This window comes from uncultured Gimesia sp. (assembly GCF_963976445.1).
GTDB lineage: Bacteria > Planctomycetota > Planctomycetia > Planctomycetales > Planctomycetaceae > Gimesia.
Genome location: NZ_CAXBKP010000005.1, coordinates 1 through 57,671 on the forward strand (window position 1 = coordinate 1; position 57,671 = coordinate 57,671).

At 49.2% G+C, this 57,671-nt stretch carries 41 protein-coding genes; 22 read left to right on the forward strand and 19 right to left on the reverse strand.

Annotated features, from left to right (window positions below):
• Nucleotides 1-221: 221 nt before the first annotated feature.
• Nucleotides 222-2,723: an MMPL family transporter gene (locus AAC022_RS07250; RefSeq protein WP_339729547.1), complete on the reverse strand. Its 2,502-nt coding sequence runs from the start codon at nt 2,721-2,723 to the stop codon at nt 222-224.
• Between the two features lie 434 nt (nt 2,724-3,157).
• On the opposite strand from AAC022_RS07250, the gene AAC022_RS07255 reads away from it, so the two are divergent.
• Nucleotides 3,158-4,372 carry a C45 family peptidase gene (locus tag AAC022_RS07255; RefSeq protein ID WP_339729551.1) on the forward strand — a complete coding sequence of 405 codons (1,215 nt, stop codon included), beginning with the start codon at nt 3,158-3,160 and terminating at the stop codon, nt 4,370-4,372.
• A gap of 55 nt (nt 4,373-4,427) precedes the next feature.
• On the opposite strand, the gene AAC022_RS07260 is transcribed toward AAC022_RS07255, so the two are convergent.
• Nucleotides 4,428-5,297, reverse strand: coding sequence for an NAD(P)H-hydrate dehydratase (locus AAC022_RS07260; protein ID WP_339729554.1), 870 nt, complete (start codon nt 5,295-5,297; stop codon nt 4,428-4,430).
• Nucleotides 5,298-5,706: 409 nt separating this feature from the next.
• On the opposite strand from AAC022_RS07260, the gene glgP reads away from it, so the two are divergent.
• Together glgP and AAC022_RS07270 are read left to right on the forward strand one after the other, a co-directional pair.
• Nucleotides 5,707-7,860 carry an alpha-glucan family phosphorylase gene (glgP, locus tag AAC022_RS07265; protein WP_339729556.1) on the forward strand — a complete coding sequence of 718 codons (2,154 nt, stop codon included), beginning with the start codon at nt 5,707-5,709 and terminating at the stop codon, nt 7,858-7,860.
• 363 nt (nt 7,861-8,223) lie between these two features.
• Nucleotides 8,224-9,108: a sugar transferase gene (locus AAC022_RS07270; RefSeq protein WP_339729559.1), complete on the forward strand. Its 885-nt coding sequence runs from the start codon at nt 8,224-8,226 to the stop codon at nt 9,106-9,108.
• Nucleotides 9,109-9,264: 156 nt separating this feature from the next.
• Here AAC022_RS07270 and AAC022_RS07275 read toward each other — a convergent pair whose 3' ends face one another.
• Complete coding sequence (locus tag AAC022_RS07275) at nt 9,265-9,624, reverse strand: hypothetical protein (RefSeq protein ID WP_339729561.1); 360 nt, start codon at nt 9,622-9,624, stop codon at nt 9,265-9,267.
• Between the two features lie 282 nt (nt 9,625-9,906).
• On the opposite strand from AAC022_RS07275, the gene AAC022_RS07280 reads away from it, so the two are divergent.
• The 4 genes from AAC022_RS07280 (at nt 9,907) to AAC022_RS07295 (ending at nt 14,701) form a co-directional block, all read left to right on the forward strand.
• Nucleotides 9,907-10,518: a hypothetical protein gene (locus tag AAC022_RS07280; protein WP_339729563.1), complete on the forward strand. Its 612-nt coding sequence runs from the start codon at nt 9,907-9,909 to the stop codon at nt 10,516-10,518.
• A gap of 268 nt (nt 10,519-10,786) precedes the next feature.
• Nucleotides 10,787-11,818, forward strand: a complete 1,032-nt coding sequence (locus AAC022_RS07285; RefSeq protein ID WP_339729566.1) for a DUF1559 domain-containing protein — start codon at nt 10,787-10,789, stop codon at nt 11,816-11,818.
• Between the two features lie 73 nt (nt 11,819-11,891).
• Entirely contained in the window at nt 11,892-13,424 is a 1,533-nt protein-coding gene (locus AAC022_RS07290; protein ID WP_339729568.1) for a PQQ-binding-like beta-propeller repeat protein, read from the forward strand.
• Nucleotides 13,421-14,701 carry a hypothetical protein gene (locus AAC022_RS07295; protein ID WP_339729569.1) on the forward strand — a complete coding sequence of 427 codons (1,281 nt, stop codon included), beginning with the start codon at nt 13,421-13,423 and terminating at the stop codon, nt 14,699-14,701. Before AAC022_RS07290 ends, AAC022_RS07295 begins: the two co-directional genes overlap by 4 nt.
• A gap of 876 nt (nt 14,702-15,577) precedes the next feature.
• On the opposite strand, the gene AAC022_RS07300 is transcribed toward AAC022_RS07295, so the two are convergent.
• Nucleotides 15,578-16,867, reverse strand: coding sequence for a Gfo/Idh/MocA family oxidoreductase (locus AAC022_RS07300; RefSeq protein WP_339729571.1), 1,290 nt, complete (start codon nt 16,865-16,867; stop codon nt 15,578-15,580).
• 54 nt (nt 16,868-16,921) lie between these two features.
• Nucleotides 16,922-17,596: a DUF1080 domain-containing protein gene (locus AAC022_RS07305; RefSeq protein ID WP_339729573.1), complete on the reverse strand. Its 675-nt coding sequence runs from the start codon at nt 17,594-17,596 to the stop codon at nt 16,922-16,924.
• A 237-nt stretch (nt 17,597-17,833) separates the two neighbouring features.
• On the opposite strand from AAC022_RS07305, the gene mtnA reads away from it, so the two are divergent.
• Nucleotides 17,834-18,916, forward strand: a complete 1,083-nt coding sequence (gene mtnA / locus AAC022_RS07310; RefSeq protein ID WP_339729574.1) for an S-methyl-5-thioribose-1-phosphate isomerase — start codon at nt 17,834-17,836, stop codon at nt 18,914-18,916.
• Between the two features lie 30 nt (nt 18,917-18,946).
• Here mtnA and AAC022_RS07315 read toward each other — a convergent pair whose 3' ends face one another.
• Nucleotides 18,947-19,573, reverse strand: a complete 627-nt coding sequence (locus AAC022_RS07315) for a hypothetical protein (protein WP_339729576.1) — start codon at nt 19,571-19,573, stop codon at nt 18,947-18,949.
• A gap of 485 nt (nt 19,574-20,058) precedes the next feature.
• Here AAC022_RS07315 and AAC022_RS07320 point away from each other — a divergent pair, with 485 nt between their 5' ends.
• The 4 genes from AAC022_RS07320 to AAC022_RS07335 all read left to right on the forward strand — a co-directional run bounded on the left by AAC022_RS07320 (nt 20,059) and on the right by AAC022_RS07335 (nt 26,847).
• Nucleotides 20,059-20,646: a hypothetical protein gene (locus AAC022_RS07320; RefSeq protein ID WP_339729578.1), complete on the forward strand. Its 588-nt coding sequence runs from the start codon at nt 20,059-20,061 to the stop codon at nt 20,644-20,646.
• A gap of 465 nt (nt 20,647-21,111) precedes the next feature.
• Nucleotides 21,112-23,277, forward strand: coding sequence for a pilus assembly protein N-terminal domain-containing protein (locus tag AAC022_RS07325; protein WP_339729581.1), 2,166 nt, complete (start codon nt 21,112-21,114; stop codon nt 23,275-23,277).
• Nucleotides 23,278-23,438: 161 nt separating this feature from the next.
• Nucleotides 23,439-24,068, forward strand: a complete 630-nt coding sequence (locus AAC022_RS07330; protein ID WP_339729583.1) for a hypothetical protein — start codon at nt 23,439-23,441, stop codon at nt 24,066-24,068.
• Between the two features lie 472 nt (nt 24,069-24,540).
• Nucleotides 24,541-26,847, forward strand: a complete 2,307-nt coding sequence (locus AAC022_RS07335) for a tetratricopeptide repeat protein (protein WP_339729584.1) — start codon at nt 24,541-24,543, stop codon at nt 26,845-26,847.
• Nucleotides 26,848-26,874: 27 nt separating this feature from the next.
• Here the strand turns inward: AAC022_RS07335 and dnaA are convergent, their stop codons facing one another.
• The 4 genes from dnaA to AAC022_RS07355 form a co-directional block, all read right to left on the reverse strand.
• Entirely contained in the window at nt 26,875-28,395 is a 1,521-nt protein-coding gene (dnaA, locus tag AAC022_RS07340) for a chromosomal replication initiator protein DnaA (RefSeq protein ID WP_339729587.1), read from the reverse strand.
• Nucleotides 28,396-28,774: 379 nt separating this feature from the next.
• Entirely contained in the window at nt 28,775-29,680 is a 906-nt protein-coding gene (locus AAC022_RS07345; RefSeq protein ID WP_339729589.1) for a GNAT family N-acetyltransferase, read from the reverse strand.
• Nucleotides 29,681-29,805: 125 nt separating this feature from the next.
• Complete coding sequence (locus AAC022_RS07350) at nt 29,806-30,372, reverse strand: hypothetical protein (protein ID WP_339729591.1); 567 nt, start codon at nt 30,370-30,372, stop codon at nt 29,806-29,808.
• Between the two features lie 6 nt (nt 30,373-30,378).
• Entirely contained in the window at nt 30,379-31,011 is a 633-nt protein-coding gene (locus AAC022_RS07355; RefSeq protein ID WP_339729592.1) for an RNA polymerase sigma factor, read from the reverse strand.
• Nucleotides 31,012-31,618: 607 nt separating this feature from the next.
• Here AAC022_RS07355 and AAC022_RS07360 point away from each other — a divergent pair.
• Nucleotides 31,619-32,800 carry an aldose epimerase family protein gene (locus AAC022_RS07360; RefSeq protein WP_339729593.1) on the forward strand — a complete coding sequence of 394 codons (1,182 nt, stop codon included), beginning with the start codon at nt 31,619-31,621 and terminating at the stop codon, nt 32,798-32,800.
• A gap of 112 nt (nt 32,801-32,912) precedes the next feature.
• Here the strand turns inward: AAC022_RS07360 and AAC022_RS07365 are convergent, their stop codons facing one another.
• Both AAC022_RS07365 and AAC022_RS07370 read right to left on the reverse strand, forming a co-directional pair.
• Entirely contained in the window at nt 32,913-33,173 is a 261-nt protein-coding gene (locus AAC022_RS07365) for a hypothetical protein (RefSeq protein WP_339729595.1), read from the reverse strand.
• A 275-nt stretch (nt 33,174-33,448) separates the two neighbouring features.
• Nucleotides 33,449-34,351: a DUF1559 domain-containing protein gene (locus tag AAC022_RS07370; protein WP_339729597.1), complete on the reverse strand. Its 903-nt coding sequence runs from the start codon at nt 34,349-34,351 to the stop codon at nt 33,449-33,451.
• Between the two features lie 479 nt (nt 34,352-34,830).
• Here AAC022_RS07370 and AAC022_RS07375 point away from each other — a divergent pair, with 479 nt between their 5' ends.
• Entirely contained in the window at nt 34,831-35,727 is an 897-nt protein-coding gene (locus AAC022_RS07375; RefSeq protein ID WP_339729598.1) for a phytoene/squalene synthase family protein, read from the forward strand.
• A 93-nt stretch (nt 35,728-35,820) separates the two neighbouring features.
• Here AAC022_RS07375 and AAC022_RS07380 read toward each other — a convergent pair whose 3' ends face one another.
• The gene (locus AAC022_RS07380; protein WP_339729600.1) at nt 35,821-37,686 is read right to left on the reverse strand and encodes a hypothetical protein; all 1,866 of its coding nucleotides are present in this window, start codon (nt 37,684-37,686) and stop codon (nt 35,821-35,823) included.
• 432 nt (nt 37,687-38,118) lie between these two features.
• On the opposite strand from AAC022_RS07380, the gene sppA reads away from it, so the two are divergent.
• Nucleotides 38,119-39,162: a signal peptide peptidase SppA gene (sppA, locus tag AAC022_RS07385; protein WP_339729602.1), complete on the forward strand. Its 1,044-nt coding sequence runs from the start codon at nt 38,119-38,121 to the stop codon at nt 39,160-39,162.
• A gap of 45 nt (nt 39,163-39,207) precedes the next feature.
• Nucleotides 39,208-40,038 (forward strand): hypothetical protein, encoded by an 831-nt coding sequence (locus AAC022_RS07390; RefSeq protein WP_339729603.1) that lies wholly within the window; start codon nt 39,208-39,210, stop codon nt 40,036-40,038.
• A gap of 34 nt (nt 40,039-40,072) precedes the next feature.
• On the opposite strand, the gene AAC022_RS07395 is transcribed toward AAC022_RS07390, so the two are convergent.
• Entirely contained in the window at nt 40,073-41,020 is a 948-nt protein-coding gene (locus AAC022_RS07395) for an alpha/beta hydrolase-fold protein (RefSeq protein WP_339729605.1), read from the reverse strand.
• 172 nt (nt 41,021-41,192) lie between these two features.
• Nucleotides 41,193-43,022, reverse strand: coding sequence for a UbiD family decarboxylase (locus AAC022_RS07400; RefSeq protein ID WP_339729607.1), 1,830 nt, complete (start codon nt 43,020-43,022; stop codon nt 41,193-41,195).
• Between the two features lie 215 nt (nt 43,023-43,237).
• On the opposite strand from AAC022_RS07400, the gene AAC022_RS07405 reads away from it, so the two are divergent.
• Nucleotides 43,238-44,425, forward strand: a complete 1,188-nt coding sequence (locus tag AAC022_RS07405; protein WP_339729609.1) for a metallophosphoesterase — start codon at nt 43,238-43,240, stop codon at nt 44,423-44,425.
• A gap of 13 nt (nt 44,426-44,438) precedes the next feature.
• On the opposite strand, the gene AAC022_RS07410 is transcribed toward AAC022_RS07405, so the two are convergent.
• Nucleotides 44,439-45,617: an endonuclease/exonuclease/phosphatase family protein gene (locus AAC022_RS07410; RefSeq protein WP_339729611.1), complete on the reverse strand. Its 1,179-nt coding sequence runs from the start codon at nt 45,615-45,617 to the stop codon at nt 44,439-44,441.
• A gap of 127 nt (nt 45,618-45,744) precedes the next feature.
• Here AAC022_RS07410 and AAC022_RS07415 point away from each other — a divergent pair, with 127 nt between their 5' ends.
• Nucleotides 45,745-46,866 (forward strand): glycosyltransferase family 4 protein, encoded by a 1,122-nt coding sequence (locus AAC022_RS07415; RefSeq protein ID WP_339729613.1) that lies wholly within the window; start codon nt 45,745-45,747, stop codon nt 46,864-46,866.
• 11 nt (nt 46,867-46,877) lie between these two features.
• Nucleotides 46,878-47,252 (forward strand): DNA polymerase ligase N-terminal domain-containing protein, encoded by a 375-nt coding sequence (locus AAC022_RS07420; RefSeq protein ID WP_339729615.1) that lies wholly within the window; start codon nt 46,878-46,880, stop codon nt 47,250-47,252.
• A gap of 39 nt (nt 47,253-47,291) precedes the next feature.
• Here AAC022_RS07420 and AAC022_RS07425 read toward each other — a convergent pair whose 3' ends face one another.
• Complete coding sequence (locus AAC022_RS07425) at nt 47,292-47,954, reverse strand: hypothetical protein (protein WP_339729616.1); 663 nt, start codon at nt 47,952-47,954, stop codon at nt 47,292-47,294.
• A 237-nt stretch (nt 47,955-48,191) separates the two neighbouring features.
• Here AAC022_RS07425 and gltX point away from each other — a divergent pair, with 237 nt between their 5' ends.
• A complete protein-coding gene (gene gltX, locus AAC022_RS07430) occupies nt 48,192-49,763 on the forward strand; it encodes a glutamate--tRNA ligase (RefSeq protein WP_339729618.1) in 1,572 nt (523 codons plus the stop codon).
• Nucleotides 49,764-49,821: 58 nt separating this feature from the next.
• Nucleotides 49,822-51,543, forward strand: coding sequence for a glutamine--tRNA ligase/YqeY domain fusion protein (locus AAC022_RS07435; protein ID WP_339729619.1), 1,722 nt, complete (start codon nt 49,822-49,824; stop codon nt 51,541-51,543).
• Nucleotides 51,544-51,625: 82 nt separating this feature from the next.
• Here the strand turns inward: AAC022_RS07435 and AAC022_RS07440 are convergent, their stop codons facing one another.
• Nucleotides 51,626-52,777: a hypothetical protein gene (locus tag AAC022_RS07440; RefSeq protein ID WP_339729621.1), complete on the reverse strand. Its 1,152-nt coding sequence runs from the start codon at nt 52,775-52,777 to the stop codon at nt 51,626-51,628.
• 618 nt (nt 52,778-53,395) lie between these two features.
• On the opposite strand from AAC022_RS07440, the gene AAC022_RS07445 reads away from it, so the two are divergent.
• The gene (locus AAC022_RS07445) at nt 53,396-56,374 is read left to right on the forward strand and encodes an MMPL family transporter (RefSeq protein WP_339729623.1); all 2,979 of its coding nucleotides are present in this window, start codon (nt 53,396-53,398) and stop codon (nt 56,372-56,374) included.
• Nucleotides 56,375-56,380: 6 nt separating this feature from the next.
• On the opposite strand, the gene mnmA is transcribed toward AAC022_RS07445, so the two are convergent.
• A complete protein-coding gene (mnmA, locus tag AAC022_RS07450) occupies nt 56,381-57,490 on the reverse strand; it encodes a tRNA 2-thiouridine(34) synthase MnmA (RefSeq protein WP_339729624.1) in 1,110 nt (369 codons plus the stop codon).
• Between the last annotated feature and the right edge of the window lie 181 nt (nt 57,491-57,671).

The following is a 57,671-nucleotide window of genomic DNA, read 5'->3' on the forward strand; positions in this document are numbered from 1 at the left end:
TATTGTAGGGGCAGGTCTATGTGCTTGCCCGCTTGGTGGTATTCGATTCTGTATCGTGCTTGTGATGGGATTGGTTACAACGTTCTGAGCGTCATAACAAAAAGCACGTCGATACTGCGCGCGACCACCATAGGGGCGCCCTCCATTTGGTTCAATAGGTGTGTTTTATTAATCACTGTTGGCAAGCCAACAGTGCCACCTGAATTGTTTTCTTGGGCTGTTTATTTGACGTGTGGGGAATCGAGTTTGGGTTTTTTTTCGAGGAACTGGGCGGCGCCAAGGTATTTACCCCAGGAGCCGAAGTAGCCGCGATAGAGCATGATGAGATAGGCGGGCACGATGATCGGGCGGATGATAAAGGTGTCGAGCAGAACCCCAAAGGCGAGAGCAAAGCCAAGCTGCTGCATGCCGACCAGGGTTCCCGCCATCAGTGAAGAAAACGTGCCGGCCATAATGATTCCACAACTGGAAATAATGCCGCCGGTATTTTTTAATGCAGAGATCACGCCGTCGACGGGGCCTTTGGTTTTTTGTTCTTCGTCGATGCGGGTAATCAGATAGATGTTATAGTCTTCGCCGACGGCAATCAGAATGGTGAAGAGAAACATGGGAACTTTCCAGTCGAGGCCGGTAAAGTTGTAGGGATCGAGAGCCCAGAAGACGGCGAAGGTGACGCCTAGCGTGACCAGGTAGCTGAAAAAGACGCTGACGATGAGATACGCGGAAATGGCCGGTCGTCTGAGCAGGATCACCAGAATAATGAAGACACTTCCCAAAACGAGTATGTCGATGCGGGCCTGATCCTGATCGGTCACGTTTTTTAAATCGCTGATGCTGGCGGTTGCGCCAATATAAAAGAGTTCGCTATTTTCGCGCAGTTCCGGCGGCAGTGATTTTTTGACGGCTTTTTTGACACGTTCCAGCTGCATCATGCTGTCGTGTGAGAAGGGGTCTTTTTCAAGAATTAGATCCATGCGAGTGACATGGTTTTCCAGATCTGGTTCGGAACTGACGTAGTAGTTTTTGATCAATCTGATGCGGCTGATGGCTCTGATCTTTGCCAAGCCGCGCAGATCTTTGGCTTTGTCCATTTCGTCTGCTGCACCAATGCCGAATGGTTTGGTCATATTGCGAATATCGGCAATTCCCAGTTCCTCTTTCTGTTTCAATAAGTCATCCGTGAGTTCTTCAATGGCGATACGGCCTTCAGAATCAGAGAAGTTGACATTCGGGTTTTTGAACAGCAGTGTCAGTGGGCCGGTGGCACCTGCCGGGTAATGTCCCTGAACGGCTTTGGTACCGATGACGCTGGGGTCTTCGCTGGGGAGTTCCGAGAGTAAGCCATAGCTCAAATTTCCATAACAGGCGAGAGTAATCAACGCGAACGGAAACAAGATCAGAAATGTAGAGAGCCAGATTTTACCGGGGCTTTTGAGCAGTGCCAGTGAAACGGAATCCCAGATGGAACCGGTCCAGTTGCGTTGCATGAGTCGGGCCATCACGCTGGAGGGGGTTAACCAGCCGGCGGAAATCGCTACGCGTTCATTGAAGGTTTGTGGCCAATAGGCAAATCGTCCGGCAAGACAGAGCAGGGCGGGGGTCAGTGTGAGTGAGGCAAGAAGCACGAAAAACAGGCTGAGTGACATGGCGATGCCTGCCTGCTGAAATTTTCCGAACGCGGCAAAATACATCATTCCGATGCCGCACATCGTTGTTCCAGCACTGGCGGCCAGAGCCGATCCAACGGTGGCGATCGAGTTGGAAATCGCTTCTTTGAAGGTGCATTCTTTATCGAGTTCTTCCCGATGGCGGGCAATGAGGAACAGGCAGTAGTCTACCCCAGCGCCATAAAGAATGACGGTGACATAAACTTCAATGCCGGAGAAGAGTCCGACGACGCCCCAGTCTCCCAAGATCGCGAGTACGGAGAGGGCAATTTTGACAGAAACAAAGACAGTAAATAAGGGGATCAGAGCGAGAATCGGGGCACGATAAATCATGATCAAAAGTATGATCACGAGTAGGACCGTCCAGAGTTCGGTTGCTTCCGCGCTTTGGTTCGCGGCACGAATCATGTCGCGGCCAACAGTGGCGATACCGCTGAGTGTAATATCCAGTCCTGGTTCGATCAACTTTTTGAATTCATCATTATGATGGATGAGGTTTTCGATACTTGCGACAGTTTTCCCATTACTTTGGTCGAGGAATTCCGTCGAGAGTTCGACAATGACCAGGGAAGCTTTGTTGTCTTCACTTTGTAGCAGATCGCCGATGGTTTTGTCTGTGTAGGTACGGATGCGGGAGATGTTTGAAGGGAGGCTCTTTTGGCCGGACGAATCTTCTGTTGTCGTCAGACTCTCTTTTTCATCCGTTTTATCTTTGTTCTGATCCTTAAACTTTTCCGGATCGGCAATTTTTTCGAGTTGTGGTTTGAGTTTTTCTTCGATGAAGGTGAGGTCTGCAGGCATCAATCCCTGATCGCCATGCTCACGGCGGACGACGATTACAATGCTGCTGGCCAGCAGGTCGTCAGGAAAGGCACGTTTGAAGAGCTTTTCACCCTGTAAACTAGGGGAGTCGCTTGGCAGGAACGCGAATTCACCATTTTGGACTACAGAAGACCATTCGGGTGCGGCATACGAAATCCCGATTAATGCCAGAACCCAGCATACCAGGAGAATTTGCCAATAGCGGACTACCGTGTTGCCTAGGACTCGAAACATAGAGATTGCTAACAAAGAGCTGTTGAAGAGACGTAAAATACAGTTTTGAAGACACGGAACAGTTTCAACAGAATTTCTTGAAACCGGGACAAAATGCGTGAGGTATCTACAGTAACTTCAGGTCTTCGTGGCGTCAATCTTCACACATTCGGGTAGACAAAAGCAAGGCCAAGCAGAGCTGAATTGTCAGCTGAGGTTGAAATGTGTGTTTATGTTCATTTTTTGTGATCGGGAATGGAAATAGATTTTGTATCTTCGGTTTGATGTGTCATAATGGGCCTCTCGAATGTGTTCGGCAAGAAGTCAGCCACCGCGATTTTTCAGGGCTTGAACCGATGATCACAGCGAATGTGCTCATCAACGTCGAATTCGGGCTGAACTGAAATCGCTTCATTTCTCAATCATCGTTCTGACGAGTGAAAAGGATCTTCGTTATGTTTCGTAACCAGCGCCATCTTACAGGATTGTCTCTTTTAATCCTTTTTGTCGTGGTTTGCCTGTCGCCTGTGAAGGCTTCCGCACAAACGATTGCCCGATGTGGGGAGGGCTGGCTGGAGAAGATCGATGGTTATTTCGTGCTGCACCTGAAAGGAACCCATTATGAAATGGGTTATCAGCACGGCGTTCTGTTGAAGGAAGACGTTCGCAAGAACATGTACAACCTGTTGAATGAAAAAGGCGACACGACTCTCGTTGATCTGGGGCTGGTGAAACTGAAGCCGCGCCAGGCGATTGAAACCGTGATTCAAATTCAAAAGCCTTACACGCCTCAGAAATATGTGGATGAGATGCGGGGGGTGGCTGATGGGGCCGGGATTGCCTACGAAGATGTACGGGCAACAAACTTTATTCCAGAAATGTTCCATTGCAGCGGGTTTTCGATTGCGAATTCTGCGACCAAGGATGGGACTTTGTATCACGGTCGTGTACTAGATTACGCGTGTGACTGGGGTTTACAGGATCATGCCGTGCTGGTTGTGGCGGAGCCCAAAGGGGGTATTCCCTTTGTGAATGTTTCTTATGCCGGCTTTATCGGCTCGGTCACCGGGATGAATATGAAATCGGTTTCGATTGGCGAAATGGGAGGCCGAGGTCTGGGGCACTGGTCTGGTGTGCCAATGGCGTTCCTCGTGCGTGAAGTATTGGAGACCGCGAAAGATCTTGATGAAGCGATTGCCGTCTTTCGGGATAACTATCGGACATGTGAATATTATTATGTAATCGCTGACGGAAAAACAAATCGATCGGTCGGTATGGCGACAAGCTGGGAAAAGCTGGAACTGATTCAGCCCGGCGAATCGCACCCGCTGCTTCCCAATCCTGTGCAGGACGCGGCATTACTGTCAGCCGGCGATCGTTACAAAGAACTCTCGAAACGCGTGAAGGATGGTTACGGTTCCTTTACGGCGGAGTCGGCAATTGAACTGATGAGTCGTCCCGTGGCGATGAAGTCGAATCTGCATAATGTATTGTTCGAGCCTAAAACGACCAAGCTCTGGGTGGCGAATGCCAGCAGTGACGGGAAGCCGGCTGCGAATCAGAAGTATTTCAGTTTTCAATTGTCTGAATTGCTGAAACGAAAACCGGATGCCAAGGCGCCTGCTTATCCGATGCCCGTTGATCAGGCGGTTTCGCAGAAAACGAAATAGAGATCAGGAAGTCCAGTAGGCAGGCATGTATACGGGCCTGCGCCTGCCTGCTGGTTTATTCCTCCATTAGCTCCAGCCAGGCTTCGGGGAGAAATTCAGGAAGGTCCGAGGCGATCATCGAAATTTCAGACAGTTCTTGCGCGGCTAGGTCTCCGGCGAATCCATGTACATAAGTGGCGAGTTGTGCGGCTTCGAAGGCCTCCATGCCTTGTCCGATCAGCGCCGTCAGGATTCCGGTCAGAACATCACCACTGCCGCCGGTCGCCATGCCGCTGTTGCCGGTCGTATTGACGGCAAGACGCGTGCCATCGGTGATGATGGTGTGAGCGCCTTTCAGGATGAGAATCAGACCCTGTTGTTTTGCAAATGTCATTGCGAGGGCTTCACGTTGTTCTTCGATTTCCTGGATGGGTTTGTTAATCAGCCGCGAGAACTCACCGGGGTGCGGCGTTAGAATCCGCGGCCCTGCTGCAGTCGGCAGCGGTTTGTCTAAACTGGCGAGTGCATTCAGGGCGTCGGCATCGACGATCAATGGTTGCTGGAGTTCGGTATACAGTTTGAGTGTTAATTTCCGGAACCATTCCTGTTGGCCGCAACCGGGGCCGATGGCGATGGCATCGAAACTGGGGATCTGATGGAATAACTGTGATTCAGATTCGGGAGTCAGCAGAGATTGCTGATCGAATTGTAACGGGATGGTCAGGTAGCAGGGATTGACAGTCGATACGATGGTTTGAATCGCTTCGGGAATCGCCAGGAAGACGAGCCCCGCACCGCTGCGCAGTGCTCCGATACCGGCGAGGCAGGCAGCGCCACTCATCCCCGAACTTCCGGCAATGACCAGAACTTTTCCGAACGTCCCTTTGTGAGAATTTTCAGGGCGCTGTGGCAGCGCTGGCAGGTCAGAAATTCGTTGAATATTCATGAGAAAATTTCTTTCAAATTCAAACAACATGATTAAAATGGGAATTCATTTTGGCAAAGAATCCGTAGGCTTCAATGGCCTTAAGGTTGGTCGATCAGTTTTGCTTACTTGTACGAAAGTATTGCAGCAGATTCTCCACGGTTAGTATAGGTTGAATGGGAGAAAAGGGATGGAGGGAATGCGTGGAACTTCCATTTATCCTTTTGAAACGATGACTCATAAGACTCCCAGTTCGGGAAGAGTTCATTATACTTTGTTTGCCTTTTTATAATGAAATATATTTCATTATACTCACGTCATCGCGTCTGCGCGATCGATCAGGCAGTGGAATTCAAATTCGAATCTGCCTCGGAAAGAATCCGGGGAATAACGGAATTACATATATCGTAATCGATGGGATGGATCTTCAATGGTAGCAAAAAAAACTGTTTATGAAAAACTTTGTGAGTTGGCTGGCAACCTGTGGTGGAGCTGGCAGCCGGATGTGACTCAGATTTTTCATCTGATTGATCCTGATAAGTGGTCTGAACTGAATCATAACCCGGTGCTGCTGCTGAAAGAGTATTCGCCGGAAGAGTTGGATAAAAAATTAGGCAGCCTCAGTTTGCATTCCCGTGTGAATGTGGCATACCGTCGTTGGCTGGAATACATGGATCGTTCTGAGACCTGGGGTTCCACGAATGCTACGATTTTAGGCCATCGCTGTGCGGCTTATTTCTCAGCCGAGTTCGGGATTCATGAATCGTTACATATCTATTCGGGCGGTTTGGGTGTGCTGGCGGGTGACCATCTGAAGAGTGCCTCGGACCTGGGTCTGCCTCTGGTGGCCGTTGGTTTGTTTTATGGGGAAGGTTACTTTTCACAGCATATCGACAAAGAGGGCTGGCAGCAGGAATCGTATACGGAAGCGAAAACGAAGAACCTGCCGATTACTCCCGCGTTGACTCCAGATGGAAAACCAGTTTCGATTTCGGTATCGACGCGTTCAGGAGATATCTTTGCCAAGGTGTGGCGGATTGATGTCGGTCGGATTGCCTTGTATCTGCTGGACACGGATGTGCCCGAAAACAGTGAGGAAGATCGTAATCTGACGGCACGGTTATATGGTGGCGATCAGCGGACGCGTATTCGTCAGGAAATCATGTTGGGCATCGGCGGTGTGCGCGCTTTGGAAGCGATTGGGATCGAACCGAGTGTGATTCATATGAATGAAGGGCACTCTGCGTTTGCGCCGTTGGAGCGTGTCCGCAACCGGATGCATGAAGACGGGTTTTCATTTGACGATGCACTACGGGATGTGGCGTCTGCCTGTGTTTTCACGACGCACACGCCGGTTCCTGCAGGCCATGACCGATTTGATGCAGGTTTGTTGGAAGAACACGTTGGTCCACTGGGCGATCAGTTGGGGCTCGATCATCATGCGTTGATGAGCCTGGGACGCGTTGATCCGCAGAACGAAGGCGAAACCTTCTGCATGACGGTTCTCGCTTTTAAACTGAGTCGTCTGGCGAATGCGGTTTCGAACCTGCATGGTGTTGTCAGTCGGCGAATGTGGGCCTCATTGTGGCCTTGGCGCAGTGAAGAAGAAATTCCGATTGGCCACATTACCAACGGCGTGCATATGCCGACCTGGCTGGCAGCGCCGATGCGTGTGGTTTATGACCGTGTTCTTCCCACGAAATGGTATTATCGAACAGGGGAAGCGGAAGTCTGGGCCGGGATTGAAGAAATATCACCCGGGGACCTCTGGGAAACGCATCAGGCATTGAAAAACCGTTTGATCCAGTTTTCGCGTGATTTACTGGTCAAGCAGGCACAGCGTCGCGGGACTTCCGATAAGGAAATTGGTCATTTATCAACGGCTTTAAATCCGGATGCGTTACTGATTGGCTTTGCCCGACGATTCGCGCCCTACAAACGAGCTGACCTGGTGATGAAGGATATGGAGACGTTCCTCAAAATTATTGAAGACTCTGAACGACCGGTGCAGTTTATCTTTGCCGGTAAGGCACACCCGGCTGATGAGCGCGGCAAGCAGATTATCCAGAGAATTTTCAAACTGACTCAGGAACCTCCGTTCCGTGGTAAGATTGTGTTGCTGGAAGATTATGACATCAACCTCGGGCGGCATTTAGTGCAGGGCGTCGATGTCTGGTTGAACAACCCGCGTCGACCACTGGAAGCTTCCGGAACCAGTGGGCAGAAAGTGGTCTTGAACGGCGGACTCAACTGCTCCATTCTAGATGGCTGGTGGGCCGAAGCCTTTGATGGCAGCAACGGGTTTGCCATTGGAGAAGGGCGAACAAACGTGAATCAGGAAATTCAGGATGACCGTGATGGTCTGAATCTGATGAAGGTTCTGAAAGAAGAAGTCATTCCACTCTATTATGATCGAAATGAAGATGACCTTCCTCTGGGGTGGATTCATCGCATGAAACGCGCTATCCGTACTTTGGGATGGCGGTTTAATGCTGACCGGATGGTAATGGACTATGCAGAAAAAATGTATCTGCCGGCAGCCGGTGGTTTGTCCAGCCAGATTAAGGGAGATTCTTCTCTTTAAACAAGCAGCCGTGGATTGAATACGGCACCCTAGGATCCACATAACGGTTACAGGAGATAGAATCTGTCTCTTTCCTGTAACCGTTTTTTTTGTCGCAGTTCCTAATGTGGGAACTGAGTTTGTTTACGGCTCAGGATTCTGAAACTCTTGCTCAACATAGTGGAAAACGGCGAGCTAACTTTTAAGTAGAAGTACTTACTAAAGTGTTCCCCCCGGCACCTGAGATCTCCAGGAGTCCGAATTGAGCGCCGGCCTCTGCCGCGAAACGTTCGGAGTCCAGCCCAAACAGAGATGTGGGTGTAAGAGATTCGTTGTGAAGGAACACTTCACAGATAGCTGGTTTCAGCAGAAAGCGTGTTTTACATGAGTTCAATGGCAGCAGGCCAATCTAGTGTGACGACTAGTGTTCCGCGTAAAGATTCGATTCCCCCGGGAGAATTATCAGACCTGGTGAACGGCTACCTGGATGTTGAGCTTTGGCGTTCTACTGGCTGGTTAACCCGTCTGGAGTTGGAAGAGCCACGCGTTGATGTCCGTAATCTGTCGGAGCGGACACGCTTTTTAAAGCGGTCTCTTGATATTATTGTCTCGTTCACCATGCTGATCTTGCTGTCTCCCCTGCTGCTATTTCTGGTAGTGCTGGTTAAGTTGACATCCCGCGGTCCTGCGGTTTTCAAGCAGACCCGTGTGGGATTGAATTTACGAAATCAGACGAAGAGTGATCGCCGTAAGGAGCAAATTGATTTATTGGAACTCGATCTGAGTTCTGATCGTCGTGTTCCCGGTTCTGATCGTCGTGATGAAACTGGCTACGGCATGCCATTCACATTATATAAGTTTCGGACGATGGCTGTGGATGCCGAGAAAGACGGCGCCCAGTTTGCGGTTCAAGGCGATCCGCGTGTAACGCGTCTGGGACGCTTCATGCGGAAAACGCGCCTAGATGAACTGCCGCAGTTGTGGAATGTTCTTAAAGGGGAAATGACGTTAGTCGGCCCCCGTCCAGAGCGTCCGGAATTCATCGAAGGATTGAGTAAAGAGATTCCGAACTATATCAATCGATTAGGCTTGAAGCCCGGTCTGACTGGTGTGGCGCAAATCCTGAACGGATACGATAACAACATCGAAGGCTTTCGCAGAAAAGTCTCACTCGATCTGATGTACTTGCAGAACTGCTGTTTCTGGAACGACATGAAGATCCTGTTCCGAACGATCCGTGTGATCCTGACCGGCAGCGGTGCTCTGTAATGCTCAGATGAGACTGGCTGAATCCAGCCGATTTTATTTATGTCTTATTTAGCGGGATGGAGAAGTGGAGTTTGTCTCGTCAGATGGGAGTGTGCCGTTGATGCGATTCAAGAAGCGACTGAACTCTGGCCAGAAAAGAAACAGGAACGCGCCTAATTACATGCCGATGGTGTTTTGAATGGTTCTGTGTATCACCAGATCATAAGAAGTCAGTTGAAATCGATGTGATTCGATTGTCGTTTCCAGTGGACCATGGAACGAAAAGAAGAAGAGTCCCACGGTGATGCCTGTGAGAGAGAGGCAGAGTGAACTCTTTTGTTTCCAACTCCCCACAATGGCACCGAGTACCGCACCGCTATAATATAGAATGTGGAAATGCCTCACCACACTCTCATGAACCACCATTCTGCCAGGAAGAGTCACAATATATTCTGAACTCATATTAATGGCACACCACCAGCCGAGACCGGTGCCGATCAGAATGCAGAGATAGATCAGGGATTTTGATTGGAACATGAGGATACCGTTCAATGATATGGTGATCTTTTGATTGTATTCGATTGATATTATGATTCCCAAATATTTATGTTTTTGATCGTCCTTGTGTATACAATTGCCATCGAGTATCGATTTTGTTTGCTTGCTTTACGGTAGTGTTCCTGATAATCTGAAATGTGTGGAGAGCGAGTCAACAAGTAGTTTTTGCGGCGTCGACAGTATTCGGCGCAAGGTCAATCAATGTTTGTCAGGCTCGGTTTAATAAGGCGCGTTGGGGTACGCAGGCTGGTCAGCTTGTTGGTGCTCGTTTCTTTTTGCGCCTCGTTTGTTCCGCTGCCCGTTGGTTCACGCTCCTCGATCGAAAAAGATCAGAGTGTTGCTTATCCCTGCCAGAATCGCCCGTGTGGTTGCCGATCTGCGGAAGCATGCTGGAAGGGCTGCTGCTGTTTTACCAACAGAGAAAAACTGGCTTGGGCTGAGGCAAATGGTGTTCTCCCGCCGACTTACGTCATCGTAGCTGCTGCGAAAGAATCTGCCACCGCGGTCTGTAAAGCAGGGGGCTGTTGTTCAAAGTCGGGAGCTACGCACGAAATCGTTCAAACTGATTCCGAAGCAGACGATTGCTGTTCCGAGACTGATCATTCACACTCTGCGAAGATGCCTGCCGTGAAGGCCGCTGATGAAGAAAGTCAGACTCTGTTTGTCATTGGTGCATTGGTGCAGAAATGTCAGGGGCAGTCGCTGTCTTGGAACAGTCTGCCCTGGGCGATCCTGCCGGAAATTCAGACCGGCGTTATCGACGCCGATCCTGTTGTGTGGTCGCTGCCTATTTCGCTGAAGGCGCCCGCACGTGCGGTTGAGCCCCCCGAGCCACCTCCTCGCGTGGCCTCGGCTGTGACAGCGATAGTCTGAATTCGTCTCCGTTGTCTGATTCCGGGGTGCTGCTGCGCACTAGGAATCAGCCTGACGGAAGGACGTGCGGCTTGTGCTGGTGCGCTTACGGCGGGACGCGGCTCGCTCTCCACAAAGCTGGTTACCGACCTGCTGTGAGCGTGCTACCACCGGCCGCACAGACCTCGCGGATTCAGACGTTTTTTCAATCTTCTTATTTACTTCTGCGCGGAAGGTACGCGCGGTGAGTTGAATTGAACGACACAAATTTAGCTTGCGAGGAAATCGAATGTTATTCCCAAAATCAGACCGTTGGCGTGCGCGCTGCGGGTTTACGTTAATCGAACTGTTGGTGGTGATCGCCATCATTGCCATTTTGATTGCTCTGCTGTTGCCCGCCGTCCAGCAGGCGCGGGAAGCAGCGCGGCGGGCGCAATGTAAGAATAATCTGAAACAGATCGGGTTGGCGATTCACAATTATGAAAGCGCGTATCGTGTGTTCCCTGGACTGTCTTCAGAGAGTGCCTATGGTTACTCGGTGCAGGCGCGGATTCTCCCGTTTGTGGATCAAGGCAATTTGCAAAACCTGATTGATTTTGAGATTCCCCTGATGGTGGGTTCGGGGGGCAGTCAGTCGTTGAACCCGGTTCATGCCCAGGTTGCAGGGCAGGTGTTACCCCTATTTTTATGTCCAAGCGAGCCAGAATCTCCCATTTTTCAAAATGCCAATACAGGCAGCGGCGTTTTTGCCGGAACGAATTATGTGATCTGTACGGGAGACGGAACTGATACGAATTATGACACACGGGCGCGAACGAATGGAATGTTTTTCTGGGGATCAGCCAGTCGCTTTCGTGATCTGACAGATGGTTCTTCGAATACGTTGATTCTGTCGGAATCGTTGATGGGAAACAAACTGGACGGGAGCGGTCTGGTTGCTGATCCGCAGCGACAGATGGCGCGTTACCGGGGTGGCGGAATGGGCGCTGCCGGTGAAGGTTTTACGAGTGCGCCGGGACACAATCCGGATATCGTTGCGGCGGCTATTGGGGCCGGGAATTATGACGGTCGTGGACGAAGTTCCTGGATCTGGGGTCGCGAACACCTGACGACATTCAATACGTATATGACGCCGAACTCCGATGTGCCCGACGTGCATCGCAACGGATTTGGCTGGTTTGCAGCGCGGAGTATGCATATCGGCGGTGTGCATGTTTGTCTGGGTGATGCCTCAGTACGGTTTGTGAGTGACAGCATTGATCTCAATCTCTGGCGGGCACTGGGAACCAAAGGGGGCGGTGAAGTGATTGGCGAGTTTTAATAACTGGCGTCGACCGTGCTGTTCTATTCAAAACAACAAAACAAATTTCGAATGTTTCCGAGGAGAAACTGTGATGAATCAACTATTATTAAATCCACTGTCCGTCGGTTGGCGGGCCAGTATTCTTTCAGCGGGCATCGTGTTCTTTACCTTTGTGGCCTGCATCGCTGAAGAAGAATCAACCAAAAATTCTAACGTGCAACGCTGGCCCGGTTTTCAAGGCGCGGGAGCGACACAGCTTGCCGCTGATTCGCTGCCTCTCTCGTGGTCACCGATAAAAAATATTGCCTGGCAGACTGAAATTCCTGGAAAAGGACAGTCGAGCCCTGTGATCTGGGGCGACCAGGTTTTTGTGACTTCGATCGAAGGGGCGATGAAAAACGACTGTCATGTTGTCGCATTGGATCTGCAACAGGGGACGCTGCTCTGGGATTTCAAGACTGCGTCTTCTCAGCCGGTGCGCGGGAATTATTTTCAGAGTCGCTCGGCTCCGACTCCCGTGGTCGATGCGGATCGCGTTTACGCGTTCTTCGAAACAGGAAACCTGCTGGCGCTCGACCATGATGGCAAGCCGGTCTGGTCGCGTTCGCTGACGGATGAATACGGCGAATTCGAAGTGCGGATTGGTCTGGCAGCTTCCCTGGCGCAGACGAAGGATTCAGTGATTGTTCTGATTGATCATGAAGGTCCGTCGTATCTACTAGCCGTTGATAAGCAGACGGGAAAAACGAAATGGAAGACCGAACGCTTCAGTCGCCAGAGTTACGCTTCACCGGCGGTGTTGAAGATTGATCAGGCCGATCAGATTGTCTGCAGTTCGAGCGGCAGCGTGGATGGGTACGATCCGAACAGTGGAAAACTGTTGTGGATGTATGAAGAGGTGGGTGGCAATCGAGCCTGCACGCCGATTGCCTTTGGTGAGGGGAAATTTCTCATCAGTGCTTCTCCCGGCATGCATGACGAGCGTCTGTCGGACGCCAAGAAATCGAATTTTGCGATGCAGGTGAAACGCGTCGGAGATGAATTTGAGCAGACGATTCTCTGGAAAACCAGTAAAGCGATGCCTTCGTTTGGTTCGCCGATGGTGTGTCAGGGGTTGGCGTACTGGGTGAATAAGGTGGGAGTGGTGTATTGTTTTGAAGCGGAAACCGGCAAGCAGGTCTATGTCAAACGACTGGGGCAGCCTTGCTGGGCGACGCCGCTGGGGCTCGGTGATCGAATTTATTTTCCCGGAAAGGATGGTCTGACGTCAGTGATTGCCGCCGGGCGGGAGTTTCGGATTCTCGCGGAAAACGAACTGTTTGATGGTGCGACCGAGGCGGGAGAGGCCGACCTGAAACGACGCGCGGAATCGGCGAAGAAACCAAGTTCGACGCAGCAAGCGGCAGGCAACGCCGGAGGTGATACCGCAGGTAAGCCCGGCGGACGACCACGGACGCGCAATGGTTTGACCTTTGCCGATCGTGTACAATATGGATATGCGGCGGTGAATGGTGCGCTGGTGATGCGGACGGGCAGCCGTTTGTATTGCATTCGCAAAACACCTGTTGTGAAGCATAACGTGCAGGGGAGAAGAATGAATTCGTCAGGAGGAGTTGTTCAATGAGTGTCTGTCATCGAATACTGGTTGTTCTTTTTGTAGTAACCTTGTTGCAGAGCAATTTCATCAAGGCTGCGCCGCATCTCAATTTTGAAGCAGTACCGGTCAACTACAGTCATGCGACGCCGAAGAATGTGATCACCCAATTACAGCGGGAGTTGGATGCTGGTGAAAAAACGTGGCAGTATGCAGACGATTTCGGTTATCTGCTTCCGTTACTCAAGGAACTGAAGATTCCTGTTTCATCACAGATGCTGCCGTTTTCAAAAACGAGTCTGCAGCGCCATTTGATTGGACCGGATCGGCCGCGGGCTTTGTATTTCAATGACGATGCATATCTCGGCTACGTTCAGGACGGCCTGCTGGAACTCATGGTGACTGATGAAAAGCTGGGGATGGTGTTTTATACGCTGAAGCAGACGCCGGCGAAGCCTCAAATTCAGCGACAGGTGGCGAGTTGCATGACCTGCCATGCTTCGACGCGCACAAAGAATATTCCCGGTCTGTTGGTGCGATCGATGTTCGTTGATTCAGAGGGACTGCCGGTATTGTCGGCGGGCAGTTATCGAACGGATCATTCCAGTCCATTGTCTCAACGTTGGGGAGGCTGGTATGTGACGGGCACGCATGGGAAAACGGCGCACATGGGAAATTTTCATCTACCTTCGTCAAAACGCCCGAAGAAACCAATTGAAAACAAGACGGGGCTGAATGTAAAGGACCTGTCGCAACAGACGCAGATTGCAAAATATCCTACTCCTCACAGCGATCTTGTGGCACTGATGGTCTTCGAACATCAAATCGATGCGCACAATTTTATCATCCGCACGAACTATGCCTGGCAGATTGATGTGCATCATGGAGCAGCAGAGCAAGGGGATGCGATATGGAAGCAGGAAGTCGCGCAGCTTGTGAAGTATTTGTTATTTGAGAAAGAAGCAAAGCTGGAATATCCGATCCAAGGGACTTCAGCGTTTGCGACTGAGTTTGCGAAACGGGGCCCCTTTGATTCCCAGGGGCGGTCTTTGCGACAATTCGATCTGCAGCGGCGGCTGTTTCAATTTCCTTGCAGTTATATGATTTATTCGGAGGCATTTCAGTCTCTGCCTAAACCCGTTCGAACTTATGTTTATCAGCGATTGAAAAGAGTGATTGCAGGATCAGATGAATCTCTATTGTCTCAAAAGGTGTCTGAAACGGATCGGAAAAACCTGTTGTCGATACTTCCTGCCACATTACCGGAATTGAAACAGGTGTGGGGACAGATGAAAGATGATGAGTAGTGCAAGATTCGAGTTGCTATTCTAACCAGTGTCGTGTTTTCAGTTCGGAGGTCAGGTGACTTTCGGATAGAATGTTCGCTTGAGTCGCTGGCAGGAGGGGCGTTACTTTTGAGTTGCGTCGTTTCTTTTCGCTGTTAACAAGCCAACAGTGCCACACGATCTTATGATCCAAAAAAAAATACTACCACGAAAGGCACGAAACCACACGAAAATTATCAGATGGGGAAGCCTTGAATATAATTGGGGTTGGCGAAGTTAATTGGAAACTGTCATGGAATGTGAGCGGCTTCATGTCAATGTGACGAGGCGAATTATTGGTAGGGGCAGGTCTATGTGCCTGCCCGCCTGGCGGTATTCAACTTCGTATCATGCCTGGGAAGGGGTTGGTTACCACATTCCGAAGAACATTCATAAACCACGTCGATATTGCGGGCGACCACATAGGGGCGCCCCTACCTGGGCTTCTGAATTACATTCGGGCTTACTGAGATCATTTTCGTGGAGTATGAATGACTTGTGTGAATCATCTTCAGGGGCGTGGGGGAGTCAAGGAGAAGCGACAAACTTTGTCTTGCGAAGGAGTGATGAAGTGTTACGAAGTCATTGTGAAAGTAAACGAAGTCGGTGTGATGTCGTTCGATGTGGTTTGATAACTGAGGTGCAGGCGCGCAGTGGTTTGGAAAAAAGTGCTGAAACAAGGGAGTTTTATACTGCTGATTATTTCAGTGGTTCAGAAGTTTCAGCTGAACCAGTAGTGTTCTCGCGCGCGACGCGATTACTGGATGTTAGGAAAGGGCGTTTTTGTAGGTTGGTCGATTCCTGAATCTGTCAACCTGAATTCATTTATTGAGGATTTGCGACATGCGCGCATCCGGTTCAAGAATTGGTTTCAGGAACGTGGCTGAGTTCCAGAGTGTTGGCAGGAGCCATTTTTTCGTTTTTGGTATCCCAGCCCATCATCTGTCCGGATCGCCAGGACTCATTGGCCATGTTTACCGCGACGACCCCTGCCAGACCCAGTTCGCTGGGACAGTTGAGTGCTTCGCCGTTCCGCAGATGATTCTGCAGATTGGTGTGATGCAGCTTGGTGTCTTCTGCACCCGATTTTTTATGTTCTGCGAGGACCTTGTCGTCTTTGTCTTTCGCGACCCAGCCTTCACGGGTGAAGTAGAGGGTGCCGCGATAGCCACGAATCAGATGATCGATGCCAACGCGGTTGCTCATCGTTCCCAGCACATAAACGGTCATGCCGCGCGGGTATTCGCAGATCATTTCGAAGTTGTCGGGCAGGTTGCGCCCATCATTCCACTGCCAGATCCCCCCCATGCCGACGACGCGGCGCGGATAGAGCAGGTTGCAGGCTTTCATGATCCGTGTGATACGATGAATGAAGAGGTCGGTGCAGATGCCGCCCGAGTATTGAGCATAGTTACGCCATTCAAAGTAGTGATGCGGGTTCCAGTCAATTTTGGGAGCGTGTCCGAGCCAGGCGTCCCAGTTCAGGTCGGCCGGTTTGGGTTCATCGTCTTTGAGACCGGGACGACGCCAGGGGCCTTGCGAACCGTAGCGACGGACGTATTCGATTTGTGCCTGAACGACCTGACCGATAACGCCTTCTTCGATCGCTTTGGCGGCAGAGGAATAGGAATCGTCGGACATGCCTTGCACGCCGACCTGAATCGGCAGCTTGGTCTCTTTTTGTTTTTTGATGACCGCTTGCGCTTCGGGAATGCTGTGCGTCATTGGTTTTTCACAATAGACGGGTTTGCCGGAATCCAGAGCGTCGATGGTCATCTGCGCGTGCCAGTGTTCTGGAGTCGCGATAGTGACGTAGTCGATATCTTTGATTTCCAGAACTTTGCGATAGTCGTCAAAGGCATGCTTGGCACCGGTTTTGGTTTTGCCTTCTTCGGCGCGCTTTTTCCAACAGTCGGCAACCGCGATGGCTTCCAGGTTGTTTTGATCCTTGATCGCGTTATATGTATTCATGTGGGCGTTGGCCATGCCGCCTGCGCCGATGAAGCCGACGCGAATCCGGTCGTTGGCGCCAAGAATGCTGCCGTAGCTTTGTGCGGTCCAAGCCAGGCCGGCAGCGACGGTGCCGCCAGTCTGGAGGAAACTTCTGCGCGTGACTTCAGACGAAGCCACTTTCTTTTCAGAATTCATGCGTACTGTTCCTGTTTCAAAATAAGGAATAATCGAAGCGACTACTTCTGCAGCTTACTTGAGTTCTTTGATGCGGAAGTTTTTGAACTCGATTTTCGCGCCATGACCACACAGGCAGATGTGCCCTTTGTCCCGTTTCAGGCCGGGGTGATCTTTGTGGTCGATGGTACCGTTTTTCTTGGCGTCGGTCATATCGAAGTCGACAATGGTTTTGCCGTTCAAAGTGACTTTGACTTTATTGCCATCGACGAGAAGTTCCTGTGTGTTCCATTCACCGACTGGCTTGAGGTGACCGCGTTCGGCAGCAGCGGTGCCATAGAGCGAACCGTGGTACTGGTATTTCTGAAGCTTGGCATATCTTTCAGCCGAGTCGTCGAGGATCTGGACTTCTTTCCCGGCGTAGGCAGGGCTGGTTTTGGGATGACGTGGCACATGGAATCCGATGCCGTTATTGGCGCCGGGTTCGAGTTTGAAGTCAAACCGCAGGACAAAGTTTTTGTATTCTTTGTCGGTGAAGAGATTGCCGCCGCTGTCTTTTTTGCTGACGAGCATGCCGTCTTTTGCGTAATAGCCTTTGGTGTCGCCTTGCCACCCATCAAGGTTTTTACCATTGAAGATGTTGACAAAATCGCTGTCGCAATGTTCTTCTGCAATCAGAGTGGTTACAGAAAGACTGGCGAACGCCAACAGACAAAGAGCAGTGAATTTTTGGGTCGTGAATTGAAGCATCGTGTTGGTTCCTTGATATTTCGCAATGACAAGTAAGTCAGGAAGGAAAACCCTGTGATATTTAAGGATCTTTAAAAAGGTGTGCAGGATCGAGCATACCAAAGTGCGTTTACTAGAATCAATGGAAAACCCGGTGAAAGCGCATGGTTTTTTGTTTGAGCTAATTTTGATTAGAATCGCTATGATATGTGAAAATGGATCACAAACATTGTCATTTAATATAGAAGCAGAACGGATATGAATTTAGAGAATCAAACAGGAGCTGATGTTGCGACGATGCGCTGGGTTGGCGGAACAGATGGATATCTGCAGATGATCGACCAGACATTGCTGCCGATGGAGTTTCGAGAAATCGAATGTCGTGATGTAGAAACGGTTTGGGAAGCGATTAAGAAACTGCGTGTTCGTGGTGCGCCGGCGATTGGGATTGCTGCCGCTTATGGACTAGTGCTGGCATTACAAACCGGTTCGGGGTCTGAGCGGCCTGACTTCGATCAAAGATTAATTGAAGCTGCGACGTATTTAGCAGAAAGCAGGCCGACCGCCGTCAATCTGTTCTGGGCATTGGATCGGATGCAAAAGCTGGCAGAGCGTTCTCCGAATCTTGCTAATTCTGAATTGCACAAGCTGTTGCTGGAAGAAGCGCGGCTGATTGAGATCGAAGATTTGAAGATGTGTCATCAAATTGGTGAGGTGGGAGCGAACTTGCTTTCAAAAGGGGACGGGGTTCTTACGCACTGCAACGCGGGTGGACTGGCGACTTCAGGAGGAGGGACGGCGCTGGCGGTCTTCTTTGAAGCGGCCCGACAGGGAAAAGGGATTCACGTTTATGCCGACGAGACGAGACCGTTGTTGCAGGGAGCCCGTTTAACAACATGGGAGCTAATGCAGCGCAATATTCCCGTGACGCTGATCAGTGATTCGATGGCGGGCTGGGTGATGAAGGAAAAGAAAATTCAGGCGGTGGTGACCGGCGCCGATCGAATTGCCGCAAATGGCGATGCGGCGAATAAAATCGGTACGTATTCCGTAGCTCTGCTCGCCAGTTTACACGAGATTCCGTTTTATATTGCAGCACCTTCCAGCACGTTTGATTTGAGTCTGGAGAGTGGCGAGGAAATTCCAATTGAAGAACGTCTGCCAGAAGAGATTACCAATGGTTTTGGCAAGCAGACCGCGCCCGACGGAGTCGATGTTTACAACCCCGCGTTTGATGTGACACCTGCGAAATACATTCAAGGGATCATCACCGAGCGCGGTTTGATTCAGCCTGTGACGAAAGAGGAAGTCTTGCGCGTGCTTTCTTCTGACCCTGCTTGAAGTCGAGATGAAAGGCGAATGTTCTGAATCTTAGTAGCGTGGTTCCTGATTGTATCCCGGTGCCTGATTGTATCCGGGTGCCGTTTGCTGATACTGCGGCTGCACGGGCTGTTGTTGATATTGTGACTGTGGCTGCTGATACGTGCTCTGTTGTGGATAAGGTCGTGCTGTCTGATATTGAACCGGTACCATGGCAGGCTGTTGCTGCAGATAGGAAGAGTTGCGTTGTTTTTCCTGATACGCTCTTTTCCTTTTCTGGATTTCTTCGATGTCTTGTTCGCGGGGAGGCAGAGCATAGTTTTTCCAGGTTGCCTGTTCCTGATATCGATTCCAGAAATGCTGGGAGTAAGCTAATTGAGGCGTAATACCCCATCCAGATGCGGTCTGTGTTTGAGAGAGCACATTCCGGTAGTTATACGGTTTAAAATAGTGATAGCCGCTATAAGGAGAGATTTCCTGAAAGTAGCCATGCTGCCAGGGGTATTGGGAATCGAACGGATAAAGCGGGTCTCCATAGATTCCGCTTGTGACTCCTTCGCTGGTCATGGGGTAGTTTGACTCGTAGGGAACTTCAGTAGCGCCATAAGGGCCGCTCGAAATCATAGGATCTCCGCTGACAGCAGCAGCAATGGCAATGGCAAAAATGGTCGTCGACATATCTGAAATTCCTCTGTATCAAACAGACTGTATCAAACAGACAGAGACGATGCTCTGTGAACTGGCACAATCGTTAAGCTTGTTATGAGAGAGAGACTCTCCCTTACTCTTATTTATCGGTAGATCCAACGGTCTTTCCTTCAGGTTCATCACAAAATTCGCAAGATGAAAATCACATACGCGCGCTACAACCTGAATATTTTCAAATCGGGTTAGATCATCCAGTGAAAATGGACCGGCAGGATCTGCCGAAACCGTGCTTAGATTTCAAAAAAAATCGTGCGATTCCGCTTCGTATCAAAAAATGGTGTAGGTTTGAAAGTAGACGCGAGTGATGTCACTTAGATGTCCTGCGGCATGCATCGCGATCATTGATAGATTCGAACTGACGAAGCGAGACGCAGTTATTAATAGTGTGATGAATGTGCCTGTTCATCATCATGATAATATTTTGAAAAACTTACATGAGGTGTAAGAGAGCAATTATGCAACAGATTAAAATCACAACGATGATGGTGATGATTTTCGTCGGCTCCGGATTTGTCTACGCCGATGATGTTGTCATCCCCGGTGCTGACTTGGGAAAATCAGTCACATTGCCGCCTCCGCCAGGTAATGTGGCACCACAGCCAGACCCGGGGGCGAACGCGCAAATTCAGCCGCAAGCTGGTCCTGCTGCAAATCCGGATGCGTTGACTCGTCCGGTGCCCGGTTATCGAGGTGGTCCGTATGTTCAAGGCGGCAATCAATATTGGTTGCCCAATAATGTGGTTCCGCAAGTAGGGTCACCTTATTACTATAGTGCGACTCAAGGTTCTGGCGGTACTTATGGTATGGCTGGGCCGAACGTAGGTATACGAGCCGGGCAGACCTGGTTTGGTGGTCACAATGAAGCAAACACCGGAATGCAGAATCAGGAGCTGTCCTCAGATCCTTATACACGTCATTTTGGTCCCGGGTTTTATCGATCAAATGAATATGGTCATTTGCGGTTCCCATCTTATAGTTACCGCCGACCTTGGTATAATCCGGGCGCTCCGACTTACAACCGCGATACAAATTATCGCTGGTAATCTCTATACCAAGCGAATGTAGTAATCAGTAGACGTTGAATTGTTGTTAGCTTCTAACGCCCCGGTTTTCCGCCGGGGCGTTTTTTTTTGTTACTGATTTATAAGGGTTTACCCGTGTGATGCGCGATAGAAGAGGAAAATTAAGTCGAACCATTCTAATCCTCTTTTCATGATTAGCCGATACAAACAATACAATGTGGTATGTATCTACCCGAGTTGCGTTCTCTATTTCTTGAATTTGGATAAATTGCCCCAATTTTGAATTGATCGCCGCGAATTGAAACATGCCCTGAAGTAATTGTTTAACAGTATGTTAAGGAAAACATACTGTCATAGATTAGATATAAATACGGGTTCTGAATCATATCGTTCCGCATTTTCGGGCGACGATTTAACCTGACAACAACATTGATATAACGCGAATTACCTTTTTCCTCTTTGCAGGTAATTGGGGAGCAACTGCGGATGTTCAAGCAGAACTGCCACGGACCGGCAATTCGATTATTTGAGAGACATCGATCTCATAACGCGATTCAGTTGATCGCGATTGTGATTACGATTTCATTATCGGTGTCTCAGACTGCGCAGGCCCAAGGGCCATCCATGTTGCAGCAGCCACCTCCTTCTGGTCAAAGAGAGGTTCAGTATGCGCCAGCACCGAGTCAGATGCCTGTGGGCAACTCCGGTCAATATCAGCAAGCACAACAGATTCCTCAGGGAATGATTCCGATCCAGAATGTGCAGCACCAGACACGTGGTCCACGGATTCAGATGGTGCAGGATACAGGACGTATTACAAGAAAACCTTTACCGTCACAGATTCGTTCGACGCCGGGGATTTTTGATGAAATGGAAATCATCATCCGCCGGAGTCAATTGATCATCACAAATTCACGAATTCGGCGGTATGCGATTGCCGATCCTTCGATAATCGAATTTGTCACCTACTCGCCGACCGAAATTTCGATTGTTGGCTTGCAGATGGGGACGACGACTTTAACACTCTGGTTTGAAGGGGATGATACCCCGATTACTTACCTGGTTCATACAATTCAGGATCCGAGTTTGGAAGGCCAGCGACGGATTGATTACGGCAAACTGGAACGCAAAATTGCGGTTCTGTTTCCAAACAGTAAAGTCTACCTGATTCCTCTATCACGAAAGATCATTGTGAAAGGGGAAGCTTCCGATGCGTCAGAGGCTGCGAATATTCTTTCAGTGATCCGTGGTGAAGTGATCAACTTTGACGGAAATTTGGGAGGTCCTCAGCCTTATGCAACGGGTGCCGGCTATGGCGGGGCTGGTGTAGACTCTACGTATGCGGGAGTCAATTACGATTATGCCTCTTCGTTAATTGTGAATATGCTGGAGATTCCCGGCGAATTTCAGGTGATGATCCATGTGACGATTGCTCAGATGAACCGTACGATGATGCGGCAGCTGGGCGTTGATATAAGCGTTCTGTTTGACAATGGTCGCCAATTTATTGGTTCGACGATGGGGGGAGTTCCTTCCACGCTGACAGGAATTTTCGAAGCTGGTGAAGTGAATGTACTGATCAATGCATTAGCGCAGAACGGCACCACGAAAATTATGGCTCGACCAACGTTAACCGTATTAAGCGGTCACTCGGCGAGTTTTCTTGCCGGGGGTGAATTCGCCGTGCCGACGATTGTTGGTGTCGGAGGAGCCCAGGGAACGTCCACCACATTCCGCGGTTTTGGTACCTCGATTGTGGTAACACCGATTGTGATCGACAAAGATTTGATTCGAATGCAAATCACTCCGGAATACAGTCAGATTAACGATTCCAACTCTGTTCAGGGGATCCCCGGTTTGAATTCCCGGAGAGCCCAGACGACAGTCGAACTCCGCGAGGGGCAGACGATTGTTCTGGCTGGTTTATTCGGCAGTGATTCTTCAGTGGGGGTCACGCGGATTCCCTGGCTGGGAGAAATTCCACTCATAGGCAGTTATCTTTTCAGTTCGAAAACGTCGAGTCGAGGGGAATCGGAATTATTGATTACAGTAACACCGCAGCTGGTTCGGCCGATGGAAGAAGACGAAGTGCCACCTTATCCCGGATTTGAAGTGACGGTTCCAGGGGATAAAGAGCTATATAAATATGCCATGACAGAAGGGGCTCCGGACAAAGAGGTTTATCAGTTACAACCTTACGGTCGTGAGGCAGGTCAAGGGGTCCCCGTTGGGTATCGCATGTTTAATCCGGCACCTGCTTCGCCTTATTATCCGCCGATGAACACGGGAACGTTTCAACAAGGGCCAACAACACAGCCAATTCCTCAAAGAGGGAGCACGTTCCCGGCTCAGCCGAGACCGGTTCGACCACCAGGACCGATTCGTTCGAACCAGCATCAGCCATTACCTCCACCACCGGCACCGGGGGTCAGTGGGCCGCAGGCTCATTCAGCGGGCCCTTATCAGGACAGTCTCTCGCAACAACAGAATCAGCGTGGATTCACTCAGATGATCAAAGAGCGATTCCAAAACAGGACAACTGACAATAATACCTGGGTACAACCGGCTGGTTATGTGGATCCCCGAATGAGACGGGAATCTGCCGAACCTCAGAAAAGCCGTTCAAAATATCCCTGGAGCAAGTCAAGGTAGTTAATTCCCAGAGTGATGAATCAGTTATTTCTATCTGTGTGAAATCAGTTAGAACATCATTCCTGGTTTTGAAACCAGATTCGATTTCGCTTGACTTTAAAAGTGAAGTTGGATGCTGGAAATCATAAATGCAAAAAACGTCGTTAAACTAATTGAGGGACATGATGGCCCGACTATCAATATTTCATAAAATGATCCTTTCCACTACCTGCGTAGTGCTGGTTGCCGGTTGCTGCAGCTGGGGAGGAGGGAAGTGTGGAAAAAAATGCCACTGGGGCGGCGGCGGAGGCAATTGGGGAATCCATAAGCGTTCCTTTGCGATTCCAGAAGTCTATCCACTAGGCAGCGTGAATCGTGCGCACTATCACACAATGGAATCCAACGCAGAAGCCGTCGATTTCATTATCAACCGTAATGAGTTTGTTGAGAATAGTGCCGAGCTCACTACTAATGGGAAAGACCACATTCTCGAAATTGGGGCACGAATGCGAAGCAATCCTTATCCAGTGATTGTGGAGCGGAGTGATAACAACTACGCGCCCGAACTGGACGCATATCGACGACAGCTGATTGCCCGGATTTTAACGGACCTGGGAAATCAGGATGCTGATCAGCGGACGATTGTCTCGACGACGTATGGCCGTTCTTTGAATTCACGCGAAGCCGAAATTGATTATTACCGTTTCATCTCAACACGCGGAGGAATTGGCGGGGCTGGTGGTGGCGGCGGTGGCGGCGGCGGCGGATTCGGTGGTGGTGGCTTCGGCGGCGGCGGTGGCGGCGGATTTTAATTCCAGCGAAATTACTGTTAACGTGACCTGAATTCAGGTCTTCAAAAAAATATCAAAACGCCATAAGAGCCTTGCTTTTATGGCGTTTTTAAATGCTTATTTGACAGTGGTTTAAAGGGATTTATTCGGGCTGCATTCGCGTGAGTCTGCTCGGAAACGCGTGTCGGGAATTAGTTTTTCAGATTCGTATCGACACAATTTGCGAAACGGCATAGAATCCTTGCCTGAATCTCAAATCGAATCATATCTCTCAAAAATTCCCCTAAATCATAATCCTATTTCTTGGCTATTCATTCAGTCGAAGCAGCCTTTACACAGTCGATTCTGATCCAGGCAACGATCACACGTTTGTGCTGTCTCTTCAGGAACCTCGCTGTTGTAGCTGCTTTTGATGAATGGCTTTGAAGAAATTATTGAATCAAACGAAGCAGAGTAATCTGCTCTGCACTTGCTGAATCAAGGTTGATACCCGATGAAAACTCGAATGTTTCAACATACTGTTATGCTGTCATTCTGCTGCATTTTATTGTATGGATGCCAGTCTGCTCCTTTTTCTCGCCGCTTGTTGAAAAACGAGACACTCTCTCAAAATTCGACTGAAACGGAGGATGAATCGGCGATCCAGAAAAATCTGCGCGAAGCAATGGCAGTTGAACGTAAAAAAAGTCGTTTTGAGAGACAGCAGCGAAACGCGGAATCAGAATCTCCCGAGAACCTGGCTGAACGTTCGGCCCAAGACGAAATACTGAATCGTCTGACAGCGAAAGTAGAATCTCAGGCTTTACCTCTGAGTACTAATCCAAACACGATCCAACAGCCGGATCTCGCGACAGATAAATCGAACGTGCTACACGAATTGAATCTGGCATATGATGCTGACCGGGCAGGGGATTTTGAGAAAGCACAGGGTTACTATCAACGGGTGATTTCAAAGGATTCGAATAACTTTGAAGCCTTGCATCGTCTGGCGATCATTGAAGATAAAAAGCAGAATTTCCCTGCAGCAGAAGCCTATTACCTGAGCGCACTCAAATTAGATCCGACGAATTCCGATCTACTTAGTGATATCGGTTATTCTTATATGTTACAGGGACGCGATGATTATGGTGAACGGTATTTACAAGAGGCACTGAAATATCAGTCCGGTCATGTTCGTTCGCTTGATCATCTTGGCTGGTTCTACGGGCGAACGGGACAGTACGAGCAGGCACTGGCTTTGTTTCGGATAACGGGCGATGAAGCACAGGCACAACTGAAATTTGCGCAACTGTTTCCAGGTGTAGATCCGAATCAGTCATCAGCTCAGGCAAGTATGACACCGCAACAGATGCAGTATCAGGTACAGAAACAGAATCCAGTGCAGATGGTTGCTCCAGACAACTCAGTCCCCCAGATTCAACCCGTGGGGCAAATACAGACAGATTATCAACAGCCAGTTCAATACGCTGCGACGGGGAATCCTCAGGCACCATCTGAGCTCACGATGTCGCAAGCTGCGAATAATCCGACGTTACAGATTGCCGAGATGATGAAACGCGAACGGGACAAAGCAATCCAGGCGCGTGGTGCAGCACAACAACTGCCTGCCATCAATCCGAATCAGGCAATGGCGGGGCAGTTTTCCGGTTCACCAATGCCGACTGGTCATTATCAAAACTCACAGCCATTAATGCCCGCTCCCTCGGAGCCGAATTCTACCGTCGCTGTGCCTGCAGCCGGATCAACTCAGATTGAGGCCTGGCCACCCGTTGGTGATCCGGGAATCGCACAGGCTGTGCAGGCATCAAACTATTGGGCATTGAAAGAACAGCAGCAACAGAATCAATTCCAGCAACAACAACAGCAAATACAACTGAACCAGAACCAGCGACAACTACGCCAAGCTCCTCAGAGACAGCTTCAAAACCAATCTTATCAGAATTCAATTGTGCGGGGGTTACAGCCGCAGCAGCAGGGCCAGAATCAGAATCTGCCTCGCGGAGGCCAGCAAATGCGCGGGCAACAAGTTCCACAGCAGAGGATGCCTGCGAATGTTCCCCGGGCGGGACAACCCTTATATGGTAACCAATATCAGGTTCCAGGGCAGTATCCTGGTTACCGAATCAATGCGACACAGTCTCGCTCTCAGCAGGGGCAACCTGCTTCGGGTAATATCCAGCAGCAAAGTGACCAGGAGCTGATTCGGGAAGCGGCGCGGACCGGAATGAACCTGGGGCCCGGTCAGATGTTTCCTGTTGCTGAGGTGAGCCCGAACAATTCAAACGGTTCCCCGTCAATGAGTGCTCAAATGCATGCGGGAACAATTCTACCTGCTTCCGCACAAGTACCGGCACAAAATGTGTTTCGACCAGGCGGCCAAAATATACAACAGGCGCAGGTCGGGCAGCCGATTTATCAGCAACAGTCCTCCGGGGCGATCACGCAGGCAGGATATGAGTATGCCAATCAAGCCAACCCTCAAGGGGCTGTGATGAATGCCTCATTACAATACCAGGGTGTTCAACAGGTTCCTTCCAGACTCCCTCCGTCTGCCATGTATTCCAGTAATCCGGCAGTCGCGCCAGCCAACATGCGGACGATGAATTCAGATCAGGATCAGGGGCTTCGGCAAAACACCTATCCTAATGGGATGAATCCAGGGCAAAACCAGAGACAGGTATTGAGCAACCAGAATACGAACCCACAGTCATCGTCTCCCTTTCAGTGGGGTACAGGCCAGCCGACAAGGGAACAGTCCGGTTCACAATATCGCTTTCCCACTCAACAGGGGCAGTATTGATTGGTGTGTGAATGCTGATTTCAGGGGTTAACTGGCCAGGAGCTGCTGTTCCAGCGATTCGATAATCTCTTCCGTCGGCCATTCCTGTAGTGCGACTTGGATGGACGAGTGATTCTGGAGCCATTTTCGCACCTGTTTTTCGGCGAACATGACAGTGCTGTGATTGCGACCGCCAAAGAAGTCGCCGATTTCACTATAAGCGGCTTGGGTCAGTTTTCGGGCGAGAAACATTGCCAGCATACGAGGTTGGCTGATATTCCTGGATCTGCGTGACGATTTCAAGTCGGCCTCGGAGACTCCAAATGTATTGCAGACGATTTGCTTAATATCATCCAGTTTGATAATCCGGATGCAGTCCCGTTCAAGGTCGGCCAGGATCTGGCGTGCCATTGAGGTGGTGATCTTTTGGCTGGTCATGACCTGATAGGTTTGCAGGCAGTTGATGGCGCCTTCCAGTTCCCGTACATTATTTGTAAAGCGTTTGGCGACATATTCCAACGCGCCCTCAGTGATACGGGTTTTTAATTTCAGGGCACGCTGACGGGCAATTTCGAGCCGCAATTCGGTTTCCGGTGATTCCATACGGCAGACTAAGCCTGACAGAAACCGCGTCGTTAATTCCTCACTCATTTTGGTCAACAGACGGGGATGTCTGTCGGACGAGAAAACCAGCTGCCGACCATGGCTTTCCAGATGTTTGATCGTATGCAGCAGTTCTTCCTGAAACATGCGTTTGGATTCAAAGAAATCGATGTCATCAATGATCAGAACATCGACATTTCGAAATCGATGGCGAAAACCGGGCAACGATCGTTCGTGCAATGCTTTCGAGAAATAGTTTCCGAATGATTCCGCTGTCAGAAAAACAACCTGCAGAGATGGGTATTGCTGCCGAACCTTGCGGTAGAATCCTTCCAGCAGGTGAGTCTTGCCAACTCCGACACCGCCGTGGATAAATAACGGATTATACAGCGCTCCGGGTTCATCACTGGCTTGCTGGGCCGCCATAAAGGCCAGTTGATTGGATTTTCCGGTAACAAACGAACTGAGATCGGAAAAGTGTCTTCCTTTATAGGGAGCCTGTTTGCGCGCTTGATTTTGATCAAGCCGTTCGCGTTCTGGTTTCGCTTTTAAAGTGGTCGTTGTGGAGTCAGTCGAGTGATCTGCGTCCACATCTGCCGATTTTGCGTTTGCAGATTTACTGTTCTCCGAATTTGCCAGTTCGGGAATCACTTCAAACCGATATTCGGCCGAAGGACCAATACAGGCGATGGCGGTGGCATTAATGGGGGAGGAAAACTTTTTCTGCATCCAGGTCAGTAAAAACGGGCTGGCCACTCCTACGATGAGGAAGTTCCCCTCCAGTTTGAGACTGACTTTTCCTGCAAACCAGTTCTGGAAGCTACGTTCACCGACCTGCTGCGCGAGCAATCGGTAGATTGATTGCGCATTAGATTCAGTTGTCGCAGGCCCCAGCTTGGCTTCCGTTGGTCGCTTTGCTGCCGAAGCACAAAGCGCACCCTCCACTGCCAAAGACGTGGGTTGCATCTTGCACCCTCCCCCCCGCGCGCAAAATTCCCACCCATAATACATGAAAAAGCGAAATCCTGCTTTAATCAGTATCGATCATGGTTGTGAGGTATATTTGGAAATGATGCGCTAAAAAGCTCCATTGATAACAGCGTCGAAAAGATCTCAGGCAATTGTCTTAGCCGACGCTGCGTTTACTCATTCAGTGATTCCGATACTAGCTTGAATTGGCAAAGAGTCAAACAGAAACGGAGAGGAAATTTTTCAGAATTCTGAGACCGAAATCAAAAGCCCTTTTACCAGTAGAAAATCACAAATTTGGCGAATTTTTTTTTATCAGGCAGAACAGACTGTTGTTCAAAACATGTTAATGAATATTTGGTTTATTTTGAGGGAATTATGAACGTAGTCGTGCGTGGACGCTTAAAGTGTTTTGTCTGACAAATCCCAAATCTTCGTAAATCTTTATCGCATACGAATTTTTGTGATCAACGGCGAGGATGACGGCGGACTGGTTTTGGGCCTGTGCCTGTTGTATTCCGTGCTGAATAAAGGCACTTCCATAGCCGAGTCCCCGCTGTTCGGGAGCGACTCCCATGTAGACCACTTCCCAGACCTTATCGTCCCGGTGCTCCGATAACAGGAGTACGCCTAAGTCAATTCCCGCCCGATGAAACAGGTACCATTGCTCCTGGTCAGAATCACCTGAACTGCGATGTGATTCGAGTGATTCTTCTGCGGTGCGAATGTCATTCAATACGGGACAATCATGCGAAGCTTGATGAGTCAGGTCCAGGAGATCCAGAAATCTCTGGCGGTTTTGCTGTTCATCATATTTCACCCATGCGAGCGGTTCCTGTTCCAATGCAGCGGATTGACTGAGTTTCGTCAGAGGGTGTCTCATGAAGAGCAGGTCGGTCAGGTGGGGAAAGCCATTTCGAGTCAAGATCTTTCGTTGAGTGAGTTGTCCCGGGTTGAGCAACGACTGACCGATGCTAACCTCTGAACGATCAATCCGTGTGACCATCTCCTGTAAAATGGCGTCGGCGCAATCGTTACTATTAGTAAAGGGAGGCCAGAAGAAGGCTGTCGCAGAATCTGTAAAAACCAGCACGCCTGCACCGACCAGTATTCCGTCCTCTCTGGCAATTAGAATCTGGTGCCGGTCATTTTTTCCACCATTGATTGATTCGAGAAATTCCTGGATTTGTATCTCTCGTTCTGCTTCCGATGAATCTGCAAAAATGTATGCAGACGCTTCAGACTGTTCCTCAGTAGTGGCGAGAGAGACGGTAATGGACATTGGCAGATTTCATTTCCCGAGTCAGAGGACCTTCATACGCTTAACACGAAAAAGCGATTTCAGCAGGTATCATAAAAAAAAGGCTGGTCGATTGACCAGCCTTAGTTGGGAAAGGAGAGGAGTTCTTAAAATTTAACCGAGTGTGAGTTGTGGGAATTTATCAGATCGTGTCTTAACCGAGGCAGATTATAGCCAAAGGGGTTGCCATTCGCCTTCAATAATCCCTCGGGTGAACCCCATTGCTGATCCTGAACAGCACTGAAGTTATTTTCGACGGTGTTCAGATTATGATTACCCAGCAGGCCCACCGGATGCGGTGACCCCGTTACCGGAGCAAACGCAGGTTGCTCTATTTGCGGTGAATTTGTCACCAAAAGCAGTGCCAGGCAGCAGGCAACAGTTGTCAGAGTTGGTAAGAGAAAATTGAACTGAGTCGGGCGATTTCTCCGACGACGTGCTGCAATTTTGGCAGAAACCTGAGGCCAGACGCTATCCTGCAATGAAGGCAAAGGAGCGCTGTCGAATTGTTTCTGAAGCGCCTCATAGCTTTTTTGCAGTTCATCATACTGAGAACGGCATTGTTCACAGTTTTGTAGTTGTTTTTCCAGAAGTCGTAGCTCGGCGTCGGACAAATCGTTACCGACGGCCAGAGCGACTCGCGACTTTAAACCATTGCATTGCGTGCAGTACATGTCTTTTTATTCCTTGCCGGACATGGAGTTTTCAACATTTTGCCGGTTAGACCATAGTTTTTGAAAACGATTTCTCGCTTCAGCTAATCGCCAGCGAATCGTCGCTTCTTTGCGATCCAAAATCGCGGCAATTTCAGAAGTTGAAAAATTTTCCAGATCTCGAAGTACGAGCACTGTTCGATACTTTTCGGGAATTTCTCCCAGAATTGCCTGAACTTCCTGATTAATATCGAGTTTATTCCTTGGATCCGGTACGGATGGATCAAAGGGAGTTTCAGAAGGGCTGTCGCTAAATAATAACCACCAGCCTCTTCTCTTTTGCTTTCGCAGGTGATCCAGCGCCTGATTGACTCCAATACGAAACAACCAAGGGCCGAAGCGCCTGGACGTATCGAATTGATCGAGCCGTTCGTAGCTTTTCAGGAATGTATCCTGAGCCAGATCTTCTGCTAATTCCGGGCTCTTGACAAACTGGATAATCACACGAATGAGCCGTCTCTCATAACGAAGGACTAACTCCCCGAATGCATTGTCATCACCCTTGCGAGCTGCTTCTACCAAACGTGCATCACTAATTACACCACCAGATGGTAGAGACTCTCTTTCCTCAATTTTTTTATCGACCATTTCTAACTGCATGTCTAGCTCCCCTCTCCGCGTTAATAACACGCTTTGACTTTAATTACGTCAAGGAGGGGAGAAATGATGGGAATTTATTGTAAATTCTGTAATCGAACTAAAAAAAGACTCCTGATCAATGTGCCTGCTTTTAATTATACCTAGCAAAACTTTGTTTTGGGGAGGATTTGGGGTAGGAAACAATTAATTCCTTAAGTGTATATTTATCAAGTGTTTAGGTGGTTGGTTAACATAAGAGTCTCGCAATCTTCACGCAAATTTAGTGTCCGTGCGGATACACCATTCCGATTTGGTTTTGGCTTTCGTGTTGAATGTAATGATCAGCCGGGATAGCAGCACGGGGTTGTGTCTCAAGTCGTGTCCGAAACGACAGTGAAAAAATTAGGGATTGAAGATGTTTTTTCACGGAAACAGCAGGTTTTCAATCAGAGGAAACTAGATTGAGTCATTGGCCCTGCATACCAGAATTCGTGCGAGAGGGGAAACGTTTGCATGATTCAATCTTCGTTTCTGCATTACATTTATGGTGGAATTTGTTATTCTGGTTTGCTGATGATTGAGGACTGAGCCTGTCAATATAATGGGGCCTGAGGAAGAGGATACTTTGATGAATCAATGGAAATTATGCAGCGGATTGTTGGGCATCTTAATTCTGTTGACGGGGTGCTCACAGGAAAAGTCGCCCCCGGCTGGTTCCTCAAAGGCCGCTTCAGAGAATGAAACTTCTAAGGATGCTGAAATGAATACAGGAAACGAATTTCAATTGGCAATTCAAAGTGAGCCTTATGGAACTACGGCTGACGGTCAGGACATCACTCAGTTTTTGCTTTCCAATAAAAAAGGGGTGAGCGTCAGCATTATTAATTATGGCGCGATTGTCACCGCCGTCTATATGCCGGACCGCGAGGGAACATCAGAGAACATCACGCTCGGATTTGATACGTTAGCAGAGTATGAGAAAAAAGGTCCTTATTTTGGTGCGATCTGTGGCCGCTATGCGAACCGGATTGCCGATGGGAAATTCAAACTGGATAGCAAAGAATATCAACTGGCCCAGAATAATCCGCCAAGCCACTTACATGGCGGCGAACAGGGGTTCGATAAGAAAGTCTGGGCGGCAGAAAGTTTTTCTAATAAAGATAAAGTAGGTGTTCGCTTAAATCTGGTGAGTCCGGATGGTGAAGAAGGGTATCCCGGTAAACTGACGTTGAACGTGGTTTACACGCTTAATAATGAGAATGAATTCAAGATCGATTATACGGCAACCAGCGATCAGGCCACGCCGATCAATGTGACCAATCATTGCTATTGGAATCTGGCTGGGAAAGGGACCATTCTAGATCAGGAACTGGTGCTGAACTGCGATCAATATCTCCCGGTTTCGGATGAAGCGATTCCTACGGGCAAATTGGCTGCAGTCAAAGAAACGCCGATGGACTTTACCTCGGCTCATAAAATTGGCGAGCGAATTGCACAGGTCGAAGGGGGCTATGATCATTGCTGGGTTGTGAACCCTGCAGAAAAACAGCCAGCGTTTACAGCGCGGGTTAAAGATCCCGAATCAGGCCGCGTCATGGAAATCTTCACAACCGAGCCGGGCATTCAGTTCTATACTGGTAATTTTCTGGATGGGACCGAAGCGAGTGGCGGAAATCCGAAGCATGGTGGACTGTGTCTAGAAGCACAGCATTTTCCCAATTCACCAAATCAACCAGAGTTTCCGAACACGATTTTGAATCCAGGAGAAGTTTACGAACAGACGACCATCCATAAATTCTCGGTTGAGTGATCATCTCAAAAACTAAGCTGTATGCTTGAGTGGGAGGCGCATCGACTGATCAACGGGCCAGCCATACGTTTCTCCAGCGTGCTGAAGTAGCAGCCCGGATCACCTGAGGCGATTAATGTTGTTGATTGTCACGGGAGACGATGGCCTTCTGACGCTGATCGCGGTTGCGTTGCAGAAGTTTTTTTCCACCGACGTACAGGATCACAAACAGCAGAACTGCGGCAAAAGGGATCAAATGCACCGGCTCTGTCAGGTAATGCAGGATGCCCTGCGAATTGGTGGCTTGCTCTGATCCGTGACCGGGGTGAGCGAAGAGTTGCGGACAACTGATTAAAGTGATCAGGCAAACCAGAGTGAGTTGGAATCGATTCATTTCAAAAATCTTTCTGAAGTCAATGAGGGCAGGATTTGGCACAACTCCCGCCGGGCTACTTATTTTAGGTCAAACGTCGGGAAGACTCAAGAGTCGAATCTGGTTGTGTTTTATGACTTTGTCAATTGTTATGAGACTTTTTCGATTCCGTCTGATGCTTTTCAACAGAGTCTTCGGCAGCCGATTGCAATAAAAAAGACCAGACATTGATTTAATGTCTGGTCTTAACATGCTACGCCTGATGCTTGCGTGATGTCGCTCTTCTTCAAACAAAATTATTCGAAGCTGGTGAGTTCTCCCCCTTTGATACTCGACAGAGATTGATAAACCCCCAGATCGATATTTTCGGTGATAAAACGGACGCGCCCATCGCCAAACAGAAACTGGGTTCCTCCTGTATGATGGCTGCTGAAATCATCAAAGTGAGCTGCGGGATCATTGGGGACATGGTCTGTTGCGCCCAGAACGCGGGCAAATGTTTCCTCACCCTCCGGGACCGCTCCGACCCAGGTGGAGTACCAGCCAGCGGTTTTATCGGTTCTGCGTTCGCCTACAAACAGAGTCTGAGATGTGCCATCTGTAATATCGCGGAAGCGGGTATTGCTGTTCTGATAGAAGAGCCCCGTGCTTTTGCACGCTGTCCCAGCAGGGACGGTTTCGCAATAATCCAACTCCTCACTGCCGAAAACCCCGATATAATTGCCGGTTGCCATTGTTGCGAGGACATTTCCCGGACTTCCTTCTTCTTCGAGATCAAACTTGTTGTCGGCTGGATCTGAAGGACAACGAAACACAGTCAGATACTGGTCGATGATGCCTGTTGGCTGAGCGGCGGCATTAATATCGAGATTAAAGTCTATTTTGCTATAGAGAGGCGTTTGATCCAGGTAAGGCAAGACCATTGTTCCCCAACCCCAACCACTGCCATACTCGACGTTCGGTCCAACGCCAGGCTGAACCCCAATCCAACCAGAAGGGAAGACTGTGTGAGTCTCATGGTAATTATGCAGCGCCAGCCCAATTTGTTTCAAATTGTTTTTACACTGACTGCGGCGTGCGGCTTCACGTGCCTGTTGCACGGCTGGCAAAAGTAAGGCGATCAGAATCGCAATAATCGCGATCACAACCAGTAGCTCAATCAAAGTAAAGCCACGTCGGGTATTTTTGACTCTCTTCATATCTGGACTCCAAGACGCCTGTTCAAATCGAAATCGTAAAAGAATTGCAACAATGCGATCATTATTGCAAATCATTTGCGGTAGTCAATGTCTATTGCAAGTAAATTGCATTAGATCCTGGTGTGCGTGATTGGATTGAATTCGTGAATCCGCGATGAATCAATCGTTGCAGAATAACTAATGTCTTTCAGTACGCTCTAAAGAGGAGCCAGGGGGGAAATGATTTTGTCTATTTTTGGGGGATTCTCGGCAAAATCAAGGGGAAATTGTTCGTGAAAACGGTACTGCTTCTCTTGAGTGATCGATGTGTAAATTTGTGCGGGTGATGGTTTCCTGCGCCTGGCAGAAATTTCGTGAAAATTTGATGAACCGGATCTGTATCGCGGAACAGGAGCGGATTTGAAATTGAACAGCCGGTGGTTATGATGGCTGGTCAATGTTTGATAACCAGCCTGTGTTCTGCTGATTCACGAGATTCGATGACCGCATCCCTATCTGATTCCTATGCTTACTGCCAGCAACTGGCAAAACAGACTGCAGGGAATTTCTACTATTCCTTTCTCGCATTGCGCAGGGAACAGTTTCAGGCGATGTGCGTGCTGTATGCCTATATGAGGACAGTCGATGATCTGGGGGATCATCCGCAACGTTTACCCGAGGAACGCGCTGCTTCGTTAAAACAGTGGCGACGAGAACTGGTCCAGGCGCTAGAGCTTCAGTCACGTTCAGAGGAAGCCCCGTTTGATCCTTGTTTCCCGGCTTTACTGGATATCATTCGCCGTTATGAAATTCCGCAGCGTTATTTTTTCGATGTGATCACGGGCGTGGAGTCTGATTTGCAGCCTGTTGCATTTGAGACATTCGATGTGCTAGCCGACTATTGTTATCACGTGGCCGGGGTGGTGGGCTTGTGTTGCATTCACATCTGGGGGTTTCATGATGAGCGTGCATTTGACGCGGGAATTGAATGTGGTCTTGCCTTTCAAATGACCAACATCTTGCGCGATCTGTCTGAGGATATCGCGTTGGGACGAGTGTATTTACCTCTGGAAGATCTGGACCGCTTTGACTACGCGCCCGCCGACATTCAATCACGGAACTATGATCAGCGATTCCGAAGTCTGATGGAGTTTGAAGTTCAACGGACAAGGGGATTTTATCGGAACTCGGAACGTTTATTCGATTATATTTCTCCCGCTGGTCAAGGGATTCTGAAGGCCATGTATCGTATTTATGGCGGGATCCTGAGTGAAATCGAGCGAATGGAGTACGACGTGTATTCGTCGCGGGCAGGGCTGCCGAAGTGGCGGAAGTTATTGATCGCGGGTGAAGCCATTGTCGCTTCGCGCTGGAATTCGAATCATTCTGACAGATGATATGAACTTCAGAGGTGTATAAAAAAGAAAGCTCCCGATAATCGGTGTGATTATCGGGAGCTTACCAGGAGCAGCAGGAACAAAGCTCACTTATTATTCAACGCCAACATACAATGCTGGAGTTTTCATAAACACATTCATATTCGACTGGTTGCTGAACAGATAGAGTCTGCCTTTATACCAGGATGCAAAATCAAGAGTTCCTTCTTTGTCATCCTGATGGTCAACTAACAGTACGAGATCACTTCCGCCGGCAGCAGGTGCGTATTTCGCAGGCTCCCTGTCAAATTTCAGTTTGTTTTCGAGTGAAGCAAACTGGTAGTTCATCGATTTATAGGAAGAACTGAACTCAGGCCGAGCATCAACAAGCAGTCTGTTATCACGTAAGGCGACGGGGCAGAAGCCTTTCAGACCTTTAATATTGCCTCGGCTGGCGATGAGTGCCAGTTTCTTTTCAATCGAACTGTCCGGCTCAGATGTCGCGATCCGTTTCTCTGGTTGAGCAGGTGGCGTATCCAGTTTTTGTTCCGGCTGTGGCTTGAATGGATTGTCTTCTGGTTTCTCCATCGCTTTTTCAGCCACTTTAGGTGCGGGAACTTCGAAAGGGTTCCCCTCTTTTTCAGGAGCCGTCGGAGCCGCTGGTTGTGGCTCAAATGGATTCATCTCTTTTTTCGGTGTTTCCTGAGCAACCTGTGGCGTTCCTTCTTTGGCAGGTACCGATGGTTCAGCCGGCTTTTCGTCTGATTTTTTCAGACCGTCTTCTTCCAGTACCAGACCACTGAAGGGAGTCTGAGGTGATTCCTTCGGCGGTGCTTCCTGAGCTACTTTGGGTTTCTTGAAGCTGTCAGCTTCCTCTTCCGACATTTCGGGAAACAGATTATTGAAATCATCTTCCGGGCTGATCACGATCTTCTTTTGCGCGATTTCAGCCGTCTCTTCTTCGATCAGTGGAGTTTTCACAACAGCTTCTTTGGCCTGTTTTGCAGCAGCAATTCGTTGCTCTTCAAGCCGTTCAGTAGCCTCTTCTTCTAACTCTTCACGCGCTTCTTCATCCAGCTCCAGCTCTTCCGTTGTTCGCATCGGAGTCTTAGCAATCGACTCTGTTTGCTCTGCTGGTATCGGTGGTCCTGCAACAATCGATGGTTGAGCCGGTGCCGGAGCCGGTGCCGCTGGCAGTTGTGGTGGGGCAGTAGTGGTTTTTGTGGCTACAGGAGCTTCAACGGGTGCCTTTTTCACAACCTGATGCGACTGAGGAAGACGCTTGGGAGTTTGCTTTGTTTTTGCTGGTAAGAACTTTTCATACCATTTCTTTTTTTCTTCCAGTTGTGGAAGTAATTTTTGCTGAGGAGGCCCTGCAAACTTCTGTGGAGCGGCGGCATTCTGTGGCGTTGCGTTCGAAGTTGTCGAACGTCGTCCAGCAGCAGAGCCGGAATTCGCTGTTTTCGGTAATGCATCTAACTGCATCGGAGGCATCTGCCGACCATCTCTTCGGTACAATGCTTCCAGCTGACGCTGAATTTCACTTTGTCCAGGCTTCGCATTTGGCTGAGGAACCGCAGTCTGATATTGCGGTCCAGTAGTTTGATTACCGCTTCGGACGATGACCGGACGCTTTTCCTCTGGTTTCTTAGTTTGTGTCTTGTTTTTGTTGCTCTTCTTCTGAAAGAATCCTCTTGGTTTCAGAGTTAATCCTACCTGCTGAATTTGAGATGGTTGCTTTTCCGTTTGTGGGAAAAGAACACGCGGTTTTACAGTACTACGTGCTGAATGCATTTCACGTTGAATGGCATTCATAAGAGTGTTTTGTGGGTTCCGCACTGTCCTGGTGCTTTGCTGCTTACTGGAATTATTCTGAACGGAGTATTCCTCCGCTGACAGAAAATTCGAATTCGTCAGCACTAAGCCAGAAATCGCGCTGAATATTAAAACGCGAGCGGAGAAGCGAGTTCCTGCTTTCATCTCCTGAAATCTCCTGGTTCCTGAGTCTTGAGTTGGGCCAAATGACTTCCATTCAGCGGCACTCAAATAATTCTGATTTGAATGATTTCTCGAATCGATGAGACTTCATTAATCGGAATATTGCTTTCAAATGGTTGGTTCTGCATAATCGACACAATCATGCAGACTAAGCCCTGCTGGGTTTTCTATCGTCGTTAATCTGCTCTGGTTTTGATGCCTATGTCGGTTGTAGTAATAGATTCTGGCGGGATCTTTGAATCGACCCGAACGACCGTTTTTATTGATAATCTTGCCGTAGTGTTGCTATCGCTTGTAGATTACCTGTTTTACAATGTGTCAAAACAGCTGCCATTTCGCACCAGCATGGAATGGAATCAGGGAACAAAATCTGTTTCTCTAGCGGAAATAGAATAACTGAAGGGAGTTATGCAGATGGAAGAGCAGCCTGCACAGGAGAAATTGGTAGCGAAACAGTCCGAATTGGTTCAGCAGCACAAGAATCCATGTCCACCTCCACGCTCGCGGCGGTGGCTGATGCGCGGGCTGGTAGTGGTGTTGTTGGTTTCAGTGGTATTCAACTTGGGTTTTTATGCCTGGTATCAGGAATACTTTACAATTGGTGGCGGGCCGGCCGAGCAGTTTGAGACTGGCGATCAGTTTGCCAAAGAGAAAATCGCCATCATTTCAATTACGGGAACCATCATGCCCCCGTTCACCGAACGGATCTTACGATCAATTAAACGAGCACATGAAGATGATCAGGTAAAAGGCATTTTATTAGAAATCGACAGCCCGGGAGGGTTGGTTGCCGATAGCCATCAAATTTATCACCGGCTGGTCGAATTACGAAAAACAAAACGAATTGTCGTGTCTATGAAGCGGATGGCTGCTTCGGGTGGTTATTATGTCGCGATGGGCGCTGGTGAAGAAGGAGTCATTTTTGCCGAACCAACAACGTGGACTGGTTCATTGGGGGTGATCATTCCCCGCTTTGATATGAGTGGCCTGGCTGAAAAGGTGGGGATTGTTTCAGATCCGCTCAAGACGGGGGAATTCAAAGACGCGTTAAACCCGTTCCGCAATCTTACTGATAGGGAACGTGCCATCTGGGATCATATATTAGATGAGTCTTATCAACGTTTTTTAAATATTATTACCGACAATCGAAAAAACCTTGATTATGATCAAGTAAAAAAACTGGCGACGGGGCAGATCTATCCTGCCACAGATGCCAAGCAGAATGGATTGATCGATGAGATTGGCTACCAGGAAGACGCGCTCGCTCGACTAAAGGAAATCACGGGACTTAATCAGGTGCGTGTGATAAGATATTCCCATCCGAAATCGCTGGCTGATATTTTACTGGGATCAGCCGAAGCGAGTCAGGCTGAAAATCGAAAGCAGGCACTTTTAGATTCGACTGTTCCACGAGCCATGTACTTTGCCTCTTGGATGGGGGATTTGCCGGCTTGGTAAAAATTCATGACAGAAGAGTGTCTCTACCAGAAATAAAACGCGCGTATGTTTGCACAAGAAGAACCGTTGTCTCCTGCTGAGAATTCTTATTTGAATGAGCCAGGTCTGTATGGTGCACCATCGGCTGTCTGGGGCATAATCGGGGACATTTTTAGTTTCCTGTACTTTCTGTTCTGGATCTGGATGCTGGTCGACTGTATCCGGAAGGATCCGGACCGCTTTTTGTGGTTTTGGGTGATTTTTGTCTTTCAGCCTGTGGGCGCGTTTATTTATTTCTTAATCCGCTGGCTGCCGACCAATCATGTTCAACTTCCTGAATTTGCAAGGCCGCTTTTTCGTCAGCGCAAATTGAATGAGCTCGAGACCGCTGCCTTACAGATAGGGAATCCCTATCAGTTTGTCCGCTGGGGCGATGCGTTGAAAGAGGCAGGCATCGATCAAAAAAGTCTGGATGCCTACCTGCAGGCTCTGGCAAAAGAACCGGATAATTTGCAGGCATTATGGGGTGCTGCGCAGATCGAAATGAAATTTAAAAAATTCGAAAGTGTCAAAGCACGTTGTCAAAAAATTCTGGAAGCGGAGCCAGAATATAAATTTGGCGATGTGTCTCTGATGTATAGCAAAACGATCTGCGAGCTGGATTCTCCGGAAACAGCACGGGAGCAACTGGTTAAACATACCAAACGTTGGCGGCAGCCCGAGGCGTTGTTCATTTTAGCGACACTCGAAGCAGAAGTTGGCGATCATCAGGCGGCGCGCAAAACGCTGCAAGGGATGCTCCTTGATATTAATGGCAGTCCACGCGGCATTGCCCGCAAATTCGTTCGCTGGAAAAGCAAAGCGCGGCGTATGCTAAAACGGCTGCCTCAAGCTTAAGATGCACTCAGGAACGTTTCCTATTTGAATAAGCCTAATCTTTAATACGGGCTTTTCGAAAATTATCAGCGTGGAACTGCATGATTTTGAGGCCTTCCTTTTCATATATCTTCATCGCGCTGTGTGGTACATCCGGAACAATGAGTTGTTCAAAAGGAATATTGAGCGATTTCAAGAAGGCCATATATGCAAGATTGTTCTGGTAGTTGAAGCCTTTGGTGCCGACATGAATCAGAATGCGAAGCTCTGGTTGGGGATGTTTTGCATACTTGCGAGCCAGGTCATATGTGTTATCTCCTTTGACGAAAACAAGGTTCGCATTTTCGCGACCATTTTCCTCTGAGATGCGTTTCTCGGTCGCATGACCAGCTCCACCCGGCGCTGCAGAACAGAAACGCTGCGGATGCTTAAACATGATCCGCGTCGTGCCACGTCCGCCTTGGGAAAAGCCCTCGATCCCACGACCTTTACGATTAGCCATGGTCCGGTAGGTGGCATCGATATGGGGGATCAACTCCTTCACGAAGACGTCTTCCCCCATCGCGTGATCTCGATCCGGCATGTTATAGTGACTGACTGGTCCCCCATTCACGAACACATAAATCATCGGTGTGACCTCACCTGTTGAAATATGCTTGTGAACGTGTTGCGCCAGTCGAACGCTTTTCGTTTCACTGCCGGGACGGCCGCCGTGCAGGTAATACACTACGGGAAAGCGTTGCGTTCCGTTTTGGGGATCATTGTACTGCGGTGGCAGGTAAATGCAGTAGCCGACATCCACCTTCATGGAAGGGCTGCGAAACGTCGCGTGTTGTACACCCGGAAGTTCCTGCTTTAACTCATTCACCCAACGAAACGGCTGTCGCTTCTTTTTCGGTTTTGCCTGTTGTCCACAGACCGGATTGGCGACGAGTAACATCGCGGCTGTGACGGCAAAACAAAAATGGTAAAACGGTTTTCGTTGAAGGAGACGGTATAACATGGTTCGTACCTGTTTCGGAGTCTGAGTTTTGCTTCTTATAAATACTCTTACTTGGAATTACTTTGATTGTAACCAGATGACACACTCGTGTCTAAACGGGTTGTCGATGTCCTTTAGAACTTTCAAGGTGCTGTCAACCTTGCTGTAGAAATGAGCCATCCGGGAATGGGAGCTAAATAATCCCATGCAGTGGGCCACCGGGAGCTCCCAGTTGGTCAACGCGTCTGGTGATTTCAGGGTCTTCAATGAGTGGGGGAGCGTGATGCGGTTTGATCCGCGCATCAATGACGAGCGCCCCGCGACAGCCCCAGTGTTTGTCTTTTGTAAAGGCTTCAATGCCATCGATATCAGAGGCAGGATTGGATCGCGTGAACACAGTCCAGAGAAAATTATTCAGGCTGGCGGCGGTAAATTGACTGTCGTCGACGAGCACGATCAAGGGAAACTGGTTGAAAGAGTCTGTTAAAGAGAGCTCAGAACAGAATCGCCGGAGATCTGTGTTGTGTTCCTGAAAGGCAGGTGCTTTCACGGCAAGGATTCCCGGTCGACAGAGTCGCGGATCAGAAAAGCCGCTCGGTAACACACCGTTCTCTGGGATTGTAGTCTGTAAGTTGCGTTTCACGGGACCTGCCGCCGCCATCACAAGTTTGGATCCGGAATTAAAACCGGTTCCCGAGTAATCAAGCGTATCCATGGTGGTACAGGTCTGAAAATGCAAGTCACGATTCCAGTCAATACGTTCCAGCAGCTGCGACAAAAATGCTTCGATGTCTTCGGCGTCCAGTTCCGGATTGTCTTCGCGGGCCACAATCATCAGATATTTGGCCAGACTGAGCTGTCCCTGTCCCAGAATGGCGTTGGCGTTTGTCAAAATTTCCTGCGGCTTGCGTTCCTGATCGTAAGGGGTATACCGTTCGCTACCCACAGCCAACAGTAAAGGATGCACGCCGGCGGCGTCGACGGCATGTACCTGATGCACGCCCGGAATCACAGAGGGAATCGCAGGCCCCGTGATTTCATGGATGATGGCTCCGAAAGCTGTGTCTTCCTGAGGAGGTCGGCCGACAACGGTGAATGGCCAGATCGCGTCCTTACGATGATAGACGGCTTCGACATTCATCACTGGAAACGGATGAGCCAGACTGTAGTAACCCAGGTGATCGCCAAACGGGCCTTCAGGAAGTAACTGTTCTGGATCAATCCAGCCGGTGATACAGAAGTCCGCATCTGCATAAATTGGTAAACCCTGTTTGTTGCGAACCATCCGGATCGCGCGTTTGCTGAGTGCACCGGCGAACGTGAGTTCGGAAAGCCCTTCGGGTAAGGGCATCACTGCTGATAAAGTCATCGCGGGCGCACCACCTACGAAAATATTTACTTTGAGCGGCTCGCCTTTTTCAATCGCTTCCGCATGATGCACGCCAATACTGCGGTGAATCTGGTAGTGCATGCCGATCTGTTTATTCGGTTGATATTCATTTCCGCCTAGTTGAATGCGGTACATCCCCAGATTGGAATTCATCAACCCGCCCCGCTTGGGGGATTCCGTATAGACCTGAGGCAGGGTAATAAAAGGACCGCCATCATCGGGCCAGCTTTTTAGCTGCGGCAGATCTTGAATCTGAATTTGATGTTCCATAACGGGTCCCCGCGAGCGGGAGCGGGGCAGCATATGCAGCAATGAAAATGGGACATCGCGATAGCGAAAGGGGTGTTTCCAGAACTGGGATGGATCGACTTTTAGTTCGACCAGATGATTAACCGCGGCCAGGGCATCGCGAAAAATATAGCGTGTACGTTCCAGCGTGCCGAATAGATTGCTGACCATCGGAAACCGGCAATCACGAACTTTGGCAAAATACAGGGCAGGCCCCCCCGCCTGATAGACGCGGCGTTGGATTTCTGCTGCTTCCAGGTTCGCGTCGATCTCCTGTTCGATCCGGATCAGCTGTCCCGTTCGTTCCAGATCATTGACACACTCACGCAGTCCTCGGTATCCCATCGGGGCGCTGTTCCATTCCTAGAGAATTAAATTTGTCTTATGTTGTAATCAGCAGATTAACGGTTGCTGGTGAATTATACCACGCAGAAGACCGTGGAACACTGGATTGCAGCTCCGTTTGCATTTGCATTCCAGCATCGAGTTTCTATGATTCGCCTATAGATGTATTCATTCTTATCTTCAGATCCGTATTCGCGAAGTGTGCTAAGATTATCATGGAAGCAATCACCAATGGACTGATATTGCTGATGCTGTCGATCGGCCACGCGGAACTCTGGATCATGGTCATCAATCGCACGCACGCCCAGCCAATACATGAGGCTTGGCTCAAGAGATTCAGACATGTTGCTGAATTGCTCATTGTCCTGTTCCCCATTGTGCTGTTTCTCTCCGTCGGATTGAGCACACCAGGGGTTTTAGTGGGTGGGGACTGGAGTCAACTCCCTTTCTGGTGGAAGCCTGTTCTGCTGGTAAGTGCCTTGGGATTTATGGGCTTATTGTGTTCCGGGTTCCGGCATCTGTTTTACAAACCACCCCGGCAGCAGACCGAACACCAGTCTGAACTGATCCACATGCGCCAGCGGCTCAATCAGGATCTGATCGGCGAGGGGCCCTATCATTATCTGGCTGGTTTGCCATTTAACGAGATTTTTAGTGTTGAATTCACTCGAAAAACATTTGTCCTGGATCGACTGCCGGCGGAATGGGAAGGTCTGACAATTTTACATTTGAGTGACCTTCATTTTTCCGGCACATTAAAACGCGAGTATTTTGTCGAGCTGTGTCGGGTCGCACAGGAAACGGAGCCTGATCTGATCATCTTCGCAGGCGACTTGCTGGATGAGATGAAATGTCTCGACTGGCTGGACGACACGCTTGGAATATTCAAAGCCCCACTCGGACAATACTTCATTCTGGGGAATCATGACTGGAATCAACAGAGCGATCAGATACGTCAGTCATTAATCGACAGAGGCTGGACGGATATCGCTGCCCAGACGCTGCGCCTGGAGCATGTCGGCCATGCGATGCAAATTGCAGGCACCGAAGTTCCCTGGATGGGAACACATCCGGAAATTCTCAGGAGTGAAATGTCTGAGACGGTTTCAGACTTCCTGCTGCTAGTCAGTCATACGCCGGACAATTTTCACTGGGCGACTCGCGAGGGGTATGACCTGATGCTATCTGGTCACACGCATGGCGGGCAGGTCCGATTTCCTTTGATTGGTCCCGTTTTTGCCCCCAGTCGGCATGGGACACGTTATGCGAGCGGGACGTTTGCCCGTGGTTCAACCTTGTTGCACGTCAGTCGCGGAGTCTCCGGGATCCATCCATTACGCTGGTTCTGCCGGCCGGAAATCAGCCTGTTGACGCTGCGTACAACTAATACAGAAGATCGTTGAACGTGAGTCGGATTCAGCGCGGTTTAGATAGCCCTGCCGACGCTTGACGCACGGAACTTTTTTCCGAAATATGGAACTCTGCCCAGATGGGGAAATGGTCCGAAACGCTTATGGCTTCCTTTTCAGACAGTTTAAAACGCGTCTGGAAATCATACACGCCAGACTTGCCTGTAAACTCCTGCGAGCGATGGCGGTTGAACAGAATATTATCGTACTGTTTTGATTTCCTGGTGTTGGTGGGGGTTTTGGAAACGGTCCACATCATATCAGGAACCATGCCTAACTCTCCCAAGTGCTGATCATCAACATTGAGATCGCCCAGCAGGATCACATCATCTTCCTGGCTGCCATCGTTGGCTACCACGCGAAAGACATCGTCCAAAACATTGAGTTCCTGTTTGGTTTCATCCGGATCGGTGTGAATATTAATCAGGGAAAATGTAAAGGGGTTTTCACTGGAAGGGCTCAGCGTTTGAAAATGCGCGACATAAGGCGGGCGGTGTAATTTGTCATATTTGTCGATGACGGTATAAGTCCATTTCTCATTCACTCTGATGCGATCTGTATTATAGAAGTAAGCATATTGTTCCTTGCTGGCGGTTCTGCCTTGTCTGGTGCCGAGGAGATAGGCGTACCGATGATCCCCGGAATTAACAATGCTCAGAAATTCATCCATGACTGTCTGATCCTGTGACCGAATTTCCTGAATCGCGATGACATCAAACTGCTGGACGATGCGCGCCAGAATTTGAGGGACCTCTGGCTTTTGCATTTTACTCTGGCCAAAGACTTGAATATTGAACGAAGCGATGCGAATGGAATTCTCGCTGCGCGGCAGATCGATTTCAGTCGCATTCCAGTCTGAAGGAGTCGAACTGGAAGCCGTGGAAGAGACAAAATCAGTAACCCACCGTGTGACCTGCTTCGGTTTGATCCCGAAATGAAACATGCCTCCGCCCAGCAAACCAACCAACAGTAATGTCAGTCCACGGAGTTTCCATGATTTGATGAGCGAAGTTTTTTTCTTGGGTTTACTGGTCATAGTACCATCCGTGGTATTGCGACTGACGAGAATGCCAATGGGATTGATTGAGATTGAGGTGTCTGTCTCAGTAAGATAGACGGGAGAAAGGAGACGCAATTTAACAAATATCATGATTCGGGTGTAGAGCAATTCCCCGCCGGTATTCATGATCAAATCGGTCCCCCTTGCCGATCACAGATAGATACGATACGCTGAACGGTGATCGATTTTCCGTAAACGATCAATGCTGTATCTTATATGCTGGTAATGGCTTACATTAAGGGCTCTCACTACCTTGCCTCGACGACTGACGATCACTGTTCCATCCCTCAGCCTCGGCGGTGCTGAAGGTGTCGCTGCGATGATGGCCAATCATTGGGCTCAGGAGGGAGAGACGGTCACGCTGATCACACTGGATTCTGTAGAGACCGATACCTTTCAACTGGCAGAATCGGTTCAGCGACACGCATTGGGGCTCATGCAGGACTCAAACAATCTATGGCAATCCATTACGAATAACTGGCACAGAGTCAAAAAATTGCGAGAAGCGATTGCTAAGTCAGAGCCGGATGTTGTGATCAGTCTGACCGATCGTATGAATGTGCTGACCCTTCTGGCGTCGCGCAAGTCGAAGTGGCCTGTTCTGATTTCCGAACGTTCTGATCCACGGCATCATCCGATCGGCCGTTTATGGTCTACATTGCGCAAATACACATATCCCCAAGCGGCTACATTGGTCGTTCAGACAGCGGGAGTCGCCCAACACTTCCGACAGTGGTTAAGTTCGATCCCAATTGAAGTCATTCCGAATGCGGTGCCCTCGCCTCGTTCATCCGATGTGCCCGTTGTTACCGAACAGATTGTTCTTGAACGCCCGCCGTCGCATCTGATTTTCGGAATGGGACGACTCTCGCATGAAAAAGGTTTCGATTTACTCATCGATGCTTTCTCTTCTCTGGCACACGAATTTCCTGAGTGGAAACTGCGTATTTTGGGTGAGGGGCCTCTACGCGAATCGCTGCAGGCAATCATTAGTGAACGCGGCTTAGAGGAGCAGATCGAACTTGCAGGCTGGGCCGCCGATCCGGAACGGCTTCTGGATCAGGGAGATCTATTCGTACTCCCCTCGCGGTATGAAGGATTTCCAAATGCGTTGCTGCAGGCGATGTCCCGTGGCTTAGCGTGTATCAGCTTTGACTGTGAAAGCGGTCCGGCTGATATCGCACGTGAAGACCTGCACGTCGCCCTTGTGCCTGCCGAAAATGTGAGCGAATTGACCAGCCAGATGCGAGAATTCATTCAGGATGAACGTTTACGCAAAGAGGTCGCCGTTCATAATCTACAGGTAACTGAGCGATTTTCCGTCGCCCGCTATTTTAAAACCTGGGATCAACTCATTAATCAAACCATTTCCTGAAGAGACGCGTTATGCAACAGTATGTGATACTACGCCATGATTTTCCTGAACTGCATTGGGATTTAATGCTGGAACAGGAAGGAGTCCTCAAAACCTGGCGTCTGCCTTCACCCCCAGAGATTGACCCTGCCTCGGATGAATCATCGATCGATCTCGTCGCGGAAGCCTTGCCGGACCATCGGATTGCTTACCTGGAATACGAAGGGCCGGTCAGCGGTGATCGTGGAGAAGTCAGCCGGTGGGACCATGGTTCACTTTCACTTCTGGAAATGAACGATGAGTTGATTGTCGCACTGTTGACGGGGGAAGAACTGGCGGGACGAGTGACGCTCAAAAAAATGGATGAGGAAAATCAGTGGAGTCTGAATTACACGGCGTTCTTTTGAACAGATCACAGAGTGAAGATGTTCCGATTCAGGTGAGAACTATTTTTTGATCTCGGCTTTACCGGCGATGCGAAACACACCCGGCTCGACACCAAGGGCCGTTAAGTCAGGGAACTCTGATTTCCCCCGATCGAGATACACGATTAAGACATCGTTGCCATTCATCTGTCCCCATTCGATAAACCAGCCTTCTGCTCGCGCTTCCTGTATCAGATCAGTAATCGCATCATCAATGGGAATGGGGAGCAGTCCGGCACGGGCTTTATCCAGCTCCAGAACGAGTTGATTCTCCTTCAGCAACCAAGGCTTGAATTTCAGGCTGATGATGCCCGACCATTTTTTGAGTGTCAGGTGAAACCCCAGTTCGACCTGATCTTTTTCAAATTTCACGCGGGGATCAGAAATTCCGTCCGGCACCCATTCGTTATACTTCTGGTGTAATTCTTCTGCCAACCAGGAATTCACCTGTTGTTCGCTGAATTCCTGCGACCAGACCGGTTCTTTATTGCGGACGTCATTGACCACTTGCATCGAACGCTGAACAAATTCTTTCGCTTCCTCTTGCCTGACCTCCGGCTGTGACTGTTCCTGAAGTGCTTCCTGATAAAATTCAGGCACTTGAGCAGAGGACCAATACAGTCCGCCAGCGACCCCTCCCAGGAGAAGCAGTAGTAAAAACAGAAGCAATAGAAAGCGTTTCATGCAGAAATGCTAGGTGGGGTGGGCAGAAGCGTCAAGACCGGTCCGTGAGGCGAGAATCTATAGAAAAGGCAAAATAACGCTAAGTTGTATCTTTAAATATACTTGTCGAACCGTTGAAGGTCTTTTATGATCAGTCGTCCGAATCAGGACTGCTGGGAGACGCCTTCGAGTCTGCCTTGTTTAATCCAGCAGGAACCTTCATTCCGGTTGCTAAAGTGAAAGAATAAGAGCCCGTTTATGAGTACCGTCCGAACCCGTTTTGCCCCCAGTCCCACCGGCTACATGCACATTGGTGGCATGCGTACCGCCTTATTCAATTGGCTCTGGGCGCGGCACAATGGGGGACAATTCATTCTTCGTATTGATGATACCGATCAAGAACGCAATATATCCGAAGCACTCGGACCCATTCTGCAGGCTTTTAAATGGCTGGGACTAGATTGGGATGAGGGTCCGGAAATCGGGGGAGAATATGGCCCGTACTTTCAATCCGAGCGGAATGATCTTTATCGGGCCGCCGTCGATCAACTTCTGGAGGATGGGAAGGCGTACCGCTGTTATGAAACACCCGAGCAGATACAGGCCGATCGTGAAGCAGCAGAGAAAGAAAAACGAAACTTCCTGAATCTTCGTCGTTCGCTGGAATTGACGGAGAGTGAAAAAGAACAATACGAAGCAGAAGGCCGCCCTTCTGTCGTGCGTCTGCTGGTTCCCCGCGATCAGAAAATTCAGATTGATGATGCCGTGCGAGGGCATGTGGAATTTGATGCCGGCTTGATGCCCGATCCGGTCATCCTGCGGGCAAACGGCACACCCCTCTATAATCTGGCGACTGTGATTGACGACGCACAAATGCAGATCACGCATGTCATCAGGGCTGAAGAGCATCTTTCGAATACTCCGGTACAGGTTCTGATTTATCAGGCACTCGGTTATGAGCTGCCTCAGTTTGCTCACATTCCGTTTGTGGCGGCACCTGGCGGGAAGAAAAAATTGAGTAAACGGAATCTCGAACAATATCGTAAAAGCCCTCAATTCAAAAAAATGTTCGATAAGGCAGAAGCAGTTTTTCCACGGATCGGTCTGGAAAACGCGGGTGGCCTGGATCCGGTGATGGTCGAATATTACGAAAAAGTTGGCTATCTGCCTGAAGCGATCTTAAATTCTTTGGCCCGACTGGGTTGGTCTTTGGATGATAAGACCGAAAATATGTCGCTGGATACAATAGTCGAGAACTTTACGTTGGATCGGATTGTCAAAGCTGCTGCGGCCTTGGATCCTGAGAAATTACTCAGTTTTCAGTCACACTGGATGAATCAGTTGTCTCTGGATGAAAAAGTGGAACGTTGCAGTCCGTATTTGGAGAAAGCAGGCCTGGTCAAGGATGCAGGCGATCCAGAGACCAGTCAGCGGATCAGCCAGGTCATCATCGGAATGGAAGACCGGTTGAAAGTAGCCAGTGATATTCTGGACTTTGACGAATTTTTTGTCGCCGACGATCAGCTGGAGTATGATCCGAAAGCATTCAAAAAACGAATTCGAAAATCAGCAGAAGCTGTGCCCCTGTTGGAAAAAGTCAAAAATGAGTTAGCCCAGGCCAGTGATTTCAGCGCAGAAGCCTTAGATAAACTGCTGCACGACTTTGTGGAAGCGGAGAGCATTGGCATGGGACAGATCATTCATGCCCTGCGTGTTGCGGTCAGTGGAAAAGGGACGGGGATCGGGATGTTCGATTGCCTGTCGATTTTGGGAAAAGAGTCTTGCGTTCGACGGATTGACCGGGCGATTGCCCTCAGTCAGAGTGAGTAACTAACGAAACAAAAACAGGCTGGTCCTGTGATTGGTAAAATCATTTAAGGAGTAGGGGATGTCAGCTTCCGAAGAAAAAACATCAACCGATTTTATTCGCGCGATGATTCAGGAAGATAATCGTACGGGCAAGCATGACGGACGTGTGCAGACCCGTTTCCCTCCCGAGCCGAATGGCTATCTGCACATCGGGCATGCGAAGTCGATCTGTCTGAATTTTGGTGTCGCCAATGAAAATCCGGGGGGGCTTTGCAACCTGCGTTTTGACGATACGAACCCGGAAAAAGAAGACGTGGAATACGTGGATTCCATCAAAGAAGACGTGCGGTGGCTTGGTTTTGACTGGGATGATCGCGAGTATTTCGCATCAGACTATTTCGATCAGCTGTATGAGTTTGCGGTGACCCTGATCAAAAAAGAGAAGGCATACGCGTGTGACTTACCGGCTGATAAAATGCGCGAATATCGTGGAACGGCGACCGAGCCGGGCAAACCGAGCCCCGGGCGTTCGCGATCCGTTGAAGAAAATCTGGACTTGTTTGAACGCATGAAAAACGGCGAATTCAAGGAAGGCGAATTTGTTCTACGGGCCAAGATTGATCTGGCATCGCCGAATTTTCACATGCGAGATCCAGTCATCTACCGTGTGCGGCATGTGCATCACCACCGAACAGGGGATAAATGGTGTATCTATCCTATGTACGATTACACGCACTGTATTTCCGATTCGATTGAAAAGATCACGCACTCGATTTGTACGCTCGAATTTGAAGACCATCGCCCGCTGTATGACTGGATTCTGGATGAGCTCGAAGTATTTCACCCGCAGCAGATTGAATTCGCCCGCTTGAACATGACCTATACGGTGATGAGCAAACGGAAATTGTTGGAACTGGTGCAGGGGGACTTTGTTTCAGGGTGGGATGACCCACGGATGCCGACCATTTGTGGCATGCGTCGTCGGGGAGTGACTTCGGAGGCATTACGCGCGTTCTGTAAAACGATTGGCGTCACAAAATTTAATTCGATGACTGATAAAGTCGTTCTGGAAAATTGCATCCGCGATCATCTCAATCAGGAAGCGCCCCGAGTGATGGGGGTTTTAAATCCACTACGCGTCGTGATCGAAAACTATCCCGAAGACTCATCTGAAGAACTGGACGCCATAAATAATCCCAACGATGAATCTGCGGGAACTAGAAAAGTACCTTTCTCGAAAGTGATTTACATTGAGAAAGAAGATTTTATGGAAGAGCCACCCAAGAAATTCTTCCGGCTCTCTCCGGGTAAAGAGGTCAGGTTGCGGTATGCCTATTTCGTGACCTGTGTGGATGTGATCAAAGACGATTCCGGGGAAGTGGTTGAACTGCGTTGCACTTACGATCCCGAAACGAAAGGGGGTAATGCTCCCGATGGTCGAAAAGTCAAAGCCACGATTCACTGGGTCTCTGAACCACACGCCGTTGATGCCGAAGTGCGGCTCTACGACCATCTCTTCAACACTCCCAATCCGGAAGACCTACCAGACGGAGTTGATTACAAAACCAACCTCAACTCGGAATCATTGCAAGTTCTGTCAGGGTGTAAGCTGGAACCGAGTTTGAAAGATGCGGAACCAGGTAGTCGTTTTCAGTTTGAACGCCTGGGATACTTTTGTGTGGACAGTAGAGATTCTACTTCAGAGAAGCCTGTTTTCAATCGAACAGTTACCCTGCGTGATGCGTGGGCCAAGCTGGAAAAACAGGCCCAAAATCAACCTAAAAGTAAGAAGAAAAAGTAGAGCGCATAAAAAAACACTCGTCGAATCGAAGTTCGACGAGTGAGCCCATGCACTTCAAAGTGCTCATGTTTTATACTTTGAATCAGGGGGTTCGTTGTGCGACGGTAATATTGCTGTTCGATGTAACCGGTGCAGTTTTTTCAGAGCGTGGCACGCGACGCGTCCAGCCACTGGCACGAACGATTGATGGCAGCGGTCTCTCTGATGTATCAGGTTCATATCCGGCACGACGTGTGGGGGGAAATGCCGGAGCCGTTGATTCCTGAGGGACTTCGTAAGAAGAGCGACGGATCGAAGAATCGTCATCCAGGCTGGATCGTCGTGGATCAGACTCGGGATCACGTTTGTAAGGTTCTCCGTTTGCATCAAACGAATCGTCATAATTTTTCTTGTTCAAAGCCGATCGTTTTCGAATTGGCTCAAGTGCTCTTGCTGAGGTGTAAGGCTCAGGTGAGGGTAGTAGCGCGGTTGCAGTTCCATTAAATCCACCATTGGATGGGTAGACATAAGCGGTGCGAGTGGTCGGAATGGATCGCATCACAGTAACTGGCTTCATAGCGGTGACTGTCGTTTTTACATAACGTGTTGAGTTCACAGCAACCTTACGAGTGGTCGTGTAAGGTACCATGCGTGCCACGTTGTAAGTCACTTTGCGAGTCTGATGCATGGCGACCTGACGTGTGACAGGCACGTTCTGTGTGACCACATTCGGCACATAGTGTCTGCTCGTTTTGTATTGCGGTGTGAACGCCATTCGCATGGAGTAACCAGTCCGGTTCATCCAGCCCATGAGGTTCGGGCGACTATCGTACGAACAGGGTGCGACACGAGGGACACACTGACGTTGTGTGACCCAGCGTCCCATGTCTTTTTGGACTTGTTTGCACTCTGTCACATTCTGATAGGTGGTGCAAGGTACATCCACTGTTCTGGGCTCCATCACCTGACGATATGCGGTGACTTGCTGATCGACGTATTTGGTTTCCATAACGGGTTTCATCACTGTCTGCTGGACAGGACGATATTCAGTAACCGGCACCTGTCGATAGGTGGTCTGGGTCACTGGAATCGGACACTGTACCACTGGCTGTGGACAGCAATTTTGGACGACTGGTGGTGGTGCACAGGAATTACAGTTGTTAAAGGGCAGCCACTGAGCCTGTGCAGTACCTGCAGCTAAAGAAAACATTGTAATTCCCACTACGGGAATTGAACTGATAACGCGTTTTAACATGAGCATGTCCTACAAAGAGAGTCTTTGAGAGGGGGTATTTGAAAGAGTAAAGTGAAGTGTGCAATGTCCGGTCAAGCTAAGGCTCGCTAGCCAACCATTGCGATGGGGAAGGTTTTTTATGAAATATTGAAATTGGGGTCAAGTCGGATTCAGCCAAATGCCGACAGGGAGTTGGTTGAATAGTATCGAATTGTCTGTAATTGCATGCTTTCAAAAGAGTTATGGAAATCGAACCTTTTTGGTAGTTAGCTAGACTGCCAAAAATTTAGAGCCGGTTTCAGTGGATTATCAGAGAAAGTTGATCCTGCGAATATCAGATAGCCGATGAAATCTTTGTTATCGGGCATAATACGTACGTATTTTTAGGAGGTTCCTCCTCGATAGCATGTATTCAAGCGATGATCTGACATGGTATGATCTGATATGTATTAAAGATCTGATTTTAATAGACTTACATCTTTAATAGTGGCAAGATTCATGTTGTCGGCAATAAGGAAATTGCTGTAAAATCATTTGTTTCATATACGGTAAACACTCTCATTTACTCGATCCCTTCACTTCTACCCGGTTGTTAAGATCGAACGAGAGATCGATTTAAGTAACACACGGAAGTGTTCTGTGGATAATCTCTCCCCCGACAATCAGGAACGGTCGTTTCTCAGCGAGACGTTGGCTGCGATGACCCAGTTTGTGGTCTCTCACTCCAAGCTCAGCCTGTCGTTTGCGCTGATTGTTTCCATTGGTTGTGTGTTACTGACGGTATTCCGCCTGGAGTTCAAAACAGATCGTGCGGATCTGATTGATCCCACCGCTGCCTTTCATAAAAAGTGGATTAATTATACCGAGAGCTTTGGCAGCTCTTCTGATCTCGTCTGTGTTGTTGAGTCTGAAAATCCCGAGTCCATTAAATTTGTCTTACGGACTTTGGGGCAACGTATTGAACAGCATCCGGAATTATTTGAAAATCCTCTGTATCAGATTAATCCCGGCGATCTACCTTCGAAGGGATTGCAATATCTGACACCCCGTCAGTTGCAAACCGGTTTGGAACGACTGGACGAATACGGTCCGATTTACCGTAACGGACGCTGGGATCTGACACAGGTTGACTTGCTTTATGATCGATTGCGTTATCAGATTCAATCGCGGTCGGCCAGTTATCGTGGTTCTGACAGAGAGCAATCTTTAGAGCCGCTGTTCAACCATGCGGCGATTCTCTCGACGAGTATGGCGCGTTATCTGGCCGATCAGAGTGATTTTCAGTCTCCCTGGCCTTCAATTGTACCTGTCAATGAACGTATGCGCGAGCGATCACAGGAAGTGATCTATCTACTGAATGATAATGGGACTATGGGCTTTCTCAAAGTCTTTCCCGTGCATCAGGAAGGTGGCTTTGATGGGGCAACCAAAGCCATCGAAAAAATGCGGACCCTTATTGGTGAAGTGGTAGCCGAGAACCCCGAAGCAAAAATCAGCCTGACCGGGATTCCGGTACTCGAAAATGATGAGATGCGCAAGTCTCAGGCAGATATGATCAATGCCTCAATTATCTCCTGTATCGGAGTTGGTTTACTGCTGTTTATCGGGTTTCGGGGAATTCGCCACCCGTTATTAACATTAATTATGCTGGCTGCCGGTATGGCGTGGGCCTTTGGATACACGACGTTAACAATTGGGCATTTGAATATTCTCTCGGTCTCTTTCGCCGTAATTCTGATCGGATTGGGTATTGATTTCGGTATTCATTATCTAGCACGATATATTGAACTACGTCACCGTGGTGAAGACCTGGAACCCGCACTGCTGCAAACTTCTCGTACCGTGGGTACGGGGATTGTCGCTGCCGCCGTGACCACGGCGTTAGCCTTTTATTGTGCAGGGCTGACTCCCTTTCTGGGGATCGCCGAACTTGGATTTATTGGCGGTGGTGGGATTCTTCTGTGTGCCCTGGCGACGTTTATCGTCTTGCCGGCTCTTTTGTCGCGGGCCGACCGGGATGTGGAAGTCAAACAGATGCCAACCCCTTTCCAGGGAAAATGGCTGCAGAAAATGATTGTGCGGTTTCCGCGCGGCGTCGCGTTGGGATCTCTGGCTGTCGTTGCCTTTTGTGCCAGCCAGATGATTCAAAAAACGGACGATGGCTGGTCTTCAAAAGTGGTCTATGACTACAATCTGCTCAACCTGCAGGCTGCTGGCCTGGAGTCGGTTGAAGTACAGAAACGGATCTTTAACGACGCGCAGAATTCGCTTTTATTTGCTGTTGCGGTCGCTGACAGCCCCGAAGAAGCGCGTGCACTACGTAAAAAATTTGAAGCGTTACCCACGGTCAATCATGTGGAAGAACTCGCTTCTCGTGTGCCCGCTCATTCCTCTCAAGAAACGAATTTGCTGGTCCAGTCGTTTCGGGCTCAGTTGGCTCATCTGCCTCGCAATATTCCCCCAGTCAATCGACTCAATCCCTCGAATATTGGACGAAAACTCGAACAGTTTTATGTTTTATTATCTCGTTATAAACATCCGACTGCACAATCAACAGCACGTGTCCTCGATCGGTTTTTAAACCATTTTGAATCAATGACTCTAGCACAACAGTCCCGATTTCTGGATGAGTTTCAGTATCGAACGACGGCTTCCTTACTAGGCCAGTTCAAAGCCCTGCATGGTGCTTCTGATTCAACGCCAGTACGTTTTTCAGATCTTCCCCGAGCGCTGACATCTCGGTTTGTCAGTGCCGAAGGAAAATGGCTGATTCAGATCTACCCCCGCGATCATATCTGGGAGATCGAGCCGCTGGAGGCGTTTGTAAAGGATGTGCGTTCTGTTGATCCGGATGTAACGGGGACGCCGTTACAAAACTATGAAGCGGCTCAGCAGATCAAAGTCAGTTATAAGACCGCCTCTATTTATGCTCTTGCCGTGATTTGTGTGGTATTGTTGATAGACTATTTAAGCCGCCGTCATGCTGTATTGGCGATGGTTCCCGCCATCCTTCTGGCTGTTTGTATCTGGTTTATTTTGTTTAATCGGGGAACGCCTATCAGTGTTGAAGGGGCCATTGGTCTGTTTCTGATAATGTGTCTCGGCGTTGCATTTGTTTTAGACCGGCAAAGCGTCGGACATATGTTTTTAACAATGCTTCCACCTGTGGTGGGAGGGATTGTCATGTTCGGCATTCTGGCGATGACCTCGATTGATTTGAATCCGGCGAATTTGATTGTACTGCCTCTGATTTTAGGCATTGGTGTTGATGATGGCGTACACGTGGTGCATGATTTCCGAATGAAACGCGGCGACTACAAGACTTCGCCCAGCACGATCAATGCGATTGTCCTGACCTCGCTGACATCCATGATCGGTTTCGGCAGCATGATGGTAGCGACACACCGCGGACTGTATAGCGTCGGTCTGGTCCTTGTGATTGGAGTCGGCTGTTGTCTGTTTGTTTCTCTGGTCACATTGCCGGCACTGTTGACCTGGATTTCAAATCGTTCACAAGCCACTGATTCAGTAAGCATAGATGATGTCGACGATCAACAAAGTAACCGTAAGAAAAAGCGGCAGAATCGTGACCGAATGGAAGCCGAAGCGGCTGCCTGATCGAGCTTACATAATCCAGCCGCCACCGAGCACGCGATCCTGATCATACAGCACGACGGCCTGACCTGGCGCAACACCATATTCCGGATCATCGAATGTAACATCGAAACGTTCTTCATCGAGAATCTTTACGGTGCAGTCTGCTTCTTTATGGTGATAGCGAATTTGCGCCTGACAGCGTAATTCAGAGCCGGGACTATCAATCAGCCAGTTACTGCGATTGGCTTCTAAGGTTTTACGGGCCAGATCCTCGCGAGTTCCAATAACCACGCGATTGGTTTCCGGTTCGATTTTAATCACAAACCGTGGTGTTCCAAACGCAACTCCCAGTCGTTTACGTTGACCAATGGTATAATTTTCGTAGCCGGTATGCTGGCCGACGACGTTCCCTTGCGTGTCAACCATTTCTCCTGCTGTATCCTGCTCGCCGCGATAGCGATTCAGAAAACCGAAATAATCATTGTCGGGGATGAAACAGATTTCCTGACTGTCTGGCTTATTGGCCGTGCGCAAGCCCGCTTCTCCTGCCAGCTCCCGAATGTCTGGTTTCACAAAACCACCAACGGGAAAGATAATTTTATCCAGCAGGTCTGGGTGAATTCCAAAGAGGACATATGACTGGTCTTTCGAACGGTCAAGGCCGCGTACCAGTGCCGGCCGATCTTCTCCTGCAATGGGATTCAACTGTGCATAATGTCCGGTTGAAATATAAGACGCGCCGACTTGTTCGGCAAAATCCCAGAGTTTTCCGAACTTGAGCCAGTTGTTACACATCACACAGGGATTGGGAGTGCGGCCAGCCAGATATTCATCGGCAAAGTAATCTTTGATGCGTCCGAATGCGTCTTGGAAGTTGAGGGCATGGAATGGAATATCCAGCATGTCAGCGACACGCCGGGCATCGGCGGCGTCACTGGCTGAGCAGCAACCTTGCTTGTGTGCTTTCACATTGAGCACGGGCAGACTGTTTTTATCCTCGACAGCGCAGGTCGTTTCTTCAGCCGCACCGGACCGCATAAACAGCCCAATCACTTCGTAGCCTTGTTCCAATAATAAATGAGCGGCTGCGGAACTGTCGACACCACCACTCATCGCCAAAACAACACGCTGGGACATATCAGAAAAACTCAATATAAAATTAGAAAGAAGCCATCAGAAAGTATCTTGCTCTATTATAGGCAGCCATAGATGCGATCACAGGCAGGAAGACCGAGGAAACCGCTGATTTCATTTGAATATGACGGACTGGAGTTCAAAACCGTTCTCTGAAAGGATGATACTCAAGAATCGTCTCGGC

Excerpts from the sequence above, each read along its gene's own strand:
- AAC022_RS07250 (WP_339729547.1), bottom strand. The coding sequence starts at position 2,723 with ATGTTTCGAGTCCTAGGCAACACGGTAGTCCGCTATTGGCAAATTCTC.
- AAC022_RS07255 (WP_339729551.1), top strand. The coding sequence starts at position 3,158 with ATGTTTCGTAACCAGCGCCATCTTACAGGATTGTCTCTTTTAATCCTT.
- AAC022_RS07260 (WP_339729554.1), bottom strand. The coding sequence starts at position 5,297 with ATGAATATTCAACGAATTTCTGACCTGCCAGCGCTGCCACAGCGCCCT.
- glgP (WP_339729556.1), top strand. The coding sequence starts at position 5,707 with ATGGTAGCAAAAAAAACTGTTTATGAAAAACTTTGTGAGTTGGCTGGC.
- AAC022_RS07270 (WP_339729559.1), top strand. The coding sequence starts at position 8,224 with ATGAGTTCAATGGCAGCAGGCCAATCTAGTGTGACGACTAGTGTTCCG.
- AAC022_RS07275 (WP_339729561.1), bottom strand. The coding sequence starts at position 9,624 with ATGTTCCAATCAAAATCCCTGATCTATCTCTGCATTCTGATCGGCACC.
- AAC022_RS07285 (WP_339729566.1), top strand. The coding sequence starts at position 10,787 with ATGTTATTCCCAAAATCAGACCGTTGGCGTGCGCGCTGCGGGTTTACG.
- AAC022_RS07290 (WP_339729568.1), top strand. The coding sequence starts at position 11,892 with ATGAATCAACTATTATTAAATCCACTGTCCGTCGGTTGGCGGGCCAGT.
- AAC022_RS07295 (WP_339729569.1), top strand. The coding sequence starts at position 13,421 with ATGAGTGTCTGTCATCGAATACTGGTTGTTCTTTTTGTAGTAACCTTG.
- AAC022_RS07300 (WP_339729571.1), bottom strand. The coding sequence starts at position 16,867 with ATGAATTCTGAAAAGAAAGTGGCTTCGTCTGAAGTCACGCGCAGAAGT.
- AAC022_RS07305 (WP_339729573.1), bottom strand. The coding sequence starts at position 17,596 with ATGCTTCAATTCACGACCCAAAAATTCACTGCTCTTTGTCTGTTGGCG.
- mtnA (WP_339729574.1), top strand. The coding sequence starts at position 17,834 with ATGAATTTAGAGAATCAAACAGGAGCTGATGTTGCGACGATGCGCTGG.
- AAC022_RS07315 (WP_339729576.1), bottom strand. The coding sequence starts at position 19,573 with ATGTCGACGACCATTTTTGCCATTGCCATTGCTGCTGCTGTCAGCGGA.
- AAC022_RS07320 (WP_339729578.1), top strand. The coding sequence starts at position 20,059 with ATGCAACAGATTAAAATCACAACGATGATGGTGATGATTTTCGTCGGC.
- AAC022_RS07325 (WP_339729581.1), top strand. The coding sequence starts at position 21,112 with ATGTTCAAGCAGAACTGCCACGGACCGGCAATTCGATTATTTGAGAGA.
- AAC022_RS07330 (WP_339729583.1), top strand. The coding sequence starts at position 23,439 with ATGATGGCCCGACTATCAATATTTCATAAAATGATCCTTTCCACTACC.
- AAC022_RS07335 (WP_339729584.1), top strand. The coding sequence starts at position 24,541 with ATGAAAACTCGAATGTTTCAACATACTGTTATGCTGTCATTCTGCTGC.
- dnaA (WP_339729587.1), bottom strand. The coding sequence starts at position 28,395 with ATGCAACCCACGTCTTTGGCAGTGGAGGGTGCGCTTTGTGCTTCGGCA.
- AAC022_RS07345 (WP_339729589.1), bottom strand. The coding sequence starts at position 29,680 with ATGTCCATTACCGTCTCTCTCGCCACTACTGAGGAACAGTCTGAAGCG.
- AAC022_RS07350 (WP_339729591.1), bottom strand. The coding sequence starts at position 30,372 with ATGTACTGCACGCAATGCAATGGTTTAAAGTCGCGAGTCGCTCTGGCC.
- AAC022_RS07355 (WP_339729592.1), bottom strand. The coding sequence starts at position 31,011 with ATGCAGTTAGAAATGGTCGATAAAAAAATTGAGGAAAGAGAGTCTCTA.
- AAC022_RS07360 (WP_339729593.1), top strand. The coding sequence starts at position 31,619 with ATGAATCAATGGAAATTATGCAGCGGATTGTTGGGCATCTTAATTCTG.
- AAC022_RS07365 (WP_339729595.1), bottom strand. The coding sequence starts at position 33,173 with ATGAATCGATTCCAACTCACTCTGGTTTGCCTGATCACTTTAATCAGT.
- AAC022_RS07370 (WP_339729597.1), bottom strand. The coding sequence starts at position 34,351 with ATGAAGAGAGTCAAAAATACCCGACGTGGCTTTACTTTGATTGAGCTA.
- AAC022_RS07375 (WP_339729598.1), top strand. The coding sequence starts at position 34,831 with ATGACCGCATCCCTATCTGATTCCTATGCTTACTGCCAGCAACTGGCA.
- AAC022_RS07380 (WP_339729600.1), bottom strand. The coding sequence starts at position 37,686 with ATGAAAGCAGGAACTCGCTTCTCCGCTCGCGTTTTAATATTCAGCGCG.
- sppA (WP_339729602.1), top strand. The coding sequence starts at position 38,119 with ATGGAAGAGCAGCCTGCACAGGAGAAATTGGTAGCGAAACAGTCCGAA.
- AAC022_RS07390 (WP_339729603.1), top strand. The coding sequence starts at position 39,208 with ATGTTTGCACAAGAAGAACCGTTGTCTCCTGCTGAGAATTCTTATTTG.
- AAC022_RS07395 (WP_339729605.1), bottom strand. The coding sequence starts at position 41,020 with ATGTTATACCGTCTCCTTCAACGAAAACCGTTTTACCATTTTTGTTTT.
- AAC022_RS07400 (WP_339729607.1), bottom strand. The coding sequence starts at position 43,022 with ATGGGATACCGAGGACTGCGTGAGTGTGTCAATGATCTGGAACGAACG.
- AAC022_RS07405 (WP_339729609.1), top strand. The coding sequence starts at position 43,238 with ATGGAAGCAATCACCAATGGACTGATATTGCTGATGCTGTCGATCGGC.
- AAC022_RS07410 (WP_339729611.1), bottom strand. The coding sequence starts at position 45,617 with ATGAATACCGGCGGGGAATTGCTCTACACCCGAATCATGATATTTGTT.
- AAC022_RS07420 (WP_339729615.1), top strand. The coding sequence starts at position 46,878 with ATGCAACAGTATGTGATACTACGCCATGATTTTCCTGAACTGCATTGG.
- AAC022_RS07425 (WP_339729616.1), bottom strand. The coding sequence starts at position 47,954 with ATGAAACGCTTTCTATTGCTTCTGTTTTTACTACTGCTTCTCCTGGGA.
- gltX (WP_339729618.1), top strand. The coding sequence starts at position 48,192 with ATGAGTACCGTCCGAACCCGTTTTGCCCCCAGTCCCACCGGCTACATG.
- AAC022_RS07435 (WP_339729619.1), top strand. The coding sequence starts at position 49,822 with ATGTCAGCTTCCGAAGAAAAAACATCAACCGATTTTATTCGCGCGATG.
- AAC022_RS07440 (WP_339729621.1), bottom strand. The coding sequence starts at position 52,777 with ATGTTAAAACGCGTTATCAGTTCAATTCCCGTAGTGGGAATTACAATG.
- mnmA (WP_339729624.1), bottom strand. The coding sequence starts at position 57,490 with ATGTCCCAGCGTGTTGTTTTGGCGATGAGTGGTGGTGTCGACAGTTCC.